Below are 56342 nucleotides of genomic sequence, written 5' to 3'. Positions count from 1 at the left end.
GGCCAGGATGCCGCCGGGGGAAACCTGGCCGGTCTGCAGCAGCCAGGCGATGCGGGTGGTCAGCACCCGGGTCTTGCCGGAGCCGGCGCCGGCGAGGATCAGGGCATTGCCGGCGGGCAGCGTGACGGCGGCGAGCTGCTCGGGGTTGAGGTTCTGCAACAAAGGGGAGGCGGGCGCGGGGTCGACGGACAGCATGACGCATTGTAGGAAGCGCTGCATCTCAGGAAACGGTCAGGCGCCTTCCCGCGGATCAGAACGCGGGGGAACTGTTTCCGGAGCCTCGTTACTTAGCCGGTACAGGACGATGCATTTGCAGGAGGTGCCGTGCTGGATGGCTCATCGGCAGACGCGACGTTCCGGGGAATCCTTACTCAGCTTCCTACCTTCAGGACCTTACCCATGCCATCAACCGGCCGAACCCCAGTACGCTTCTTCCAAGCAAGAAGGGACGAATGGAACGTGACCGTGGGACCGCCAAACTTCGGCACGGTTCGAGCGCTGAACTTGAAGGACAAGCCCGGTACCCGCATTGGATTCAAGATCGAGGGCACCGTGATCTATGCCAAGAAGCGGGAACAGGAGGGAGTGATCAAGCACGGATGGAACGCGTTGACTGGTCGTTCCAAAAGCCGGAAGGCCGCAGCGCAGGTTGCCCTGGAACGTCTGGCAAAGAGAGTCGAGGATCTTAAGGGTCCGGTCACTTCCGAAGTGATGTCGAAACTGATTGCAGTGGGAAGAGAGGTCGATAGGTCGGGCAGCATTTCCGCAGAAGCTCTTCAATCTCTCTTCGACTGCATCTCCAATGCGGAGGAAGCCCATCAAAAGGCTGAGGCCGCAGCGGCAAGACAACTGTGCCTCAACACCGCCGTCAAGGGTGCCGCCCGGCTCGTCCTGGCAGATGCTCAGCTTTACGTGGCGGAGCTGGGGTCCAATGTGAAGCCGCCCTCGTTCCGCGCCAAGGCAGCTTCTGACTTCCGCGCCTTCATCTACGAAACAGTCAGGGCCAACGATAGCGAAGACCCGCCCAACTATGAGCTGGCCCGCCCGTTCATTGGGCAATGGGCTCTTGCCTCACAAGACGACATCCTTGGTGATCCAAAAGCCAAACTATTGATCGACAGCCTCGTCAAGCTGGTGATGGGCGCCTGCAAAATGGTGGTGCCTTCCGATACTGTGCAGCACCTTCCAGAGTTCACATGGATCGACGAAAGCACGTTTGAGCACCACGGCGACCGTTTCGCGCGCGTGCGAAGCCTGGGCGAAGGAGGAAACGCTTCGGCGTATCTCTACAGGTGCGGCGACCAAACCGTGGTTGTCAAGGAGTCGAAGTCTAAAGATACGGAGGCGCAGGCGGCTGTCCTGGCGGAAGCACTGGTGCACGCGCAGGCACAGACGGAGACAGGCGAGCGCGATCACATCGTGAGTCTCCTGGGCACCGTACAGCGCCCTGACGGCGGCACCATGCTGGTCCTTGAGCATGCGCCGAACGGCGATGCCTGGAATATTCAACAACTCATTCTCTCTAGATTGGAGAAGAAGCAAATCTCCAAGGAAGACGGATCGCACGCCCTTATGACCCTGTTCGCCGACATGGTCAAGGGGGTGGCGAAGGCCCATACGAACGGCGTCATGCATCTCGATCTCAAGCCCGAAAACTACGTTGTTGATGAAAAGGGCAGGTCTTTGCTTATCGACTTCGGCACGTCGCGCATGGCGCTCGCTGACGCGATGAAGAGCCCGGTCGACTCGCCCGACTTCAGCGCTCCGGAACTGATCAACGGTCTCAAGAAAGAAGGATTGATTACCTACAAGGCCGACGTCTGGTCGCTGGGCGTCATCCTGTATGAATTGAATTCGCCCCGACCCTCGTTCGCAGACGGCGAACCGGTCAACCCGCGACTCGTTCGGCCTTTTCCCTATGCCAGCTTCACTAGCGAGGCCCACACGCTCATCCATGCGTTCGCTGAGAAGGACAGGCTCGGTCGATTCAGGCAACTCGAGTTGGACCCGATGAACAGATTGCATCAGCTCATTGTCTTGATGCTAGATCCAGACCCCGCGAAGCGGCCCTCGCTCGAGGCCGTCCTTGCGCATCGTTTGATCGCACCCTATGCGAGCCCGGCCACCCAAGCCCAAAGGACGATCGTGGCGGGCGCGCGCCGATTGATTTGCACGCAAGCCTCAGAAGAGCCGTTCAGGAATGAAGCGATCACGGTAAGCAATGCATCGGGGGAATGATGAGCCCGCTCGTATAAGCAGTATTCGCATTCAGCTCAGCAAGGGCGAACCCGCGCGACTAGAATCGCGCACCGGGCCCAAGTTTCTTGCGCCCGGTTTTTTGCGCGCGCTTCCTTTGCAGGACGCGCCCAAGAGCCGGCCAGACCAAGCGCTCATTCGTTCTTCAACGACCCTTCCAGGAGCTTGGTTTCCATGCAGATCTTCGACTACGACAACATCCTCCTCCTCCCCCGCAAATGCGTGGTGGAAAGCCGCGCCGAGTGCGACGCCAGCGTCACGCTGGGCGGCCGCAGCTTCCGCATCCCGACGGTGCCGGCCAACATGAAGACGGTGGTCGACGAGACCATCTGCACCTGGCTAGCGCAGAACGGCTACTTCTACGTGATGCACCGCTTCGACCTCGACAACGTGCAGTTCGTGAAGGACATGCATGCCAAGGGCGTGTTCGCCTCGATCTCCCTGGGCGTCAAGAAGCCGGACTACGAGACGGTGGACCGCCTGGTCGCCGAGGGCCTCGCGCCCGAGTACATCACGATCGACATCGCGCACGGCCATGCCGACACCGTGAAGAACATGATCGCCTGCCTCAAGAAGAAGCTGCCCAAGGCCTTCGTGATCGCCGGCAACGTGGGCACGCCCGAGGCGGTGATCGACCTCGAGAACTGGGGCGCGGACGCAACCAAGGTCGGCATCGGCCCGGGCAAGGTCTGCATCACCAAGCTCAAGACCGGCTTCGGCACCGGCGGCTGGCAGCTGTCGGCGCTCAAGTGGTGCGGGCGGGTGGCGACCAAGCCGATCATTGCCGACGGCGGCATCCGCGACCACGGCGATATTGCCAAGAGCATCCGCTTCGGCGCCTCGATGGTGATGATCGGCTCGCTGTTCGCCGGCCACGAGGAGTCGCCGGGGAGGACGGTGGAAGTCGACGGCGCACTCTTCAAGGAGTACTACGGCTCGGCCAGCGACTTCAACAAGGGCGAGTACAAGCACGTCGAGGGCAAGCGCATCCTCGAGCCGATCAAGGGCAAGCTGGCCGACACGCTGGTCGAGATGGAGCAGGACATCCAGAGCTCCATCAGCTATGCGGGCGGGCGCACGCTCATGGACATCCGCAAGGTCAACTACGTCACGCTGGGCGGCGACAACGCCGGCGAGCACCTGCTGATGTAAGACGCCGATGGCGCCGGGGCCTCTCCATTCTGGTTAGAATTCGCCCTGCGTGGGGGGGTAGCTCAGCTGGGAGAGCGCCGCGTTCGCAATGCGGAGGTCGGGAGTTCGATCCTCCTCCTCTCCACCACCATTTTCCAAGGCCTTGTTCTGCAAGGCCTTTTTCTTTTCCAGGCGGCCCCGTAGCCGCGGCGAGAACGACCATGACCACGCGTCCTCGCGCATGGCGCTAGGCGACGGCGGACCCGGCCGGACGCGCGGCCGAGGCCTACTTCACTTTCCGGAGCTCGGTGATGGTCGCTTTCCCGGCGACCATCTCCGCCTGGATCTTGACCTTCTGGCCGACCTTCAAGCCCTTGAGCATGTTCTTGTCGGCGATGTCGAACCCCATGGTCATCGCGGGCATCCCGAGGTTGGGAATGTCCCCGTGGTTCAGCACGATGAGGCCCTTCTCCACGTCGACCTTCTTGACCTCCGCGTCCACAAGGGGCATGGTCGACTTCGAGGCGGAGGCTGCAGGCTTCATGGACATCGACATGCCTTGCGCTTGAACACCGGCGGCGGTCGCGAGCAGCGCGAGACCGCACAGGAAACTGGTCACTTTCATCGAGAACTCCTTGAGATTACGGATTCGAGGCTCGCGGAACAACTGCGCCTTCGGACCGGCGCACCGGGGTAACTTCACGCCCAGGCCGCCGGCGGTTAAGCAGGAGCCAGGCGGCCGGAATGACGAGCATGCTGAGAAGAGGCGCAGTAACCATGCCGCCAATCATCGGTGCGGCAATGCGGGTCATGACTTCTGAGCCGGTGCCACTTCCGACCAGGATAGGAAGCAGGCCCGCCATGACGACGGCAACAGTCATCGCCTTCGGGCGAACGCGCAGCACCGCACCTTCGCGGATGGCCGCCAGCAAGGTCTCGTCGGTGTCCGGCTCGCCCGCTGCAACGCGCCTGGAGTACGCGTTCTTCAGATATACCAGCATCACGACACCAAACTCCGCTGCTACGCCGGCCAGCGCGATGAAGCCGACGGCCGTTGCCACCGAGATGTTGTGCCCGAGCGCCCATACCAGCCAAAAGCCGCCGATCAGAGAGAACGGCACCGCGGCCAGAACGAGCGCCGCATCCTTGAATGAACGAAACAGCAGGTACAGCAGCACGAAGATCACCGCGAGGGTGGCGGGCACAACCACCTTCAGCCGCTCGATCGCGCGCTCAAGGTACTCGAACTGTCCGGACCACGATACCGAGTAGCCCGATGGCAGGCGAACCTCCTTTGCGACTGCAGCTTGCATGTCGGTGACGACCGAGCGCAAGTCTCGCCCGCGAACATCGACGTACACCCAGCCCGAGAGCCGCGCGTTTTCGCTGCGCAGCATGGGCGGGCCTTCCTGGATGCTCACACGGGCCACGTCCTGGAGAAGAAGCTGGGCGCCCTTGTCCGTCACGAATGGCAACGTGCGCAGGCCCTCAAGGGAGTCGCGCACCTCCCGCGGGTACCGAACGTTGATCGGGAACCTCTCGCGTCCCTGGATGACTTCGCCGACGTTCTCTCCACCGATGGCCGTGGAGACGATGCCCTGGACGTCGGCCACCGAAAGGCCGTATCTGGCAGCGGATGCCCGGTCCACGTCCACGTCGATGTACCGACCGCCGGTCAGCCGCTCAGCGAGCGCCGAGGACACGCCGGGGACCTTCTTCACAGCTGCTTCAACCTGGCCGGTGAGCCTGTCGATGGTGGCCAGGTCGGCGCCTGCAACCTTGACGCCAACCGGGCTCTTGATGCCGGTGGCGAGCATGTCGATGCGGTTGCGGATGGGCGGCACCCAGACGTTCGAGAGGCCGGGCACCTTGACGATGCGGTCCAGTTCCTCGACCAGCTTGTCAGGGCTCATGCCCGCACGCCACTGCTCGCGCGGCTTGAACTGGATGGTGGTCTCGAACATCTCCAGGGGCGCCGGGTCGGTTGCCGTGTCGCCGCGTCCTGCCTTGCCGAAGACACGCTCCACTTCGGGAACGGTCTTGATGAGGCGGTCGGTTTGCTGCAGCAGCTCCGACGCCTTGGACGCCGAGAGCCCGGGCAACGCAGAGGGCATGTACAGCAGGTCGCCTTCGTCAAGCGGCGGCAGGAACTCGCCCCCGAGCCGGGAGACCGGGATGACGGTCAGGGCCAGCAGGACACCCGCGACCGCCAGCGCTACCTTGGGAAACCGCAGAACTGCTTCCAGCGCCGGACGATAAAGTGTCGTGAGGAACCGGTTCAGCGGGTTCGACGACTCCGCCGGAATTCGGCCTCGCACCAGGTAGCCCATGAGAACCGGGACCAGGGTGACCGACAGCCCAGCCGCCGCGGCCATGGCGTACGTCTTCGTGAAGGCCAGGGGCGAGAAGAGGCGCCCCTCCTGCGCCTCGAGGGTGAACACCGGCACGAACGAGAGGGTGATAACCAGCAGCGAGAAGAAGAGCGCCGGTCCGACCTCGATAGACGCGTCGGCCACCAGCTCCCACCGTTCGGCCAAGTTCGGCCCGCGGCCATGCTGGTGCTCGAAAGCTTCAAGGTGCTTGTGGGAGTTCTCGATGAGAACGATGGACGCGTCGACCATCGCACCCAAGGCGATGGCGATGCCGCCCAGGGAGAGGATGTTCGCGCTGACGCCCTGCCACTGCATGAGGATGAATGCGGCCAGAACACCGACGGGAAGCGTCACAACTGCAACGAACGCCGAGCGCAGGTGAAACAGGAACGCCACGCACACAAGCGCGACCACGATGAACTCTTCAACCAGCTTCCACGTGAGGTTCTCCACCGCCCGGTCGATGAGCAGGGAACGATCGTACGTCGGCACCACCTCGACGCCGGGCGGCAGGCTGGCCTTCAACGTCGCGAGCTTGGCCTTCACCGCCTGAATCGTGGTTCGCGCGTTCTTGCCGGAGCGCATGACCACGACACCGCCGGTGACTTCTCCTTGCCCATCCAGTTCCGCGATGCCGCGTCGCATTTCCGGACCCATCTGGACAAAGGCGACATCCCGCAGGAGGACAGGCGTAGCGCCGGAGACGCCGAGGGGAATGGTCCGGAAGTCTTCGAGCGAGCGCAGGAAACCTCTGGAGCGCACCATGTACTCGGCCTCGGCCAGTTCCACGACGGAGCCGCCGGCGGCCTGGTTGGCCTTCTGGAGCGCCTGCGTCACCATGGCCTGCGTGACACCGAGTGCGCGCATGCGGTTGGAGTCCAGCACCACCTGGTACTGGCGCACCATGCCTCCAATGCTGGCCACTTCCGCGACGTCCGGAACGGTCTTGAGTTCGAACTTCAGGAACCAGTCATTCAGCGCCCGCAGTTGGGAGATGTCGTTCTTGCCGGTCCGGTCGACCAGCGCGTACTCGTACACCCAGCCCACACCGGTCGCGTCCGGGCCGAGCGACGCGTTGGCACCGGCGGGGAGACGGCTCTGGACCTGGTTCAGGTACTCCACGACGCGTGAACGGGCCCAGTACGGGTCGGTCTTGTCATCAAAGAGGACATAGACGAAGGAGTCCCCGAAGAAGCTGTAGCCGCGCACCACCTTTGCGCCCGGGACGCTGAGAAGGGTGGTCGTCAGGGGATACGTGACCAAGTCTTCGACGACCTGCGGCGCCTTGCCCGGATACGGCGTGCGCACAATCACCTGGGTGTCAGAGAGGTCAGGCAGCGCGTCCAGAGACATGCGCTGCGCGGACCAGATGCCCGCCACCACCAGGAATGCCGTCGCAATCAGCACCAGGAAGCGGTTGCGGATGGACCAACGAATGAGCGCCGCTATCACTTGCCGGCTCCGGTCGGCTGCACAGTGACGAGCTCGTACCCCATGGGCCCCCCCTTCCTGAACTCGAAGCGCACATCGTCGCCCGCCTTGAGCCCCGGAAAGGCCTTCGGGTCCGGTTTGCTGAACCCCATGGTCATGGCCGGCCACTTGAGTTCCGGAACCGGCCCGTGCGAGATGGTGATGCCATCGGCGTCGATACTCTCGACCTTTCCCTGAGCACGATAGGTTCCAGCGGGCGCGGGAGCGTACGGCTGGGTGGCCGGCGCACTTCCCGCCGGCGATGCTTGCGCTGCGGCCGCCATTCCGCCAAGCACGGACTTGAGCCGGGCTTCGGAGTCCACCAGGAACTGGCCGCTGGCGACGACCTGGTCGCCTTCCTTCAAGCCCTGGGTCACCTCGAGTTGCTCCCCGAGGTCTGCGCCCAAGCTGATGTCGCGTGGCTCGAACGTGCCGTTGTCCTTGCGAAGGATGGCTACTGCACGCGTCCCGGTCCGGATGACCGCCTCGGACGGTACGACCAATCGAGCGCTGACCGGCCCGGCAACTTGCAGCCGCAGCAGCATGCCGGGTGTGAGGCGGCCGGCCTGGTTCGCCACTTCAAACCGGGCCTGCACCGTGCGCGTGTTCGCGCTGACCTGCGGGAGAATTTCCTTCAGCTCGCCGTCGAAGCTCTGCGAGGCATCGGCCTGAAGAGCGGCCTTGACCTTCTGTCCGCGCTGCAGGCGCACGGCCTGCGCTTCCGGGACCTCGGCCACGGCCCAGACGCGTTCCAGACCGGCGATTCGGAACAGCGTCATGCCGGGGTTCACCGCGACGCCGTCCCGCACCCCGAGCTCCGCGACTACGCCGCCCACTGGCGCGACGACAGTGAACCGGGCCTGGGCCGTTCCGACCTGCTCGCTTTGACGAAGCAACGCATCCGGGATGGACATGGCGCGGATGCGGTCCCGGGCGGCTGCCAGGAGGTCTTGCGGGACACCTGCCCGCTTGAGGGCCAAATACTCGTTCTGCGGCCCCAGCCAGTCGGGAGCGTAGAGGGTCGCCAGCGGCTGGCCACGGCGGACATACTCCATCGGTGCACGAACCAGCAGCCGCTCCACATAGCCATTGACGCGCGTCTGCACCGACTCGGTCAGGCGCTCGTCGAACTGCACGGTGCCAACGGCTTCGAAGGAGCTGGCTACCTGCGTACGCGTGACCGTTGCCGTTCGGATGCCCAGGTTCTGCTGCACGCCCGGGCTGACCTTCACTCCGGTGTCGTTCTGCTCGTCGGCGTAGACCGGCACGAGCTGCATGTCCATGAAGGGTGACTTGCCGGGCTTGTCGAATCGCGGTCCGGGCACCATGGGGTCATGCCAGTACAGGACCTTGCGTTCTCCCTGCGGCGCCGGAGCTTGCGCGGTCGACATGTGCGCCTGCTCCAGCGTGCGCGTGTGTTTCCCCGCATAGAAGCTTCCTGCAGCCAGCGCCAGGGCCGCCACAACGGCGGCCGCAAAGTGAGTGCGCTTCATTCGGCACCTCCCGGAATGGGTTTGAAGGCGAGTTGCGCCTGCACCCTGGCAAGGTCTCGGTGCAGCGCCAGGAGCTTGCGTTGGATGTCGACCTCGGCGTGGCGTGCTTCGAAGAGCGTCACGAGCGGCACTTGATTGGACCGGTAGCCTGCCAGGGCTGCTTGAGTCCGTTGTTGCGCCGGCGTCACGACGCCGGCCCGATAGCGTGCCACGCGCTCGGAGAGCCGCTGAGCGTCACTTGCCAGGCTGCCGTACTCGCCCGAAGCCGCGCGAGTCGCTTCTTCGAGGGCAGCTTCTGCCTTCTCGACGAGCGCAAGCTTCGCTGCCGTCTCTCGGTCCTGCCGCTCCCCCGGAGAGACGGGCAAAGGGATACTCACCCCGATGGACACCATGTCCGAGAACCCCGTGCGCTGGCCATAGGAGGCCTGCCACGTCCAGTTCGGCCTGCGGTTCTCTGCGATAGCAGATGCCTCTGCCCGCGCCGCTTCAAGCTCGCGCTGCGCCTGCACGACAGCGGGATGGGCGGCCACGTAGGCCTGCTCACCGGGCACGCCCGAGAGCGCCGGCGCAGCCAGTTCATCCGTCGGCCTCCCGACCCAGCGCTGCAAAGCCGCAAGTGCGGACGCCCGCACCTGCTCCGCATCCGCAGACTCGTCGCGGGCCATGCCGAGGGCGGCCGCCAGCTGGAGCACTTCCTGGCTGCTTCCGGCGGAGGACGAAAGACGCGCCTTCGCGGCCTCCGCCTCCTCGTGGACGTGGTGCTCCCTGAGGGTGGTCAGCTTCAATGCTTCACCGGCATAGTACGCGTCCAGATAGGCCAGGGCCGTCTGTAGCCTTGCTTCCGCCACCGCAGCTTGACTCAAGGCCATCTCCCGTGCGGCCAGTGCTGCGCCTGCCGCCTGGCGCAGCACGCGCTTCTCGGAGGACACCCATTCCTGGCTGATGCCGAGCCGCTTCATGGTCATCGAGTCGGCGGTAGTTCGGAACCGGTCTGGACCCGTCACGGGCAGGTTCTCTATGCCGAAACTGAGCATCGGGTCAGGAAGTTGCCCTGCAGCGCGCGCCGCTTCAGCAGCGCCTGCCGCACCAGCGCGCGCGGCGCGCGCAGCCTGCGAACGCTGTGCGGCGAGATCGAGCGCCTGCTCCAACATCAGGGGCGCTGCCGCTGACAGAAGCGGCAGCAATGCGGCCAGAGCGGCGGCCGCGGAAAGGGCACGGGAAACCATGGGACCTCCGAAGACAACGAGCCGGTTGTCGGACGCGGATTTGCCGCGGCGACGCCGTTATGTCGACGAAGAGGTCAGACTCGAAGTCTTAGCGTGGAGAGAAACAGCGGGTCGGGAGGTGGCCGGGCCTCCCCCGCATCCGAGGTGGCGACAGCTTCGGACACTTGCAGGTCCAGCACCAGCGGTACGACAAGCACTTGTACGACCGCGGGAAGGCTCAAAGTCGGAATCTGAGCCGGCTCGAAGGACTGGGGAGCGTTGACACAGTGCTGGTAGCAGAGCACCGGCTGGTCGGTGTCCGTCGGCATCATTGCCATGCCTTCGCATGGCTGACCGTCCGCCATCACCATGGCCGGGCTGGAGTCGCTTTGTGCCCGCTCGCCTGAGGGGCAGACATAGTTCGCCAGCGCCAGCTGTGAGAACAGCAGCGCCAGCACGACCAGGACGGTGGTGCGAACGCGACGGGCGGCGAGGCGGAACATGTTCACTTCAAGTGTAGCGGCCGGCCATTCATGCACAGCTTCCGTTCACCCGGCCGGTGAAGGCCATTGTCATGGCCGGCACGTCCAAATTGGTCAGCGGACCGTGACGCAGGGTCACTTTGCCTTGCTCTGCGTCGACTTTGCGAACTTCCCCTTCCGACAGCAACTGTGCGCCCGCCTGGACATTTGCCGGGTGGTGAGCCGCATGGTCCTGCCCGGTTGCAGCGGGTTGCTGTGCATGGGTGAACGTAGCGGCTGCGCTCCATGGTCACATTCCGGCCTCGGCATCCGCCGCGGCCTTTTTGCTTCCGCCTTTCGTCAGGCGTCCAATGTCAGGTGCTGGCCATGCAGCGCAGCGGCCGCGGGCGAAGCCAGGAAGCCGATGGTCTGAGCCGCCACCGCCGTCGACACCCAGCTCTCGGGCTTGGCATCGGGCATGGCCTGGCGGTTGGCGGGCGTGTCCAGCACACTGGGCGCAATGCTGTTCACCGTGATGCCGTGCGGCGCCAGCTCGGCCGCCGAGGCCTCGACCAGCCGTTGCAGCGCGCTCTTGGACGCGATGTAGGCGGCCATCGCGGCGGCGCCGCGTGCCGCGCTCTTGGCCGTGACGGCGACCACGCTGCCGGTCTTGCGCTCGATCATCGCGGGCACCAGCGCCTGCGAGACCGCAATGAAGGACCAGGCATTCAGGTTCATCATGCGATCCCAGGCGGCGCGGGTCAGCCCGTGCACCGGCTCGCCCATTTCGAAGCCGCCGGCGATGTGGACCAGCGCGTCGACCTGCCTGAAGGCCGCGAGGATGCGACGGCCGGCCTCGCCCATGGCCTCGGTCGAGGTCACGTCCGCCTCGAGCAACAAGTGTTGCGAGTTGTCGAGTCCGGGAAAGGTGCTGACCAGATGCTCCATGCGGTGGTCGAGCAGGGCCAGCCGGGCGCCCTGGTCCAGGAAGTGCTGCACGACGGCGCGACCGAGGGCGCCGGCAGCGCCGGTCACCACGACGTGGCGTGAGGTGTGGGGGTCGGTCATTGGCGGCTCCTTGTTCGGCAGGCATCGTAACGCCGCCGCCACGCAGGAAACGTGCATCATTGGCGCTTCCCCTCCCCTTCCCTTCCCCTGCACCGGAGATTCGTCATGAAAGAAGTGGTTGTTGTCAGCGGCGTTCGCACCGCAATCGGTACCTTCGGCGGCGCGCTCAAGGATGTCCCGCCCACGCGGCTCGCCGCGCTGGTGACCCGGGAAGCGCTCGCGCGCGCGAAGGTCGACGGCAAGGACGTGGGCCACGTGGTCTTCGGCCACGTGGTCAACACCGAGCCGCGCGACATGTACATGGCCCGCGTCGCCGCCATCGAGGGCGGCTGCGCCCAGGAGACCCCGGCTCTCACCGTCAACCGTCTTTGCGGCTCGGGCCTGCAGGCGATCGTGAGCGCCGCGCAGAGCATCCAGCTCGGCGACGCGACGGTGGCCGTCGGTGGCGGCGCCGAGAGCATGAGCCGCGCCCCGCTGTCCTCGCTCACCGCGCGCTGGGGCGTGCGCATGGGCGACACCAAGCTGGTGGACATGATGATCGGCGCGCTGCACGACCCTTTCGAGAACATCCACATGGGGGTCACCGCCGAGAACGTCGCGAAGAAGTGGAACATCAGCCGCGAGACGCAGGACCAGACCGCGCTGGCCAGCCACCAGCGCGCGCAGAAGGCGATCGAGAGCGGCTATTTCAAGAGCCAGATCCTTCCGGTGCCGCTGCAGAGCCGCAAGGGCCCGACGCAGTTCGATACCGACGAGCACGTGCGCTTCGACGCCAAGATCGAAGACATGGCCAAGCTCAAGCCGGCCTTCCTGAAGGAGAACGGCACGGTGACGGCCGGCAATGCCTCGGGCATCAACGACGCGGCCGCGGCTGTGGTGCTGATGGAAAAGGAAGAAGCGGCTCGCCGCGGCCTCAAGCCGATGGCGCGCATCGTGGCCTACGCCTTCGCCGGGGTGGACCCGAACTACATGGGCATCGGCCCGGTGCCGGCCTCGCGCAAGGCGCTGGAGAAGGCCGGCCTCAAGGCGTCGGACATGGACGTGGTCGAAGCGAACGAGGCCTTCGCGGCGCAGGCCTGCGCAGTGACGCAGGACCTGGGCCTGGACCCGGCGAAGGTGAACCCCAACGGCTCCGGCATCTCGCTCGGCCACCCGATCGGCGCCACCGGCGCCCTGATCACCGTCAAGGCGCTGTACGAGCTGGAGCGCATCCAGGGCCGCTACGCGCTGGTGACCATGTGCATCGGCGGTGGCCAGGGCATCGCTTGCATTTTTGAGCGGGCCTGAGCCGAGAGCGAAAACATTGTTGCTATAATCTTTGGATTGCCTGAATGACAGCAATGTCGATCAGGGGCTCTTAGCTCAGTTGGTAGAGCAGCGGACTCTTAATCCGTAGGTCGAGTGTTCGAGTCACTCAGGGCCCACCAAAACAACCGCGCCAACGCTGAAAAGCCCGCCATCCAAAGATGGCGGGCTTTTTTCATGGGAGGCGTTTTCGCACGCCGCGCTCAGTCTGCCGTCGCGCCCGACTTCTTCACCAGTTCGGCCCAGCGCGGGATTTCGCGGGCCATGTGATCGCGGAGTTCTTCCGGCGTGCTGCCGACGATCTCCATCGCCAGCTGGTCCGAGAGCCTGGCCTGCACGTCGGGCTGCTTGAGCGCCTTGACGATCTCGGCATTGAGCCTCTGCACGATCGGCCTGGGCGTGCCCTTGGGCGCATACACCGCCTGCCACGACGACATCTCGAAGCCGGGAATGCCCGACTCGATCATGGTCGGCAGCTCGGGCACCAGCGCGATGCGCTGGCGGGTGGTCACCGCCAGCAGCTTGAGCTTGCCGCTCTTGACCAGCGGCAGCGCGGCCGTGACCTGGTCGAACATGAAGGGCACCAGCCCCGCGGCGACATCGGTCATGGCGGGCGGCGTGCCCTTGTACGGCACGTGGGTGAGCTTCACTCCGATCAGGTCGGCGAACATCTCGCCGGCCAGATGGGTGGAGGTGCCCGCGCCGGAAGACGCGAAGGTGCGCTTGCTCTCATCCTTCTTCAGCAGGGCCACCAGTTCGGCCACCGAGTTCACGCCGAGCTGGCTGTTGACGATGAGCACGTTGGGCAGGCGCGCGACCAGCGAGACCGGCTCGAAGTCCTTCATCGGGTCGTAGGGCAGCTTCTTGTACAGGCTGGCGTTGATGGCGTGGGTGCTGATGGTGCCGCCGAAGAGCGTGTAGCCGTCGGGCGCAGCCTTGGCCACGTAGGCCGCGCCGATGCCGCCGGCCTGGCCAGGCTTGTTCTCGACCACCACCGACTGCTTGAGGCTTTCGCCCAGCTTCTGGGCCAGCGTGCGACCCACGATGTCGGTGGACCCGCCGGCCGTGAAGGGCACGACGTAGACGATGGGCTTGGCGGCCGGCCATTCGGGGGCCTGGGCCCAGGTGACCACGGGGGCGAGCGCGGCCAGGAGCAGCGCGGCGGCGCGGCGGGTGAATTGCATGGTTCGGTTCCTCGGGATATCAGAAGGAATGGACTCGCTCAGCGGCCGTTGGCCTGGCGCCAGGCCGCGAAGTCGGTGCGGCTGCGTTCGTCGGTGGGCGGATACAGGCCGAGGATCGTGCGGCCGTCGAGCACCTTTTCCTGGACGAAGTCCTCGAAGACAGTCATCTCTGTCGCTTCGGCTGCAATCTCCTCGGCCAGGTGGGCGGGGATGACGATCACGCCCTCGGCATCGCCCACGATGACATCGCCGGGAAACACCGGTGCGTCGCCGCAGCCGATCGGCACGTTGATGTCGATCGCCTGGTGCAGCGTGAGGTTGGTCGGCGCACTGGGCCGGCTGTGGTACGCGGGAAAGCCGAGCTTGGCGATGTCGGGGCTGTCGCGGAAGCCGCCATCGGTCACGACGCCGGCAGTGCCGCGCTTCATCAGCCGCGTGACCAGGATGCCGCCGGCCGAAGCGGCACGCGCGTCCTTGCGGCTGTCGATCACCAGCACGGCGCCTTCCGGGCACTGCTCCACCGCCTGGCGCTGCGGATGGTTGCGATCGAGAAAGACGCTGATGGGATTCAGGTCTTCGCGCGCCGGCATGTAGCGCAGCGTGAAGGCTTCGCCCACCATGTTGGGCAGTCCGGGGTTGAGTGGACGCACGTCCTGGATGAACTGGTGGCGCAGGCCGCGCTTGAACAAGGCCGTGCACAGGGTGGCGGTGCTCACCTTCATGAGCTGCTCGCGGATGGCGGGATTCACGGGTCGTCTCCGTTCTCTGAAGAAATGGTTGGAAGGCGGTCAGAAGATGTCGGGCTCGGGCACCGGCTTGCCGAAGCCGGTTTCGAGGAAGTCGAAGTCGCAGCCCTCATTGGCCTGCTTGATGTGGCGGCCGAACATCCAGCCGTAGCCGCGCTCGTAACGGGGCGGCGGCGGCGTCCATGCGGCCTTGCGGCGGGCGAGCTCCTCGTCGCTGACCTCGAGGTGAATGCGCCGCGCAGGCACGTCCACGCTGATGCGGTCGCCGCTCTTCACCAGCGCCAGCGGGCCACCGATCGCTGCTTCGGGCGAGCAATGCAGCAGGCAACCGCCGTAGCTGGTGCCGCTCATGCGTGCGTCGGACAGGCGCAGCATGTCTTTCACGCCCTGCTTCAGTAGCTTGGTCGGGATGGGGAGCATGCCCCACTCCGGCATGCCGGCGCCGCGCGGCCCGGCGTTGCGCAGCACCAGGATGTCCTCGCCCGTCACGTCGAGATCCGGGTCGTCCACGGCCTTCTTGAGCGCGGGGTAGTCGTCGAACACCAGCGCGCGGCCGGTGTGCTGCAGCAGATGCGGTGCGCAGGCGCTGGGCTTGATCACCACGCCGTCCGGCGCCAGGTTGCCGCGCAGCACCGCCAGCGCGCCCTCGGCGTAGATGGGGTTGGACAGCGGCCGTATCACATCGTCGTGGTAGACCTCGGCGCCGGCGATGTTCTCGCCGAGCGTGCGGCCGTTGACGGTGCGCGCCTCCGTCTGGAGGTGCCCCCGGATGCGCTCCAGCAGCGCGGGCAGGCCGCCGGCATAGAAGAAGTCTTCCATCAGGTAGGCATCGCCGCTGGGCCGGATGTTGGCGATCACGGGCACGCGGCGGCTGAAGGCGTCGAAGTCATCCAGGCTCACCGCATGGCCGGCACGGCGCGACATCGCGATCAGGTGCACGATCGCGTTGGTGCTGCAGCCCATGGCCATCGCGCAGGCGATGCCGTTCTCGAAGCTGGCGCGCGTGAGCAGCTTCGCCGGCGTGAGGTCTTCCCACACCATCTCGACGATGCGGCGGCCGCAGTCGGCACTCATGCGGATGTGGTTGGCATCCGCCGCCGGGATGCTCGAGGCGCCCGGCAAGCTCAGGCCCACCGCTTCGGCGATGCCCATCATGGTCGCGGCCGTGCCCATGGTCATGCAGGTGCCGTGGCTGCGCGCGATGCCGGCTTCCATTTCGGCCCAGGCCTGCTCGCTCAGCCGCCCGGCGCGGCGCTCATCCCAGTACTTGAAGGCATCGGAGCCCGAGCCCAGCACCCTGCCCTTCCAATTGCCGCGCAGCATGGGCCCGGCCGGCAGGTAGATGAAGGGGATACCCATGCTGATCGCGCCCATCGTGAGGCCGGGCGTGGTCTTGTCGCAGCCGCCCATCAGCACCGCGCCGTCCACCGGGTGGCTGCGCAGCAGTTCTTCCGTTTCCATCGCCAGGAAGTTGCGATAGAGCATGGTGGTGGGCTTCACCATGCTTTCCGACAGCGAGATGGCCGGCAGTTCCAGCGGAAAGCCGCCCGCCTGCAGGATGCCGCGCTTGACGTCCTCCACCCGGTGCTTGAAGTGCGCGTGGCATTGGTTGGCGTCACTCCAGGTGTTGACGATGGCGATCACCGGCTTGCCCATCCAGTCGGCGTAGCTGTAGCCCATCTGCAGCACGCGCGAACGATGCCCGAAGGAGCGGAAGTCGTCGGGCGCGAACCAGCGCGCGCTGCGCAGGGATTCGTAGGGCTTGTTCATCGGGGGGATGTCTGTAGGTGGCCCGGGCGGCAGGGACCGTGGGCGGCTCGGCCGTCCGAGGGGCCTTTTGCGCGGATTAAAACACTAATATATTAGTACGTCAATGCCAGAATCCCGCCGATGAGTGCCCTCCCAAAGATCCGACTCGACCGCACCCGCCTGGCCGCGCCCCAGGTGCTGGAAAAACTGCGCGACGCCATCCTGTCGCTGGACCTCGTCCCCGGCACCGTGCTGGCGCGGCAGGAACTGGCCGACCGCTTCGGCGTGAGCCAGACGCCCGTGCGCGAGGCGCTGCTGCGCCTGAGCGAGGAAGGCCTGGTGGATGTGTTCCCGCAGCACGCCACGCTGGTGAGCCGCATCGACATCGTGGCGGCGCGCCAGGCGCACTTCCTGCGCCGCTCGATCGAGCTGGAGCTGGTACACCAGCTCGCGCTCGAGGCGCCGGCAGGCATGGTCGAGCAGATGAAGGCCACCATCGCCCAGCAGGCAGCGCTGGCGGCGGCCCAGCGCTACGGCGACTTCGGGGGCGCCGATCGCGCCTTCCATCGCCTCATGTACGAAGCCGGCGGCGTGCCCGACCTGTGGGAACTGGTGGGCCGCGTCTCCGGCCACGTCGACCGCTTGCGCCGCCTGCACCTTCCCACCGCAGGCAAGACCGAGGCGATCCTGCGCGACCACCGCGCCATCGTGCGCTGCATCCAGGCGAAGGACCCGGCGGCCGCCCAGGCCGCGCTGCGCAAGCACCTGTCGGGCACGCTCAGCGCCGTCGACGAGATCTGCAGGCAGTACCCCGACTACGTCGCTGCCTGAGCCGAAGGCCAGGCCAGCAGGAAGGACACGAACGCGGCACTTGTCGATGCCGGGCTGGCCAGCCGCAAGAAGATGCCGGCTGGGCGGCCACAACGAAATCCTGTGCCGCGCAGCAGCCCCGGTTCGGTTCGGATCTGCAGGGCCCCGCCCCTATGCTTCCATGCAACGGCTTCTTGCCATCACCGGAGCTCATCCCATGTCCCTGCAAGACTTCAAGGTCCTCACCTTCGACGTCGTCGGCACGCTGATCGATTTCGAAGGCGGCATGCTCGCCTATCTGCGTCGCGCGGCGCCCGATGTGCGCGTCACCGACGACGATTTCCTCGCCGCCTACCGGCGCGCGCGTGCCGACGGCACGGCCGGCTGGTACCCCGACGACCTGGAGCGCTGCTGGCACGCCATTGCGCCCGCCTTGGGCCTGCCCGACACCGACGCAGCCGCGCGCGGCCTGCGCGATTCGGTGGCGCAGTGGCCGGCCTTCCCCGATTCCGTGGAAGCCTTGAAGCGGCTGCGCAAGCACTTCAAGCTGGTGACGATGACCAATGCCCAGCACTGGGCGCTCGCCCATTTCGACAAGACCCTGGGCTCGCCCTTCGACATGCTGCTGAGCTGCGACGACGCGCTGTGCGAGAAGCCCGATCCCTGCTACTTCGCCTACGCGCGCGGCCGCTTCGAAGGCGCCTGGGGCTACAAGCAGGCCGACAACCTGCACGTCGCGCAAAGCCAGTACCACGACATCGGCGTGTCCAAGCGGCTGGACATCGCGACCTGCTGGATCGAGCGTCGCCACGGGCAGAAGGGCTCGGGCGGCACGCTCGAATCGGAGCACACCGTCCCCGACTACCACTTCCATACGCTGGCCGCGCTGGCCGACGCGGTCGAGGCCGGGCGTTGAGCCTCGACGCGATCGCGGCGCCGGTCGCCGACCTGCTTCCCGATCTGGTCGCGCTGCGCCGCGACCTGCACGCGCACCCGGAGCTCGCCTTCGAGGAACGGCGCACCGCTGGCGTGGCGGCGCAGGCGCTGCGCCTGCTCGGCCTGGAGGTGCATGAAGGCCTGGGCGGCACCGGCGTGGTGGGCACGCTGCGCTGCGGCAGCGGTGCGCGAAGTGTCGGCCTGCGCGCCGACATGGATGCGCTGCCGATGGTCGAGCTCGGGCGCGCCGCCCATGCCAGCCGCACCCAGGGTGTGCACCACGGCTGCGGCCACGACGGTCACACCAGCATGCTGATCGGCGCCGCCCGCCAGCTGGCGCGCACGCGGCGCTTCGACGGCACGGTGCACTTCATCTTCCAGCCGGCCGAGGAAGGCAAAGGCGGTGCGCGCGCCATGATCGAGGACGGCCTGTTCGAGCGCTTCCCCTGCGACAGCGTCTACGCGCTGCACAACTGGCCCGACCTGCCGCTGGGCACCGCGCAGACGCGGGCCGGCCCCATCATGGCGGCGGCCGACCGCTTCGACATCGTGCTGCGCGGCCGCGGCGGCCACGCGGCGCAGCCGCATCACACGCCCGACGCCATCCTCGCCGCGAGCCAGCTCGTCGCCCAACTCCACACCATCGTCTCGCGCCGCATCGATCCCGGCGAATCGGCCGTGCTCTCGGTCACGCGCCTCGAAGGCGGGCACAGCCACAACGTACTGCCGGCGGAGGTCTCGATCACCGGCACCGTGCGCAGCTTCGACCTCGCCTCGCAAGATCGCATCGAGGCCGCGCTGCGCACCACGGTCGACGGCGTGGCGCTGGCGAGCGGCGTCCAGGCCGAGGTGCGCTACGTGCGCTACTACCCCGCCACCCTCAACACGCCGGAAGAAGCCGCGCTCGCACTCGCAGCGGCCAGGGCGGTCGGCCTGCAGGCCGACATGGCGCCGCGCGCGGCCTTCACCTCGGAAGACTTCGCCTTCATGCTGCAGCGTCGTCCCGGCGCCTACCTCTGGCTGGGCCAGGGCCGCGCCGATCCGGGGGCGGACGGAGAACGCCCCCTGCATCACCCCTGCTACGACTTCAACGACGACGCGCTGCCGCTGGGGGTGCGCTGGCTTTGCGAAGTCGCCGAGCGTGCACTCGATCGATGAGTCCTGCTGCCGCTGAACAGCTCGCGCTCCGGGCCCGGCGGCTCCACGTGTCTCCCCAACTGCTCGAGTACCGCGACCTGCTTCGACGTGCAGCAGGCGCGCGAATGGCATAGGGCACGAACGCCGGGACCTCACTCGGTAGGGCATTTATCCGAGCCAGACCACGAGCGGATCGTCATTTGACTTTCTTTCGCCGCCAGGGCGGCGGCGCAAGGGATTGGCGCAGCATGGCCAGAAAAGCAGTCGTGCGCGCACTTCGTCCGAAGCGCGTGCCGAGCATCGCCACGACATCCGCCGGAGGGACCTCCCAGCTCGGAAGCACCCGCTTGAGGCGACGGGCTGCGAGGTCCGCAGCAATATTCCACTCCGAGCGGATTGCGACACCATGCCCTGCAATGGCCCACTCGCGGATCACCGCCCCGTCGTTGCTGCACATGGCGGGATGGATTCGGACGGTACTTGCCTCCCGTGAGGGGTGCAGGAAGCGCCACAGGGTCACGTCCTCGTCATTCTCCCTGACCACGAGACAGCGATGCTGCATCAGGTCCTCAGGCGATTGGACGGGTGCGGCCTTGGCGAGATAGTCCGGGCTGGCACAGAGGATGCGTCGGTTCGGCGCCAGCGTCGTCACGATCTGATTCATGGGCCCCGGCGGTCCGATGTGAATGATGACGTCGCTGCTTTCGACCAGCTGCGCGCCCGGGTGATCGGAGAGATCCAATGTGACCGTCACCCGAGGATGCGCTTTTGCGAAAGCGTCCACCACCGGCGCCACGTGAACCCGGCCAAATCCGTGGGGAGCGGCGATCCGCAGATGCCCGCCGACCGCCTTCTTCCGATCTGCCAACGCCTCGGACAGCGCCTCCATTGCTTCGGCCACGATCGTCCCGTGCGATGCGACGAGGGCGCCCTCATCGGTCAGGCTCATCTTGCGACCAGAACGGTCGATCAGCCGGATGCCGATGCGTGCCTCCAAGGCACGCAAGCGCTGGGTGACGGCGGGCGGCGTGACATCCAGCTTCCTGGCACTCTCGGCGAGCGACGCAGATTTGGCCAGCACGCTGAAGAAGGCGAGATCATCGGAGCTGATCATTAAGTCGACCTTAATTAGAAATGCAGTTCGCATTAATTGTAGGCTGCATGAATTCGGCGCAATATCCGTCCCACTTCATCGCTCAATGCCTGTCGGCGTCTCGTAGGACGCTGCATCCGGCAAGCAACATGTGGAGACAAGAGTTGAGAACAGCCATTTCGCACGCTTGCGCCGGCGGCGCCCAGCATCGCGGCTATCACGCCGTCCGAGGCAGCTCGCACCAGTTCGAAGCCGAGCGGTTGCGCTTCGGGGGCTGGCAATGAGCACCGGCGCGATCGTGACCGAGATCCGGACCCACAGCGCACCCGCGCCTGCGGGGCACTACGCGCAGGCCATCGTCTCGCGCGGGCATGTCTACATCTCCGGCAATTTGCCGATTCGCCCGGATGGACGTCCACTGGCCGACGATGGATTCGAGGCGCAGGCCAGGCAGGCGATCGAGAACATGCTGTCGATCCTGGGCGCCGCGGGGAGCACGCCAGAGCGCCTCCTCAAGGTGACGGCCTACATCGTGGGCATCGCCCACTGGGGCCGCTTCAATGCGGTGTACGCGTCCATGCTGCCGGATGCGCGTCCCGCGCGCAGTGTCGTTCCAGTGCCGGAGTTGCACCACGGGTACCTGGTCGAAATCGATGCGATCGCGGTGCACGAACCCTCGGAGATGACGTGAGGGACGACGCGGTCCTGATTCCGTTTGCGAAAGCGCATCTGGACAGTGCCCTGAGGCTTTCGCAGGAAATGTCCTGGCCCTATCGGCTCGAGGACTGGGAGGTCGCGCTCCAGCTCGGCCATGGCTTCGTGCTGCAGCGCGCCGGCGTGATGATCGGGACCGCCGTCTGGTGGCCGTATGGTGACGCCCATGCTTCGGCCGGCATGATCATCGTCGCCAAAGGTGCCCAAGGCCGCGGCTACGGTGCCCGATTGATGGACGCACTGCTGGCCGCGGCGCATCCGCGCGCCATGACGCTGAACTCGACCGCCGAAGGCCTGGCGCTTTACGCGCGCCGTGGGTTCACGCCCATCGGTGCCATCCAACAGCATCAGGGCATACCCAACGCACACCATGAAGCGCCGTCGACCCGTCTCGTCAGGGCGATGGCTGCTTCGGATTTCGAGGCGATCGCGCGTCTCGATCAGGAAGCGACGGGCTGGGCCCGACAACCGATGCTGCGTCGGCTCATCGAGCGCGGTGACGGCCATGTGCTTCTGCGCGACGGCATGCCGAGCGGCTACGCCATCTCCCGCCGTTTTGGCCGCGGGCACGTCATCGGCCCGGTCGTCGCCGAAAACCCGGCCGCCGCGCGCGCGTTGATCGAGGCCGCGCTCGCGCACCTCGGGCGTGTTTTCGTCCGGGTCGACACCGCAAGCACCTCGCAGCTCGGGCCGTGGCTCGAAGCCCTCGGCCTGCCGCAGGTCGGTGACGCCACCACCATGGTGCTCGGGTCGCAGACCCAGTCGGCCGGACCGGCCCGCGTGTTCGCGCTCGCCAACCAGTCGTTCAACTAGACCCCATTGATCCAGGAGCCCGCATGAAGCTCGCATCCTATTGGTTGGACACCTCGGAGCCGTTCAGGAGCGCCGCCGCAGGGCCGGTGCAGGGCACCTGCGACGTGGCCGTGATCGGTGGTGGCCTGACCGGTTCTTCGTCTGCGCTGGCGCTCGCCAGGAAGGGCGCGCGTGTCGTGCTTCTCGAAGCCGGGACGGTCGGGAACGCCGCGTCCGGCCGCAACGGCGGCATGTGCAACAACGGATTCGCCCAGGACTACGGCATGCTCTCGGCGAAGCTCGGCAAGGAAGTCGCCGACCGGCTCTATCGGGCCTTCGACGCCGGTGTCGATACGGTCGAGCGACTGGTGGCGGAAGAGAACATCGACTGCAGCTTCGCGCGCGTCGGCAAGATCAAGCTGGCGGCCAAGCCCGAGCACTACGACAAGCTGGCGCGCAGCCAGGCGTTGCTGGCCGCGAATGTCGACCCCGACACGGCGATGGTGAGCCGCGCGGACCTGGCGAACGAGGTGGGGTCGGACCGCTACTACGGCGGGCTGGTCTACCGAAAGAGTGCTGGCATGCATGTCGGGCGCTTCGTCCGCGGACTGGCCGAAGCGGCGGCGCGGCGTGGTGTCGAAATCCACGAGCACACGCCGATGACCGGCCTGCGGCCCGTTCCGGGTGGGGGTCACCAGATCGAAACACCGAAGGGCCGGCTCCATGCAAAGCAGGTTCTGCTGGCGAGCGGCACCTCGCAGACGGGGCCGCTGGGCTGGATCCGGCGCAGGGTCGTGCCGGTCGGCGCGTTCCTCATCGTCACGGAGCCTCTGCCGGCATCGACGCTGGATCGCCTCTTGCCGAGCCGCAGGATGGCGGTCGATACCAAGAACCTCGTCAACTACTTCCGAACCACGCCCGACAACCGGCTGCTCTTCGGTGGACGCGCTCGCTTCGCCGTCTCCAATCCGAACTCGGACGAGAAGAGCGGCGCCATCCTCAAGGCCGCGCTGCACGACGTCTTTCCAGAGCTCCGCGCCGCGCGCATCGACTATTGCTGGGGCGGGATGGTCGACATGACGCGGGACCGGCTGCCCCGCGCCGGCGAACGCAACGGCATCTACTACGCCATGGGCTACAGCGGCCACGGCACCCAGATGTCGACCCTGATGGGGACGATCATGGCGCAGGTCATGGACGGTCGCACCGACCTCAATCCCTGGAAAGACTTCGACTGGCCGGCCATCCCGGGCCACGTCGGCCCTCCCTGGTTTCTGCCGCTGGTCGGGGCCTATTACCGGCTCAAGGACAAGCTGACCTGAGCGCCGATCGCTGAGTGCCGATCGCTGAGCGCTAGAAATCAGCCACCTTGCCCCAAACCGACTCGCTGAATCGCCCGGGCCGGTAAGGCGCGGGATCGAAGATCGGAGCGGCACCCGTGACCAGGTCGGCAACCAGGTGGCCGGAGCCGGGGCCGATGCCGAAGCCGTGTCCGGAAAAGCCCGCGGCCAGGATGAGCCCCGGAACCTCCGGCACTTCGCCGATGCCGGGCACACCGTCCGGCGTGCTGTCGGCGAAGCCGGCCCACGCGTTGGCGATGCTTGCCTCGCGAAGCGCAGGCAACAGTTCGACGGCGCGGCTGTAGGTCTGCCTGACGGCCGACGGATCGGGCTTCGGGTCGAGGATCCTCACACGCTCCATGGGCGTGGGCGCGTCGAGCCGCCATCGCGCGAGCGTTTCGTGGCCGCCGCGAATGCCTTCGAGGCCCCCCGGGAAAATGTTGCGCCAGCGCTTGGCGAACATCGGCAGGAACTGCGGGGCGAAGCGCAGGAGCTGTGGCGTCACGTCGACCCGCCCGCGCCCGCTGATGGCCAGCGTGTAGCTGCCGTCGCTGCGGCGGGTCGCGGACACGCGCGCGGTGTGCAGGGTGTCCGGCAGGCGCTGCGCCACCGGCGACACACGAATGATGGATTGGCGAACCGTGGCCAGTGGAAAACGCACGCCGAGCTGGCGGCAGAACGACGACGCCCACGCGCCGCCGGCAAGCACCGCCGTTCCGGTCTTGATGGTTCCGGCTTCGGTCACGACGCCGCAGACCCGGCCGCCCTGCAGTTCGATGCCGCGTGCGGCGCAGTGCTGGTGGATGCTGCCGCCAAGCTTCATCAGCGCCGTTGCCACGGCGGGCGCGGCTTGGGCGGGATCGGCCGTACCGTCGCTGGGCGAGAAGACGCCCCCTTTCCAGGCACGCCCGGTCGCATGCCCGCGCTCCGTAGCCTCCCGGGCACTCAGCATGTGCGTGGTCACGCCGGCCGTCTTCGCGAAATCGCGCCAGCTGGACCAGCGGGACAGTTCCGCCTCGTCGTTGCTGAGATAGAACAGGCCGCATCGGCGAAAGCCCGTGTCTTCACCGCTGTCGGCGGCAAACTGTTCCCAGAGCTCGAGGCTCTTGGTCGCCATGGGCAGCTCGCGAGCGTCCCGGTTCTGCTGGCGGCACCAGCCCCAGTTGCGGCTCGATTGCTCGGCGCCGATCCTGCCCTTTTCGACCACGACGACCGAGAGTCCGCGTCGGGCCAGGTAGTAGGCGCTGAAGACGCCCACGATCCCGCCGCCGATCACGACGACGTCGGCAGAGGCGGGCGGATTGGGTGAGGTCTCGATGAGGCGCAGCGGCTGAAGCACGGATGAATTTCCACGGGTCGAGAAGGGTGCGCCGTCCACGGAGGTGCGTGCGCCCCCTTCAGCGCTGGTTGGGGAACAGCCGTTCGATCGGACAGTGCGTCTTGATGAACGGCGACTTGATGACGATGTAGCTGAAGTACTTCGCGATGCCGATGTTGCGTTCGAGCAGTTCCTCGATCACTTCCTGGTAATGGTTGACGCCGCGCGTCAGAAAGCGCAAGAGGTAGTCGTAGCCGCCGCTCACCAGGTGGCATTCGAGCACCTCGTCGACCTCGCGGATGGCGGCCTCGAAGCGGGCGAAGTCCTCGCGGTGGTGGTCCGACAGCGTGACCTCGGTGAACACGGTCAGCGTGTCGCCCAGCTTCTCCAGCCGCAGGTGCGCGCCATAGCCGGCGATGTAGCCGGCCTGCTCCAGCCGCTTGACGCGGATCAGGCAGGGGCTGGGCGACAAGCCCACCGCATCCGCCAGGTCGACGTTGGTCATGCGGCCGTTCTTCTGCAGTTGCGCAAGGATGCGCAGGTCGAGACGGTCGATCTTGAAGGCTTCTGACATGGTGGTGGCGGTGAACGAGGATGACTCGATTCTGCGTCTGCCGCGTCGCGTTGCGTCCGGTGTTCTCCCTCGCCCGCGTCAGCCCAGCGCGGCGCGAACGTCGGGCGCCTGGAGCACCTCGTCGAGCGTCTTGCCGAGCCGCACGAACATCTGCGCGAACTCGTCCTCGGTGAAGGTCAGCGCCGGCGCGAAGCCCAGGATGTGATCGCCGAAGGAGCGGAACACCAGGCCGTTGCGGTAGCCCGCGGCGAAGATGCGGTCCGGCAGCCCGAGCACCGGGTCGAAGCCGCGCTTCGATGCCTTGTCGCTCACCAGCTCCAGCGCGCCCAGCAGCCCGCGATGGCGGGCATCGCCCACCAGCGGATGCGCGCGCAGCGCATCGAGCCCGGCCGCGAAGTGGGCCGCGCCGCGCTGGCCGTTGGCGAGGATGCCGCCTTCTTCATAGAGACGCAGCACCTCCAGCGCGACCGCGGCGCTCACCGGATGCGCGGAGTAGGTCGCGCCATGGCCGATGGGCGCCCCCGCGGGCGCCCCGTCGGCGATGCCGGCGTAGACCTTCTCGGAGATCAGCGTAGCGCCCATCGGCGCATAACCCGCGGTCAGGCCCTTGGCCACCGTCATCAGATCGGGTTCGACGCCCTCGGCCTCGCAGGCGAACATCGGGCCGGTGCGGCCGAAGCCCGTGATGACCTCGTCCACCACGAACAGGATGTCGAGTTCGCGCGCGGCCTCGCGCATGGCCTTCAGCCAGCCCTTGGGCGGCACGATCACGCCGCCCGAGCCCTGGATCGGCTCGCAGAAGAAGGCCGCCACGTTGTCCGCGCCCAGCTCGGCCACCTTGGCCTTCAGTGCGGCCACCGAGGCGGCGATCAGCGCCTGCGGATCGGCACCGTCCGCATGCCGATACGGGTTGGGCGAAGGGATGTAATGCTGCGTGGGCAGCGGCAGGTCGAAGCCGCGGTGGAAGGCCGGCAGCGCGGTGAGCCCCGCACCGGTGGAGGAAGAGCCGTGATAGCCCCGCTCCAGCGAGATGAAGTGCTTCTTCGAGGGCTTCCCCGCCGCGTTGTAGTACTGCACGATGAAGCGCACCGCCGCGTCGACCGACTCGGAGCCGCCGAGCGTGAGGTACACGCGGGTCAGCGAGACAGGCGTGATCTGCACCAGCTTCTCGGCCAGGCGAATCGCCGGCTCGCTGCTGAAATGGAAATAGCCGGTGGCATACGGCAGCCGGCGCATCTGCTCGGCCGCGGCCTGCACCACGCTCTCCTGGCCGTAACCCACGTTCACGCACCACAGGCCGGCGAAGGCGTCGAGCAATTCACGGCCGTTGGCATCGGTCAGCCACGCGCCGCGGCCCGAGGCGAGCACGGTGGGCCCGCGCTCTTCGTGCACGCGCCAGGGCGAGACCGGATGGATGAGATGCGCGCGGTCGATGGCATCGAGCGCGGCCTTGTTGGGCAATGCGGCGGGGTGTGTCATGGTGGGGCGGGAGTCGGGCCTTTGGATGTCCGAAAGCTTAGGTCCCATGCCCCTCGTGCGGGTGCTGCATTGAGGGTCTTGTGCGATGCAGGCTGCGGTTGTGCGCGTGCCGACAGCAGATCCTGCGGCGCGCTTCAGTACCCTCGCGCGCGATCGACGAGCCCGAGCATCGGCTCGCCGGCCTCGAAGCGGCGCAGGTTGTCGAGCACCACTTCCGCCGCGCTGAGCGGCTGCGTCATGCTCGCGATGTGCGGCGTGAGCTGCACGCACGGATGGCGCCAGAAGGCATGCGCCGGCGGCAGCGGCTCGGGGTCGGTCACGTCGAGCACGGCATCGCCGATGCGGCCGCTGGCCAGCGCGGCCAGCAGGTCGGCGTCCACCAGCTGCGGCCCGCGGCCGACGTGCACCAGGCCCGCGCCCTGGGGCAGCATCGAGAACAGCCGCGCGTCGAGAAAGCCGCGTGTCGAATCGGTCAACGGCAACAGGCACACGAGGATGTCGGTGCGCGCGAGAAAGGCCGGCAGCTCGTCGGCGCCCGCATGGCATTGCACGCCCTCGACCGCATGGCGCGAGCGGCTCCATCCGGCGCAGTCGAAGCCCAGGCCGACGAGCGGCGCCAGCACCGCCTGGCCGAGCGAGCCGAGTCCGAGCACGCCCACGCGCCGCTCGCCCGCGGGCCGAACGGGCAGCGGGCGCCACTGGCCTTCCTGCTGCTGGCGCCGGTAGCGCGGCATGTCTCGGTGAAGGCCGAGCACCGCATGCGTCACGTACTCGACCATGCCGCGCACGATGCCGGGCTCCACCATGCGCACCACCGGCAAGTCGGGGGGCAGCGCCCCGAAATCGAACTGATCGACACCGGCCCCGGAAGAGAACAGCACCTCCAGGTTGGGGAAACGCTCGGCCAGGTGCGGCGGCGGCTCCCAGGCCGCGAGGAAGCGCACCTGCGCAGGGTCGCCGATGTCGGGCCAGATGCGGAATTCAAGCCCGGGCGCGCGGCGCCGGAACACCTCCGCCCACTGGCGGCCGCGCACCGGGTCGGACTTGTAGAGGAAGGTGGTCGCGCCCATCGCGATCAGCCCACGGCTTGCGTGACGATCGCGAACAGCGCCGGCCCGCCGGGCTGCGTGGCGAGCGGCGCGCCGCGCACCATCGTCGTCGGCGCATCCACGCGCAGCAGGCCGATGCTCTCGATCCATTCGGCCAGGCCGCTGGCGAAGTCGATGTCGATGCGCGTGAAGTGGCCGGCGTTCAGGCTTGCGAGGTGCGCGATCAGCGCCTTCGCGCCTTCGGCATCGGGCGCGACGACGGGGCCGATCGCGTGCCCGCGCCCGAAGCGGCGCAGCATCGCGAAGCCACGCGGCTCGTTGTCCTGGTCGAGCACCACGCAGGCATCGGCCGTTTCGAGCAGGTCCGTGACCAGCGCATCGCGCGGCATGCCGCGTGCGGCCGCGTCGAGCGCCTGCAGCGATGCGGCCTCGTTCAGGCCGGCAGGCCGCAGGCGCCAGCCCGTCGGCAGCGCGACCAGCGGCGCCGGCTGGGCGATGCCCTGGTGCTGGCGCAGCTCGCCGGTGCGCACGAAGCCCAGGCGCTCGTACAGGCCCCGACCTTCGGCAGTGGCGTGCAGCAGCACCGTGCGTCCGTCGAGCCCTTCGAGCAGCGCACTCATGATGCGCAGCCCGACGCGGCGGCCCTGGCAGGCCGGCGTGACGATCACCAGGCCGATGGTGGCGTGGCGCTCGCCCCAGCGCCAGCGCAAGCCGGTGGCGATCATCTCGCCGTCGCGCTCGGCGACGATGCCCTCGGCATGCGCGAACACCTGTTCCCAGTCCGCCGGGCGGTGCGGCCAGCGCTGTTCGGCCGACAGCGCATGGGCGCGCGGCAGATCGGCGGCGGTCATCGGCCTCAGCGCGACGCCGTCGAAGTCGTTTGTGTTCGGAGTCTGAGCAGGCATCGGAGAGTCTTGGTGCAGGAGAAAGGCAGGTCATCTTGGACGACATCCGCACCTTTCGCCAGAGCGAATTCGCGCTTCGCTGCAACTCGCAAGCTTCGTCTGTCGCGGCGCCGCGTTTCGCAATTCGATGCGGCAGCGCGACTGCTTACGCACACAAATGCCGCGCCAACCTGCCTAGCATCGGACGCGGCATCGGCCCCCTGCCCTGACGCCCTCCTCATGCAAGCCTTCGACCCGCGACAGATCCACGTGCCTTCGGGCCGTTCCACCGGCGGGCGCCTGGCCTGCGACGCCGGCCGCATCGTCGGCGCGTGCTCATTCCGGTGCATCGCCGCACGCTCCGTGGGCACACGGCATGGGATGCCGCCGCCGGCCCCGCAAACCGCAGCTTCGATGCCCTGGGCGCCCCATTTCCCTACATCCCCGGCATCGCTGCGTGCTGCAATCGCTTCGTCATGAGTTCATCGCATTTGCAACCGTCATTCAAGGAACAGAGACCATGAGCATCCGTCCCAAGTACATCACCTTCGACTGCTACGGAACGCTGACGCGCTTCCGCATGGGCGAGCTGACGCGCGACATCTTTGCCGATCGCATCCCGGCCGAGCGCATGGAGCAGTTCATCGCCGACTTCACCGCCTACCGCTTCGACGAAGTGCTGGGCGACTGGCAGCCCTACGAGGTGGTGCTGAAGAATGCGGTGCGCCGCCTGTGCAAGAAGTGGAAGATCCAGTACCTCGACCACGAGGCGCAGAAGTACTATGACGCCGTGCCCACCTGGGGTCCGCATGCAGACGTGCCGGCCGGCCTGGCCAAGGTGGCGAAGGAGATCCCGCTGGTGATCCTGTCGAACGCCTCGGACGACCAGATCCAGAAGAACGTGGCGATGCTGGGCGCGCCCTTCCACCGCGTGTACACCGCACAGCAGGCCCAGGCCTACAAGCCGCGCCTCCAGGCCTTCGAGTACATGTTCGATTCGCTGGGCTGCAATCCGGAGGACGTGCTGCACGTGTCGTCCAGCCTGCGTTACGACCTGATGTCGGCGGACGACCTGGGCATCGTCAACAAGGTGTTCGTCAACCGCGGCCACGGCCCCGGCAACCCGGCGTACCGCTACGTCGAGATCCAGGACATCGGCGGCCTGCCGGGCGTGGTCGGCCTCTGATCATTCCACCCTCTCGCGCCACACCATGAAGCTCGACTCCTACTGGACCGATTCCGCGCCCGCCTTCGCGCCCGAACCGCGCGAACTGCCGGCGCAGGCCGACGTGGCGATCGTCGGCGGTGGCTTCACCGGGCTCTCGGCAGCGCTGGCGCTGGCGCGGCGCGGTGCCAGCGTGGTGGTGCTGGAAGCGGGCGAGCGGGTGGCGGCCGAGGCCTCGGGGCGCAACGGCGGGCATGTCAACAACGGGCTGGCGGTGGACTATGCCGATGTGGCCGCGAAGTTCGGTGCCGACCGGGCGCGCGCCTGGTACCGCGCCTATGACGACGCGGTCGACACGGTCGAGCGGCTGGTGCGCGACGAAGCCATCGACTGCGACTTCCTGCGTCACGGCAAGCTCAAGCTCGCCACCCGCCCCGGCCAGATGGCGGCGCTCGAACGCAGCGCCGAACGCCTGATCGCCGACGGCGTCGATACCGACGTCGAGATTCTCGATGCGCCGCGCGTGCACGGCGAAGTGCAGAGCGACCAGTTCCACGGCGGCCTGCTCTACAAGCGCAGCGGCCAGATGCACATGGGCCGCTTCGCCTTCGGGCTGGCAACGGCCGCGCAGCGCAACGGCGCCCGAATCCATACCGGCACGGGCGTGCAACGCATCGAACGCCTGGGCCGAAGCCAGGCGCACCGGCTTCATACCGGGCGCGGCAGCGTCACCGCACAGCAGGTGCTGCTGGCCACCGGCGCCACCCGCCATGGCGGCTACGGGAGCTTCGGCTGGCTGCGTCGGCGCATCGTGCCGATCGGCAGCTTCATCGTGGTCACCGAACCGCTCGGCGCCGAGCGCGCGCAGGCCCTGCTCGCGGCGCGGCGCACCTACACGACGGTGGCCAACATCCATCACTATTTCCGGCTCACCACCGATCACCGGCTGGTGTTCGGCGGGCGGGCGCGCTTCGCGATCTCCAGTCCCCAGTCGGATGCCGCGAGCGGAGAGATCCTGCGCGCCGGCCTGGCCGAAACCTTTCCGCAGCTCGGCGCGGTGCGGCTGGACTACTGCTGGGGCGGCCTGGTCGACATGACGCAGGACCGGCTGCCCCACGCCGGCGAGCGCGACGGCCTCTACTACGCCATGGGCTACAGCGGCCACGGCACGCAGATGTCGGTCCACATGGGCCAGCGCATGGCGGCCGTGATGGCGGGCGACGCGAGCGCCAACCCGTGGCGCGACCACGACTGGCCCGCCATCCCCGGCCACTTCGGCCCGCCGTGGTTTCTGCCGGCCATCGGCCTGTACTACCAGCTCAAGGACCGGTTGGCCTGAGCGCCCTTTTTCATCGATCCACCAAGAGGAGACCCCCATGAACAGCAGCAATCCCAAGAGCTTCGAAAATCTCGTCGGTCCCGGCGAAAGTCTCCGCGTGATGGCGTCGCTCGAGCGTGGCGCCACGCGGCGCGACATCCTCGCGATGCTGATGGCAGGCGGCATGCAGGCCACGCTGGCCGGCAGCCTGGCGGGCGTGGCGATGAATGCCCATGCGCAGACGCCGCGCAAGGGCGGGCGCATCCGCGTTGCCGGCGCGACCGCCGCCGCCACCGATACGCTCGATCCGGCCAAGCAGTCGAACCAGACCGACTACTCGCGCTGCAACATGATCTACAACGGCCTGACCTCGCTGGACGGCAGCCTGACGCCGCAGCCCGCGCTGGCCGAGTCGTTCACGACCAAGGATGCGAAGACCTGGGTCTTCACGCTGCGCAAGGGCGTGACCTTCCATGACGGCAAGGCGCTCTCGCCCGCCGATGTCGTGTTCTCGGTCCTGCGCCACAAGGACCCGGCCACCGCCTCGAAGGCAAAGACGCTCGCCGACCAGATCGACAGCGTGAAGGCCACCGGCCCCAACGAGGTGACGGTCGTGCTCAGCGCGCCCAACGCAGATCTGCCGGTGATCCTGGGCACCTTCCACTTCCACATCGTCAAGGAAGGCACCACCGACTTCAATGCCGGCATCGGCACCGGCCCCTACAAGCTGAAGGAATTCAAGCCCGGCGTGCGCTCGCTGGTGGTGCGCAACGACGCCTATTGGAAGCCCGGCAAGCCTTACCTCGACGAGATCGAGTTCGTCGGCATCGGCGACGAAAGCGCGCGCGTCAACGCGCTGCTGTCCGGCGGCATGGACCTGGTGGGCTCGGTCAATCCGCGATCGGTGGAACGGGTGAAGGGCACGCCGGGCTTCGCGATCTTCACGACGCAATCAGGCCAGTACTCCGACCTCGTGATGCGCAAGGACGTCGGCCCGGGCGCCAATGCCGACTTCGTGCTGGCCATGAAGTACCTGTTCGACCGCGAGCAGATGAAGAAGACCATCGCGCTCGACTACGCCGTGCTCGGCAACGACCAGCCGATCGACCCGACCAACCGCTTCTACTTCGCCGGCCTGCCGCAGCGGCCGTTCGACCTCGACAAGGCCAAGTTCCACCTGCAGAAGTCCGGCGTCACCGGCAAGGTGCCGGTGGTGGCGTCGCCGGCGGCGCTCTACTCGGTCGAGATGGCGCTGCTGCTTCAGCAGTCGGCACAACGCGCCGGGCTGGAGCTCGACATCAAGCGCATGCCGGCCGACGGCTACTGGTCGAACCACTGGCTCAGCAGCCCGGTGGGCTTCGGCAACGTCAACCCCCGTCCGAGCGCCGACGTGCTGCTGACGCAGTTCTTCCAGTCGGGCGCAGCCTGGAACGAGTCGCGCTGGAAGAGCGAGAAGTTCGACCAGCTGCTGCTGGCCTCGCGCGCCGAGACCGACTTGGCCAAGCGCAAGCAGATGTACGCCGACATGCAGACCATGATTCACCAGGACGCAGGCATCGGCATCCCGCTGTTCCTCGCGAGCATCGACGGGCATACGTCCAAGCTCAAGGGCTTGTCGCCGATCCCGCTGGGCGGTTTGATGGGCTACAACTTCGCGGAGAACGTATGGCTGGAGGCATGACGCCTCGGCAGCCGCTCGCCGCGCGCAACGGAGCACCGAGATGAACCATGTGATCCTGAAGCTCCTCGCTCAGCGCATCGCGCTGGCGCTGCTGTCGCTGCTGGTGGTGTCGGTGATCGTCTTCTCGATCACCGCCGTGCTGCCCGGCGATGCGGCGCAGGAGCAGCTCGGCCAGGACGCCACGCCCGAAGCGCTGGCCGCGCTTCGCACGCAGATGGGCCTCGACGTGCCGGCGCCGGAGCGCTATGCGCACTGGCTGCTCGGCATGGTGAAGGGCGATCCGGGCCGTTCGGCGACCACGCAGATGCCGGTGGCGGAGCTGATCGCCAGCCGGCTGCCGAACTCGCTGCTGCTCGCCGCGGTCACGGCCCTCTTCTCGGTCCCGATCGCGCTGGCGCTCGGCATCGCTTCGGCCGTGTGGCGCGGCTCGTGGTTCGACCGCGCGGCCTCGACCTCGGCGGTGGCGGTGGTGTCGGTGCCGGAGTTCCTGGTCGCGACGCTGGCCGTGCTGGTGTTCGCGGTCAAGCTGCGCTGGCTGCCGGCGCTCTCCTTCGTCAACGACATCGAATCGCTCGGCCAGCTGTTGCGCGCCTTCGCGATGCCGGTGCTGGTGCTGTGCTGCGTGATCGTCGCGCAGATGATGCGCATGACGCGCGCCGCGGTGATCGACCAGCTCGAAGCGCCCTACATCGAGATGGTGCGGCTCAAGGGCGCCTCGCCGATGCGCATGGTGCTCGCGCATGCGCTGCCCAACGCGGTCGGCCCGATCGCCAATGCCGTGGCGCTCAGTCTGTCGTACCTGCTCGGCGGCGTGATCATCGTCGAGACCATCTTCAACTATCCGGGCATCGCCAAGCTGATGGTCGACGGCGTGTCGCAGCGCGACATGCCGCTGGTGCAGACCTGCGCCATGATCTTCTGCTGCGCCTACCTGATCCTGGTGACGACCGCCGACATCTGCGGCATTCTCGCCAACCCGCGGCTGCGGCATCGCTGACATGGAGGCGCTGATGGAATCTTCCACCACCCCACCGGCCGTGAGTGCCATGGCTGCTACGGTCGCACCCGCGCCGCAGAAGCGCCGCGGCGGCCCGCTGCGGTGGCTCGCCGGCTTCGGCGTCACCGGCCTGGTCGGCCTCGCGGTGCTGCTGTTCTGGCTGCTCGCCGCGCTGTTCGGGCCCTGGATGCTGTCACGCATCCCGGGGGCCATGGGCACCGCGAACGTGTTCGCGCCGATGAGCGCGGCGCACTGGCTGGGCACGGACTACCTCGGCCGCGACATGCTGGGGCTCCTCGTCGACGGCGCGCGCTACACCATCGGCGTCGCGCTGGTCGCCACGCTGCTGGCCAGCGGGACCGGCACCACGCTGGCGCTGCTGGCCGCGGCCAGCGGGCGCTGGATCGACGCCGTGCTCAGCCGCGGCCTGGACACGCTGACTGCGATCCCGAGCAAGATGTTCGCGCTGATCATGGTGGCGGGCTTCGGCTCCTCGGTGCCCATGCTGGTGGTCACGGCGGGCATCATCTACGTGCCGGGCGCCTACCGGATCGCGCGTTCGCTCGCGGTGAACATCAACGCGCTGGACTACGTGACGGTGGCGCGCACGCGCGGCGAGGGCACGCTCTACATCATGCTGCGCGAGATCCTGCCCAACATCGTCGGGCCGATGCTGGCCGACCTCGGCCTGCGCTTCGTCTACATCGTGCTGCTGCTGGCAAGCCTGAGCTTCCTCGGTCTGGGCATTCAGCCGCCGGCAGCCGACTGGGGCTCGCTGGTGCGCGAAAACATCGGCGCACTGGCCAAGGGCGGCGCTTCGGTGATCGTGCCGGCGCTGGCCATCGCGAGCCTGACGATCGCGGTCAACCTCGTCATCGACAACCTGCCGGGCCGAACCGCCCGCGAAAGAGGAGCACGCTGATGGGCGCACCACTCAAGGTCCAGGGCCTCAGCATCACGGCGGGCGCGAACACGCTGGTCGACAACCTGAGCTTCTCCGTGCAGCCCGGCGAGGTGCTGGCACTGATCGGCGAATCGGGCTCCGGCAAGACCACCACCGCGCTGGCGCTGATGGGCTATGCGCGCCACGGCTGCAGCATCTCGGCGGGCCGCGTGCAGATCGGCGAGACCGACGTGCTGGCGTTGAACGCGGCGCAGCAGCGCGCGCTGCGCGGCCGCACGGTGGCCTACATCGCGCAGAGCGCGGCGGCCTCCTTCAATCCTTCGCGCACGATCATGGACCAGGTGGTCGAGCCGACCGTCATCCACGGCCTGTGCAAGCGGGCCGAGGCCGAGGCGAAGGCGGTGCAGCTCTTCCGCGAGCTGGCGCTGCCCGACCCGGAGACCATCGGCGCACGCTATCCGCACCAGGTCTCCGGGGGCCAGCTGCAGCGGCTGATGGCGGCGATGGCGCTGATCGGCGACCCGGAGCTCGTGATCCTCGACGAGCCGACCACCGCGCTCGACGTGACCACGCAGATCGAGGTGCTGCGCGCCTTCCGCCGCGTGGTGCGCGAACGCCGCGCCACCGCGGTGTACGTGAGCCATGACCTGGCCGTGGTGGCGCAGATGGCCGACCACATCCTGGTGCTGCGCGACGGCAAGATGCGCGAGGTGAACGCGACCGGGCAGATCCTCACGGCGCCGGTGAACGACTACACCAAGTGCCTGCTGGCCGCAGCGCGACCCGCGCCGCGTGCATCGGGCCACGTCGCGGCCGATTCCGGGCTGCTGCTGGACGTGCGCGCGCTGTCGGCGGGCTATGGGCCGGTCGACGCGCAGGGCCGTCCGGCCAAGCTGATCCTGGAGGACATCAATCTCCAGCTCCATCGCGGGCAGGCCATCGGCGTGATCGGCGAGTCGGGTTCGGGCAAGACCACGCTGGCACGCGCCGTCGCCGGCTTGCTGAGCCCGTGCCACGGCAGCATCCTGTTCGACCAGCGCGAGCTGAAGCCTTCGCTGGCCCAGCGCGACAAGGAGCAGCTGCGCCGGATCCAGATCGTGTTCCAGATGGCCGACACGGCGCTCAACCCCTCGCAGACCATCGAGCGCATCCTGGCGCGGCCGCTGCAGTTCTACAAGGGGCTGGGCGGCGAGCCGCTGCGCCAGCGCATCCGCGAGCTGCTGGACCTGGTGAAGCTGCCGCAGGCCGTTGCCGGCCGCCTGCCGGGCGGCCTGTCGGGCGGCCAGAAGCAGCGCGTCAACCTGGCGCGCGCGCTCGCGGCCGAACCCGACCTGATCCTGTGCGACGAGGTGACGTCGGCGCTGGACACGGTCGTCGGCGCGGCGGTGCTCGACCTGATGGCCGAGCTCAGGCGCGAGCTCGGTGTCTCGTACCTGTTCATCAGCCACGACCTGCACACCGTGCGCGCGGTGTGCGACGAGATCGTGGTGATGCAGCACGGCCGCAAGCTCACGCAGGTGGCGCGCGCCGACTACGAGCGCGGGCCGCACCATCCCTACTACGAGCTGCTGGCCCGCTCGGTGCCCGAGCTGCGCCAGGGCTGGCTCGACGAGATCGACCGCAAGATGGCGATGGCCACATGAAGGAGACCGAGATGACCCCCACCTTCCGCATCGCACTCATCGCGGGCGATGGCATCGGCAAGGAAGTGATGCCGGAGGGCCTGCGCGTGATACAGGCCGCGGCGGAACGCTTCGGCTTCGAGCTCGAGTGCCGCACCATCGACTGGGCGAGCTGCGACTACTACGCCGAGCACGGCCGGATGATGCCCGACGACTGGAAGGCGCAGCTGCAGGGCGTCGACGCGCTGTACTTCGGTGCCGTCGGCTGGCCGGCGACGGTGCCGGACCACGTCTCGCTGTGGGGCTCGCTGCTGAAGTTCAGGCGCGAGTTCGACCAGTACGTCAACCTGCGTCCGGTGCGCCTGTTCGAGGGCGTGCCCTGCCCGCTGGCCGGGCGCAAGCCGGGCGACATCGACTACCTGGTGGTGCGCGAGAACACCGAGGGCGAGTACACCTCGCTGGGCGGCGTGATGTACGAAGGCACCGAGCGCGAGATCGTGATCCAGGAATCGGTCTTCTCGCGTCACGGCGCCGATCGCGTGCTGAAGTACGCCTACGAGCTCGCCCAGGCGCGCAAGCGGCGGCACCTGACCGTGGCCACCAAGAGCAACGGCATCGCGATCAGCATGCCGTGGTGGGACGGTCGCGCCGACGCGATCGGCCGCGACTACCCCGAGGTGCAGGTCGACAAGCAGCACATCGACATCCTGTCGGCGCGCTTCGTGCTGCAACCCACGCGCTTCGACGTGGTGGTCGCGAGCAACCTGTTCGGCGACATCCTGTCCGACCTCGGCCCCGCGACCACCGGCACCATCGGCCTCGCGCCGTCCGCCAATCTCAATCCGGACCGCAAGTTCCCGTCGCTCTTCGAGCCCGTGCACGGCTCGGCGCCCGACATCTACGGCCAGAACATCGCCAACCCGATCGCCATGATCTGGTCGGGCGCGCTGATGCTGGACTTCCTCACCCAGGGCCAGGGCGCGGGCCGCGCGGCGCACGACGCGATCCTCGGCGCGATCGAGGCGGTGCTGCGCGAAGGGCCGCGCACGCGCGACCTCGGCGGCACGGCCTCCACCACCGAGCTCGGCATCGCGATCGCCGAGCGTGTGGCAGCCTGAACCTCTTCATTCCCACTGAACCATGACACTGACCCTCGAACGCCAGGACCTGATGCCCGGCACCCAGCTCATCGGCGCCGACTGGCGCGAAGCCAGCGACGAACGTCGCCTCGACGTGACCGACCCCGCCACCGATGCCGTGTTCGCGAGCGTGCCGGACGGCACCGCCGCCGATGCGCGCGCGGCGGTCGATGCTGCGCATGCCGCCTTCCCCGCCTGGCGCGCGGTGCCGGCCAAGCAGCGCGCGGCGATCCTCAAGCGCTGGAACGACCTCATGGTGGCGCACCAGGAAGACCTCGGCCGCCTGATCTCGCGCGAACAGGGCAAGCCGCTGGCCGAGGGACGCGGCGAAGTGGCCTACGCCGCCAGCTACGTCGAGTGGTTCGCCGAGGAGGCGACGCGCGCCAACGGCGAAGTGATCCCCGCGCCGGTGAACGGCCGCCGCATGCTCGCGCTGAAGGAGCCCGTGGGCGTGGTCGCCGCGATCACGCCGTGGAACTTCCCGGCCGCGATGATCGCGCGCAAGATCGCGCCGGCGCTCGCGGCCGGCTGCACCGTGGTGTGCAAGCCTGCGGAAGACACGCCGCTCACCTCGCTGGCGCTCGTCAAGCTGGCCCAGGAGGCGGGCGTGCCGGCGGGCGTGCTGAACATCGTCACCGCCTCGCGCGAACGCACGCCCGAAGTGGTGGACGTGTGGCTGGCCGATGCGCGCGTGCGCAAGATCACCTTCACCGGTTCCACGCCGGTGGGCAAGCACCTCGCGCGCGCCTCGGCGGACACGTTGAAGAAACTGTCGCTCGAGCTCGGCGGCAACGCGCCCTTCATCGTCTTCGACGACGCCGACCTCGATGCGGCCGTCGAAGGCCTGATGGCGGCCAAGTTTCGCAATGGCGGGCAGACCTGCGTGTGTCCGAACCGGGTGTTCGTCCAGGCCAAGGTGCATGACGCCTTCGTCGACAAGCTGGCCACGCGCGTCGGCGCGCTCCAGGTGGGCCCGGCGACCGAACCCGGCTCGCAGATCGGGCCGATGATCAACGCGCGCGCCATCGAGAAGATCGAGCGCCATGTGCAGGACGCGCTCGCCAGGGGCGCGCGCATCGTCGTCGGTGGCCAGCGGCTGCGCTCGGCGCGCTGCGACGGCCCCAACTACTACGCGCCGACGGTGCTGGTCAACGCCGACGCGCGCATGGCGTGCAGCTGCGAGGAGACCTTCGGCCCCGTGGTGCCGGTCACGCGCTTCGACAGCGAGGCCGAAGTGATCGCCGCGGCCAACGACACGCCCTTCGGCCTGGCGGCCTACTTCTATTCGACCGACGTCCGCCGCATCTGGCGGGTGACGCAGGCCCTGGAGTCGGGCATCGTCGGCGTCAACGAAGGCGCGCTGGCCGCAGAGGCTGCACCCTTCGGCGGCGTGAAGGAGTCCGGCTACGGCCGCGAGGGCTCGGTGCACGGCCTCGACGACTACATGCACACCAAGTACGTGTGCGAGGGCGGCCTTTCGTAGCAGGCAAAAAAAAGCGCGGGCCCACGGGCCCGCGCCATCGGCTGCAAGAAGCCTCAGACCGCCATGATCGACACGGCCTTGGTGTTGAGGTAGGCCTCCATGGCCTCCGGCCCGCCCTCGGAGCCGTAGCCCGAGTCCTTGATGCCGCCGAAAGGCATTTCCGGAGAAGGCGCGGCCGGCTGGTTGATCCACAGCATCCCGACCTCCACCTGTTGCGACAGCAGGTGCGCGTTCTTGATCGAGCGCGTGAAGGCATAGCCCGCCAGGCCGAAGGGCAAGCGGTTGGCCTCGGCAATGGCTTCTTCCAGCGTGTCGAAGCCGCGAATGGCGGCGACCGGGCCGAAGGGCTCGTTGTTGAACACGTCGGCGTTCAGCGGCACGTCGGTCAGCACGGTGGGCGCGAAGAAATTGCCCGCCGAGCCCACGCGCTCGCCGCCCGTGGCCACGGTCGCACCCTTGCTGCGCGCGTCATCCAGCACCTGGGCCATCGCCGTGAGACGGCGTGCATTGGCCAGCGGACCGAGGGTCGTGCCCTCGGCCAGGCCGTCGCCGAGCTTGAGGCCTTCTGCATGCTTGACCAGCGCCTGCGCGAACTCGGCCTTGATGCTGTTGTGCACCAGGAAGCGTGTGGGCGAGATGCACACCTGGCCCGCGTTGCGGAACTTGGCCCCGCCCGCGGCCTTGACCGCCAGGGCGAGGTCGGCATCGTCGGCGACGATCACCGGCGCATGGCCGCCCAGCTCCATGGTGGCGCGCTTCATGTGCTGGCCGGCCAGGGCGGCGAGCTGCTTGCCCACCGGCGTCGAGCCGGTGAAGGTGACCTTGCGGATGATCGGGTGCGCGATCAGGTAGCTCGAGATCTCGGCAGGGTTGCCGAACACCAGGCCCACGGTGCCGGGCGGCACGCCCGCGTCGACGAAGGCCTGCAGCAGCGCGGCGGGCGAGGCCGGCGTCTCTTCCGGTGCCTTGGCCAGGAAGGAGCAGCCGGTGGCCAGCGCCGCGCCGAGCTTGCGCACCACCTGGTTGATCGGGAAGTTCCAGGGCGTGAAGGCGGCCACGGGGCCGACCGGCTCCTTGATCACCAGCTGTTGCGCCGCCAGGTTGCGCGAAGGAACGATGCGGCCGTACACGCGGCGGCCTTCGTCGGCGAACCACTCGATGATGTCGGCGCCCGCCAGCACCTCGCCGCGCGCCTCGACGAAGGGCTTGCCCTGCTCCAGCGTCAGCAGCCGGGCGATCTCGGGGGCGCGTTCGCGCAGCAGGCCGGCGGCCTTGCGCATGGTGGCTGCGCGCTCGTTGGCGGGGATCTTTCGCCAGGCCTGGAAGCCGCGCTGCGCCGCTTCGAGGGCACGGTCCAGGTCGGCGATGCCGGCGTGCGCGACCTTGCCGATGGGCTTGCCGGTGGCGGGGTTGATGACGTCCAGGGTCTTGCCGCTCGCGGCGTCGCACCATTCGCCATTGATCAGCAGGCGGGTGTCAACGTAGCTCGATGTGCTCATGTCAGTCCTTGGGTTCTTTCGGGGGATGTTGATGCGGGATTCGGACGGGAGCGGGCGCGAGGCCTGTCCCGTGCGCCATTGTCGCCGGGCGCGGCAGGCCGCTCCCGCGGGTGGGCCAAAGGCCCTCGCGACCGGGGCTCACACCCTGGGCGGGGCGGCTTCGCGGACGCAAAAAAAAGCCCGCCTCGGAAGAGGCGGGCTCGCAGGAAGATCGATGCTCAGCGGCTCGGCTTGAAGCCGCGGCGCTGGCCGTCGCGCGGCACGAAAGCCTTGCCGCCGCCGTTGCCGCGAGGGGCGCCGGCGCGCGAGGCGTCATCGCCCCAGCCGGGCTTGCGGCCATAGCCGCCGGCCTCGTCACGGCCCCTGCCCTGCGCCTGGCCCAAGGCCTGGCCCTGGAAGCCGCGCGAAGGCGCATGGCCTGGGGCCTGGCCCTGGAAACCGCGCGAAGGCGCATGGCCGCGCGCCGGGCCGCGATCGTTGTTGAAACCGCTGGCATTGGCATAGCCGGCGCGCGGGCCGCCGAACTTGCGGTCGCGGGAATGGCTCTCGCGACCCTCTCGGCCGCGGCCGCCGAAATCGCCCTGCGGACGGCCCTGCGGGAAGCGCTGCTGCGGCTCCAGGCCGGGGATCGTCTCGGCCTTGAAGGGCTGGCGGCTGTAGGCCTCGATGTCGAAGATCTTGCGGCGATCGCGGAACTCGGCGAAGGTCACTGCCAGGCCGTCGCGCCCGGCACGGCCGGTGCGGCCGATGCGGTGGGTGTAGTCCTCGGCCTTCATCGGCAGGCCGAAGTTGAAGACATGGGTGATGGTCGGCACGTCGATGCCGCGCGCCGCCACGTCGGTGGCCACCAGGATCTGCACCTGGCCCTGGCGCAGCGCCATCAGGCGGCGGTTGCGCAGGCCCTGGCTCAGCGCGCCGTGCAGCGCGACGGCGCTGAAGCCCGCCTGCTGCAGGTCGGCGGCGAGACCGTCGCATTCGACCTGCGTGCTGGCGAAGACGATGGCCTGGTTGATGCTGGTGTCGCGCAGCCAGTGGTCCAGCAGCTTGCGCTTGTGCTGGGCATTGTCGGCCCAGAACAGCACCTGCTTGATGTTGGCGTGCTTTTCCTGCGGGTTGTCGATGGTCACGCGCTGCGGCTCGCGCATCACGCGCTGCGCCAGCTGCTGGATGCGCGGCGCGAAGGTGGCGCTGAACATCATGGTCTGCTGGCGCTCGATGGTGAGCTGGTTGATCTCGGCCAGGTCGTCGGCGAAGCCGAGGTCCAGCATGCGGTCGGCCTCGTCGACCACCAGGAACTTGACCTGGTCGAGCTTGATCTGCATCGAGCGCTGCAGGTCCAGCAGCCGGCCCGGCGTGGCGACCACGAGGTCGGCGTTCTGCAGACGGGCGATCTGCAGCTGGTAGGGCATGCCGCCCACCACGTTGGCGATGCGCAGGCCGCGGCAGTGCTTGACCAGGTCGATGGCGTCGTGCGCCACCTGTTGCGCCAGCTCGCGCGTGGGGCACAGCACCAGCGCGCCCGGGGTGGCGGCCTTGAAATGGCGGGGGTTGGTCGGGTCCTTGCGCTTGGACTTCTTGGGCTGCGTTTCGCCTCGCGCGGCGGCTTCGGCGGCCTGGCGCTGGAATTCGGCCTTGGCGGCGGCGGCGGCTTCGGCCTGGCGCTGCAGCAGGGTGTGCAGCACGGGCAGCAGGAAAGCGGCGGTCTTGCCGCTGCCGGTCTGGCTGGAGACCATCAGGTCGACGAAGCGGGCCGCGCCGTCCGCACCGCCGCTGGCGCCCATGGCGCGCGGGATGGCGTGCGCCTGCACGGCGGTGGGCTGAGTGAAGCCGAGGTCCTCGACGGCAGCGATCAGCTCGCTGGCCAGGCCCAGTTGGACGAAGCCGTTGGGCTGCTTGGGCTCGGCGGTTTCGACCGCGTCGGCGGCTTCGACGGCTTCGAGCGCCTGAAAGACCTCGAAAGTCTCGGTATTGGTGGAAGAGGACTCGCCGCCAGCAGCAGCAAAGTCATTGGATTGCGCAGGCACGAACTCGCCCTGCGCTTCGAAAGCGTCGGTCATCAAAAAAATCCAAGTGCGGGCGCCGCCGTGAGCGGCACCCCGTCGGGTGGCGAAAACATCAACCATCCAACGACATTCAGCCGAAGCTTTCGCCTCGGCTGCGGCCCATTCAAGCGGGCGCGGTGTGCAAGATAGGGAGATGCAAGAAGCGCTTCGGGCACCTTCTTGAAGGCCTACCCGAAAGCGAAGCCATCGATTATCGCATGGCCTCGGGGTTTTTCCTAATCCTGCAGGCGCAGGAAGGTATCGCGGTAGTGCGCCAGCTCCTCGATCGACTCGTGCACGTCGGCCAACGCGGTATGCGCCTGCTGTTTCTTGAAGGCGTTGTAGGCGGCCGGCTTCCAGCGCTTGGCGAGCTCCTTGAGCGTGCTGACGTCGAGGTTGCGGTAGTGGAAGTAGGCCTCCAGCTTCGGCATGAACTTGACCAGGAAGCGCCGGTCCTGGCCGATGGTATTGCCGCACATGGGCGAGCCGTTCTTCGGGATGTAGCGTGCGACGAATTCGAGCAGCTGCTGCTCCGCCGCCGCCTCGTCCAGCGTGGAGGCCTTGACCTTGTCGATCAGTCCGCTGCGGCCGTGCGTGCCCTTGTTCCAGGAGTCCATGCCGTCGAGGATCTCGTCGCTCTGGTGGATCACCAGGACGGGGCCGTCGATGCGCGGCGTCAGCTCGGGGCCGGTCACGACCACCGCGATCTCGAGCAGGCGCTCCTTCTCGGGGTCGAGGCCGCTCATCTCGCAGTCCAGCCAGACGAGGTTCTGGTCGCTCTTCTTGAGGGTGGTGGCGGTCGCGGGGACGGTCGGGGCGGGGGAATCGGGCATTGGCCGATTGTCGTCGATGACCCTGCGCCCGAGCGGGCCTGCGTGCGGGCTAAACTCGCTGCGCCATGGCCTCTCCTCTGCCCGCTTCCCTGCTGTTGACCCTCGCCTTCGCGCTCGCGCTCGCCACGGGCCTGATCGTGAAGTTCTGGCTGGCTACGCGGCAGATCCGGCATGTGGCGCGCCACCGCGACGCGGTGCCCGCCGCGTTCGCGCAGGCCATCACGCTCGCTGCCCACCAGAAGGCGGCCGACTACACGATCGCCAAGACCCGCTTCGGGCTGCTCGAGATGGCATGGAGCGCCGTGGTGCTGCTGGGCTGGACACTCCTGGGCGGGCTGGACCTGCTCAACCGGCTGCTGCTCGGTGCGCTGGGCGGTGGCATGTGGCAGCAGCTCGCGCTGCTCGCGTCCTTCGCGCTGATCGGCGGGCTGCTCGAGCTGCCCTTCACCTTGTGGCAGACCTTCAGGCTCGAGGAGCGCTTCGGGTTCAACAAGATGACCTGGCGGCTGTGGCTGGCCGACGGCATCAAGGCGCTGCTGCTGGGCGCATCGATCGGCCTCCCGATCGCGGCGCTGATCCTCTGGCTCATGGGCGCGGCCGGTCGCCTCTGGTGGCTGTGGGCATGGGGTGCCTGGGTGGGCTTCAACCTGCTGCTGATGCTGGTCTACCCGACTTTCATCGCGCCGATCTTCAACAAGTTCAAGCCGCTGGACGACGCCACCCTCAAGGCCCGCGTGACTGCGCTGATGCAGCGCTGCGGCTTCGCCGCCAAGGGCCTGTTCGTGATGGACGGCAGTACGCGCAGCGCACATGCCAATGCCTACTTCACCGGCTTCGGCGCCAGCAAGCGCGTGGTCTTCTACGACACGCTGCTGCGCCAGCTGAACGCCGGCGAGGTAGAGGCCGTGCTGGCGCACGAGCTGGGCCACTTCAAGCACCGGCATGTATTGAAGCGCATGGCCGCGATGTTCGCGCTGAGCCTCGCCGGCTTCGCATTGCTGGGCTGGCTGTCCGGCCACGCCTGGTTCTACACCGGCCTGGGCGTGCAGCCCAACATGGCGGCGCCCAACGATGCACTGGCGATCCTGCTGTTCATGCTGGCAGTGCCGGTGTTCGGCTTCTTCGTGGCGCCGCTGCCGGTGCGCATCTCGCGCCAGCACGAGTTCCAGGCCGACGCCTATGCGATCGCCCAAACCAGCGGCGCCGACCTGTCCCGGGCACTGCTCAAGCTCTACCAGGACAACGCCTCGACGCTCACGCCCGACCCCGTGTTCGTCAAGTTCTACTACTCGCACCCGCCCGCCTCCGAGCGCCTCGCGCGCATGTCGGCCGCTTGAGCGTGCGTCAACCCGAAGGACGATCATGAGCAGCATGTTGAAGCCCATCGACTGGAAGACGAAGACGCGTCGCGCGTTGAGCGCGACGGAGATCGTGTCCCACCTGGCTCGCGTAGAGGGGTGGAAGCTCAGCGGCGACGGCGCCGATGTCGCCATCGAGAAGACCTTCACCTTCGCCGACTACTTCGAAACCATCGCCTTCGTGAATGCGCTGGCGCTGGTCGCGCACAAGCAGGACCACCATCCCGATCTCTCGGTGCACTACAACCGCTGCGTGGTGCGCTTCAACACGCACGACGTGGGAGGCCTGTCGGCCACCGACTTCGACTGCGCGGCCCAGGCGGATGCCTTGCTGGCCGCCTGAGCCCATGGAACGCGCCCTTGGTTAAGCCTGCGCGCGCCCGGCCGCTGGGCCATGCCGACGGGCACACGGCACGGCGCGACGGCCTGGTCATCGCCAGCCACGGCCGCCATTGCGTGGTCGAGACGCCGGAGGGCGAGCGCGTCATCTGCCATCCGCGCGGAAAGAAGAGCCAGGCCGTGGTCGGCGACCGCGTGCGCTGGCAAGCCAGCGAGGACGAGGGCACTATCGAGGAAGTGCTGCCGCGCAAGAACCTGTTCTATCGGCAGGATGAGATCCGCACCAAGTCCTTCGCGGCCAACCTCGACCAGGTGCTGATCCTGATCGCGGCCGAGCCGGAGTTTTCCGAGGCGCAGCTGGCGCGTTCGCTGATCGCCGCTGCGGCCGAGCGCATCGCCCCCATCATCGCGCTCAACAAGAGCGACGTGGTAGCCCCCTTCGAAAGGGCCTGGGAGCGGCTGGCACCCTACCGGCGCATGCACCACGGCGTGCTGCCGCTGTCGCTCAAGGCCTCGCCCGAGGTGGATCGCGCGACCCTGATGAAGCTGCTGGCCGGCAAGACCACCCTGGTGCTCGGCCCCTCCGGCGCGGGCAAGAGCACGCTGACCAACCTGCTGGCGCCTGGCGCACGTGCGAGCACAGCCGAAATCTCGCAGGCGCTGAACTCGGGCAAGCACACCACCACCAGCACGACCTGGTACTGGGTGGACGACGAGCGCAGCACGGCGCTGATCGACTCGCCGGGCTTCCAGGAGTTCGGGCTGAATCACATCGAGCCGATGCAGCTGGCGGCGCTGATGCCCGATATCGCCGAACACGCCGGCGAGTGCAAGTTCTACAACTGCACGCATCTGCACGAGCCGGGCTGCGGCGTGATCCCACAGGTGAGTTCGCCGGGCCATCCGGGCCCGATCAGCCCCTCGCGCTACCGCATCTATGGCGAGCTGTTCGCTGAACTGAGCCAGTCCCGCCATCGATGAAAGTGCTGCTGTACTCCCATGTCTTCCATCCCTCGGTCGGCGGCGTCGAGACCGTGTCGCGGGCACTGGTCGAGGGGTTCGTGGCCCGCGGCGTCGATTGCAAGGTGGTCACGCAGACAGCAGCGAAGGAGGCCGAGGCTTTCCCCTTCGAGGTGATCCGCCAGCCATCGGGCCGACGCGTGCGCGAGCTGCTGCGCTGGGCCGACGTGGTGCTGTTCAACGGCGCGAGCCTGGCCTTGCAGCCCTGGGTGCTGCTCTCGCGCAAGCCTTTTGTCTGGGTGCACGTGGGCTACCAGGCCGCCTGCATCGACGGCGCCGGCTGGGTGGACGGCAAGCCGTCGCCCCTGGCTCCCTTCCCCTCCTTTCTTTTTCATGCGCGCCGCAGCGGCTACGCCAACGGAGTCAAAGAGGGCATGAAGCTGCTGCTGCGCCGCGGCGTCGCGAAGTTCGGCGTGACGCGCAACGTCGCCATCACCGAGTGGATGAACCAGGCCTTGCCGCTGCCGCGGCAGGTGCAGATCTACAACCCTTTTCCGATCGAGCGCTTCCGCGCGGCCGATCGCGAGAACACCGAGTACGAGTTCTTCTACATGGGAAGGCTGGTGCAGGAAAAAGGCGTCGACGTCTTGATCCGCGCCTTCGCGAAGCTGCTCCAGCGCCACCCGGGCCGCCCGCGGCTGCTGCTGATCGGCGATGGCGGGGCCCGCCCCGAGCTCGAGCGTCTGGTGGCGGCGCTGGGCGTCGCGCACGCGGTGCGCTTCGTCGGCGCGCAATCCGGTGAGGGCCTGGTCGACTGGGTCGCGAAGGGCCTGATCGGCGTCATCCCCTCGGTGTGGTACGAGCCCATGGGCGGCGTTGCCATCGAACTGCTGGCGGCGGGCAAGAGCCTCATCGTGTCGGCCCAGGGCGGACTGGCCGAGTGCGTGGGCGATGCCGGACTGACCTTCCCGAACGGTGACGACGAAGCCCTGGCCGCCCAGATGCAGCGCTTGCTGGACGATCCGGCCCTGCGCGCCACGCAGGCAGAGAAGGCGCGCGAGCGCGCAGGGAGCTTCATGCCGGGGCGCTTCGTTGGCCAGTACATCGAGATGCTCGAGGGGATTGCGCGTCAGCGCTAGACAATCCCGGAGAGACCGCCCTCCGGGACTTCAGCCCAGGATCTCTGCCAACGCCTCCACGAGCGCGCTGCATTGATCGCGCGTGCCGATGCTGATGCGCAGGTACTGCGCGATGCGCGGCCGGTCGAAATGCCGAACGAGCACTGCACGCGCGCGCAGCGCCGCCGCCAGCGCCGCCGCATCGCGCGCAGGGTGGCGGACGAACACGAAATTGGCCTGCGAGGGCAGCACCTCGAAGTCCAGGTCCTCGAGCTGCAGGGTCAGGCCCTCGCGGATGTCCATGACCTCATGCCGCGTGTGCGCGAACCAGGCCTCGTCCTCGAGGGCGGCGATGGCGCCGGCACTTGCGAGACGGTCGAGCGGATAGGAATTGAAGCTGTTCTTGACCCGCTGCAGTGCCTCGATCAAGTGCGCTTGCCCGCAGGCGAAGCCCACGCGCAAGCCGGCGAGCGAGCGCGACTTGGAAAGGGTCTGCACCACAAGCAAGTTGGGATGCTGCTCGATCAACGGCAGCGCACTCTCGCCACCGAAATCGACGTAGGCTTCATCCACCAGCACCACCCGCCGCGGGCACGCGACCAGCAGGCGCTCGATGCTGTCGAGGGGCAGGCCAATGCCGGTCGGCGCATTCGGATTCGCGATCACGACGCCCGCGCAGCCAGCGGCCGCGCGCGCCGCGATCGCGGGGACGTCGATGCGCAGTCCCTCGTCGACCGGCTGCAACTCGCAGCCGATGCCGTAGAGCTGCGCGTACACCCGGTAAAAGCTGTAGGTGACGTCCGGGATCAGCAGCGGCTCGGCCTGCTGGAAGAAGGCGAAGAAGGCGTGAGCCAGCACCTCGTCGGAGCCATTGCCCGCGAACACCTGCGAGACGTCCAACCCGTGGCGCCCGGCGATCGCTTCGCGCAGTGCGACCGATTCGGGGTCCGGATAGCGCTCGAGTCCCTCCGACGCCGCCCACTCGATGGCGTCGAACACCTGCGGCGACGGCCCGAAGGGGTTTTCGTTGGTATTGAGCTTGACCAGCTTCGCGATGCGCGGCTGCTCGCCCGGCACATAGGGTTCGAGCGCCGCGATGCGCGGGCTCCAGAAGCTGGGGACGGTGCTCAAGGGGACCGATCCGATCGCGCGATGCTCAGCCCAGCAGGCGCGCCAGCGTGAGCAGCGCCAGCAGCACCATCCACATCACGACCGAACGCCAGACGAGGCCGACCACGCTGCGCAAATGCGCCGGCTCGGGCTCGCGCCCCGGCGTGCTTCCGCTGTCGGGGCCGTGCATGCCGGCGAGCGGGTCGCCGGCCTGGGCTCGCGACAAGGGATCGCTCACAGGCACCGGCCTCAGCGTGCCGCCGCCGAGCCGCACGTTGACCGCGCCCGAGGTCGCGGCCAGGATCACGCCGTCGTTCTCGTTGGGGAAGCGCCGGGCGTCATTGCGCCAGCAGTCGATCGCTTCCTCGAAGCTGCCCACGACGGCGAAGCCGATGGCGGTGATGCGGGCGGGCAGCCAGTCGATCAGCGTCCAGGCCTGGTCGGCCGCCTTCTGCACCCAAATGCTGGAGGGCTGGACCGAAGCGTTGTTCTTGTGCGCCCAATAGCGCGAGACGAACTCGCTCATGCGGTAGAACACCGCGCCAGCCGGCCCCAGGCCAAAGGCAGCGAGGATCGAGAACCAGGCCAGGACGCCGAACACATGTCGGTGCGCCGCGATCACCGAATGCTCGATCACATGGCGCACGATCTCGCTGCGCGGCAGGTCGGCCGCATCCACGCGCTGCCAGTGGGCGAGCAGCGAGCGGGCCAGGGCCTCGTCGCCGATGTCAAGGGCATCGCGGATGCCGGTGAAATGGTGGCTGAACTGCCTGAACCCGAGCGTGACGTAGAGGACCGCCACGCTCCATAACACGGCGAAGGGCAGGCCCAACGTGAGCACCAGCAGCCAGTGCACCCCGAGCGCGAGCACCGTGGGCACCAGCACCGCCAGCGCCCATGCCACCCAGCCGTGGTGCGGCTTGCCGGCGTCGAAATTGCGGCTGGTCCAGCGCGTCCACGCCAGGACGCCGCCATACACCGGGTTGTGATAAGCGAGCGGCCGCACCTGCTCGATCAGCAAGGCACACAGGATGGCGAAGAAGCTCATCCTTCGATGATAGCGAGTGGTCCCCGGGCGGCCCGCCGGGCAGGCCCTGCCTGCCCGGCGGCGTCAGGCCACCAGGAAGCGGTAGAGGTTGCGCAGCATGCCGGCCGTCGCGCCCCAGACATAGCGCTCGTGCGGACCATCCTGGTAGGGCATCGACAGCCACTCGCGCGACTGGAGGTCGTCGCCCACCACCGCGTGGCGGCGGTGGTTCGCCGGGTTCATCAGGTAGGCCAGGGGGACCTCGAAGGCCTCGGCGACTTCGTACGGGTTGATGGCCAGCTCGAAGTCCGGGTGCACCAGAGCGACCACGGGGGTCACGATGAAGGAAGTGACCGTCGTGTAGGTCGGAAGCTTGCCCAGCACTTCGATGTACTCGGCCGAGAGGCCCACCTCTTCCCAAGCTTCGCGCAAGGCTGCCGCCGAGACGTTGGCGTCCTCGGGATCGACCCGGCCGCCGGGGAAGGCCACCTGGCCCGAATGCGTCGACAGGTGGGCGGTGCGCTCGGTCAGGAGCACCGTGGGCTGCTCGCGCATCACGATCGGCACCAGCACCGCGGCTTCGGCGGGAGCGCGGCTCGTCAAGCGCGGCTCGCGCCGCAGCTCGGGCGTCCAGGCGGGCGGTGCTGCGAAGCGCGCGCGGAGCGCTCGGGCTTCGAAATGGGCGGCCGGAACGGCGGGGAGTGCGGAGTCGACGGCGATCACAGGCACCTGGCGCGGGTCGAAGGAGCTCAGCGCCGGCGGCAGGACGGCATTGACGGTCTCTTCGGCGGGGGCGGCGCGCATGGCGGGTGATGGAGCAGTCAAGTAAGGATCTACCGAGTAAAACGCAAAACGGCGCCGCGAATGACAGGCGACGCCACAATAAAAATCACGATTGCCCCAAGTTCATGGGGCACCAACGCAAAAAGCCGCCTGAGTGGCGGCTTTTTGCACGACAGGAGCGCTCTTACTGAGCAGCCGCTGCGGGGGACTTGCCCGGCAGCTTTTCCTTGATGCGCGCCGAGCGGCCGCTGCGCTCGCGCAGGTAGTACAGCTTGGCACGGCGCACGTCGCCGCGGCGCTTGACTTCGATGCCGGCGATCAGCGGGCTGTAGGTCTGGAAGGTCCGCTCGACGCCTTCGCCGCTGGAGATCTTGCGCACCGTGAAGCCGCTGTTGAGGCCGCGATTGCGCTTGGCGATCACCACGCCTTCGTAGGCCTGCACGCGCTTGCGGTTACCTTCGACGACGTTCACGCTGACGATGACCGTGTCACCGGGCATGAAATCGGGAATCTTCTTGCCGAGCCGGGCGATTTCTTCCTGCTCGAGGGTCTGGATAAGGTTCATGGCTTTCCTGGATTCGATCGTGCGCGCGCTACACAAGGGGCGTCTTGCAACCTGAAGGTCGAGGCGACGCGGCCGGCAGAGGATCGGGGAACCAAAGATTATAGCTTTTTCAGAAGCGCTTTTTCATCGGCCGCGCTCAGCCGGCCGGCGGCACGCGCCGCCTCGACCAGTTCGGGCCGCTTCAGCAGGGTGATCGCGAGCCGCTGGTCGCGCCGCCAGCGTTCGATCTGCTCGTGATGGCCCGAGAGGAGGACCGGCGGCACGCCCTGCCCCCGCCATTGTTCGGGCCGGGTGTAGTGGGGACAGTCGAGCAGGCCGTCCAGCGCCGGGTTGAAGCTGTCCTGGATGTGGCTGGCCTCGTCGCCCAGCACGCCGGGTTGCAGCCGGGCCACCGCGTCCAGCAGGGCCATGGCAGGGACTTCGCCGCCCGAGAGCACGAAATCGCCCAGGCTCAGCTGGTGCGTGACCCTTGCATCGATGAAGCGCTGGTCGATTCCCTCGTAGCGGCCGCACACGAGGACCGCGCCCTCGCCCGCGGCCCAGTTCTGGACCGCTTCGTGCCGCAGCGCTTCGCCGATCGGCGAGAACAGGACCACAGGCGCTGCAGCCCCGCGTGCGGCCAGCGCAGCATCGAGGCAGGCGGACAACGGCTCGGCCATCATGACCATGCCGGGCCCGCCGCCGAAAGGCCGATCGTCGACGCGCCGGTAGTTGCCCTCGGCGAAGTCTCGCGGATTCCACAACACGACCTCGACCTGCCCCGTCTCGAAGGCGCGGCGCGTCACCCCGTTCGCCAGAAACGGTGCGAACAGGTCGGGGAACAGGGTGATGACGTCGAAGCGCATGGGGCGCCGGGGTCGGTGCGGCTCAGTAGTCGGGCTGCCAGTCGACGGTGATCAGCCGGCCCGGCAGGTCGACCTTGTCGACGAAGGCCGAGACGAAGGGAATCATGCGCTCGACCGGCTTGCCGGCTTCCAGTGCATCCAGCACCAGTGTGGTCTGCGGCCCGCTGGCCAGCAGTTCGCGGACCGTGCCGAGCGCAAGACCGTCCCGGTTCACGACCTGGAGGCCGATCAGGTCGACCCAGTAGTACTCGTCTTCCGCTGCGGTGGGAAAGCTCGAGCGCGGCACGAACACGCGCGCGCCGCGCAGGGCCTCGGCGGCATTGCGGTCGGGCACGTCCTCGGAGGATGCGACGATGCAGTCGGAATGTTCCTTGGCTTCGCGAATCGCGAGCCGGAACGCGCCGGAAGTCTTGCCGCCAGGCGGCTGAAGGAACCAGCGCTTGGAAGAAAAAAGCGCCTCGGGCTGGGCGCTGTGGGGCAGGACCTTGAACCAGCCCTTGATGCCCCACGCATCGGCGATGCGCGCCACCTCGATCGCATCCGCCGGCAGTTCGGCGGCTTCGAGTGTGGGCAGCATCGCCGGAACGGGCGGCTTAGGCGGCCGCCTTGGGGGCCGCGGCAGCGGCCTGCTTGATCAAGCGGGTGACGGTGGGCGAGGCCTGCGCGCCGACGCCCTTCCAGTAGGCCAGGCGATCCTGCGCAATGCGGATGCTTTCCTCGTTGTCCTTGGCGGTCGGGTTGTAGAAGCCCAGGCGCTCGATGAAACGGCCATCGCGGCGCACGCGCTTGTCCGACACGACGATATTGAAGAACGGACGACCTTTGGAGCCGCCGCGGGAGAGTCGGATCACGACCATGATTTATCCTTCGGGTGGTGCGGCGAACACTGAAAACGGTCCGCCCACGGAGTTCTTTCAGCGTCGAGACACGCGACATAGCCACCCGGCCAGCGCACGCTGAAAAGCCCGCGATTATAGCCCGAGCAACACTTCCCACCATTCCCGGCCTCAGCCGGGCTTCTCATGACCGCCATCCGCCCCAGCCGCGACGAAGACATCGACGCGATCACCGCCATCTACGCCCACCACGTGCTCCACGGCACCGGCACCTTCGAGACCGAGCCGCCCACGGCCGCCGACATGAGGACGCGGCGGGCCGACGTGCTGGCCAAGAAGCTGCCCTACCTGGTGGCCGAGCGCGACGGCGAGCTGCTGGGCTTCGCGTACTGCAACTGGTTCAAACCCCGCCCCGCCTATCGCTTCTCGGCCGAGGACTCCATCTACCTGGCCGAGGCCGCGCGCGGCCAGGGCCTGGGCGCGCAGTTGCTGGCGGCCTTGATCGAGGCCGCGGAGTCGGCCGGTGTGCGCAAGCTGATCGCCGTGATCGGCGACTCCGCCAACGCCGGCTCGATCGGCGTCCACCGTGCGCAAGGCTTCGAGCACGTCGGCGTGCTGAAGAACTGCGGCTGGAAGTTCGGCCAGTGGCGCGACGTCGTCCTCATGGACAAGGTGCTGGGCCAAGGCAGCGAGACGAGCCCTGAATGAAAAACAAGACCTTGGCCGCCTGGCTCGCCTTCCTCGGCGGGCCGCTGGGCCTGCACTGCTTCTACCTGCGCGGCTTCGGCAGCATGCTGGGGTGGCTGCTCCCCATTCCGACGGCCCTGGGACTCTACGGCGTCGAGCGCGTGCGCCTTTACGGCGTGGACGACGCCTGGAGCTGGCTGCTGCTGCCGCTCCTGGGCTTCACGATCGCGGGCTGCGCCCTCACCGCCATCGTCTACGGCCTGATGACGCCAGAGAAGTGGAACACGCGTTACAACGCGGGCGCCCCGCCCGATGCGCCGCCCGGGCGCAGCAACTGGCTCACCATCGGCGCCGTCGTGCTGGCCCTGTTCTTCGGCAGCGCCATCCTGATGGCCAGCCTCGCCTTCAGTTTCCAGCGCTTTTTCGAGCACCAGATCGAAGAAGGCCGCAGGATCTCGCAGTAGCTGCGGTCACAAGAGCTGCAGGCCGATCCAGTAGGCGACGGCGGCCACGAAGGCCGAGGCCGGGATCGTGAAGATCCAGGCCCACACGATGTTGCCGGCCACACCCCAGCGCACCGCGCTGGCACGCTGCGTCGAGCCCACGCCGACGATCGCGCCGGTGATGGTGTGCGTGGTCGAGACCGGAATGCCCAGCGCCGTGGCGAGGAACAGCGTCAGCGCCCCGCCCGTCTCGGCGCAGAAGCCGCCCACCGGCTTGAGCTTGGTGATCTTCTGGCCCATGGTCTTGACGATGCGCCAGCCGCCGAACATGGTGCCCAGCGCGATCGCCGCGTAGCAGCTCGCGATGGTCCATGCCGGTGGCGATTCGGCGCTGGCGGCCGCATGGCCGGTCGCGATCAGCAGCATCCAGATGATGCCGATGGTCTTCTGCGCATCGTTGCCGCCGTGGCCCAGGCTGTAGGCGCCCGCCGAGAGCAATTGCAGCGTGCGGAACCACCGGTCCACGCGCGACGGCGTCGAACGGCGGAAGGCCCAGGCCACGAACACCATCATCATCGAGCCGAGCAGGAAGCCCAGGAGCGGAGACACGAAGATGAAGGCGACGGTCTTCCAGATGCCTGCCGGGACGAGCGCGCCGGCACCGGCCTTGGCCATCACCGCGCCCACGATGCCGCCGATCAGCGCGTGCGACGAACTGCTCGGAATGCCGTAGTACCAGGTGACGAAGTTCCAGCTGATGGCACCCACCAGTGCGCCGAAGACCACGTGGACGTCGACCACCCCGGGCTGCACGATGCCCTTGCCGACGGTGGCCGCCACACTGAGGTGGAAGACGAACACCGCGACCAGGTTGAAGAAGGCGGCGAAGACCACCGCATGGCCGGGCCGAAGCACCCCGGTGGACACGACCGTGGCGATCGAATTCGCCGCGTCGTGGAAGCCGTTCATGAAGTCGAATGCGATGGCCAGCGCGACCAGCACCACCACCACCCACAGGGCGACCTGCACCGAAGCCATTCGGCGCCTGCGCTCAGGAGTTCTCGAGGACGATGCCCTCGATCACGTTGGCCACATCCTCGCACTTGTCGGTGATCCGCTCGAGCAGCTCATAGATTGCCTTGAGCTTGATGACTTCGCGGACGTCCGGCTCCTCGCGGAACAGCTTGCTCATGGCACTGCGCAGCACGCGGTCGGCATCGGACTCGAGCCGATCGATCTCCTCGCATGTCTTGAGCGCGGCTTCCGCCGTCGCCGGTTCGCTCACCTTGCCCAGGAACTTGACGGCGTCCTTCACCCGTTCGCAGCACTTCGTGCTCAGGGTGGTGAGGCGCATGATCTCCTCGGTCATATGGCGCACGTCGTACAGTGCCATGGTCTCGGCCGAGTCCTGGATCAGGTCGGCCACGTCGTCCATCGTGTTGATCAGCTTGTGGATTTGCTCGCGATCGATGGGCGTGATGAAGGTCTTGTGAATCAGCCGGTTGACGTCGTGCGTCACGCGGTCGGCCGCGCGCTCGGCGTTGTCCACATCGCGGTTGTACTGCTCGCGCAGGTGCAGATCGTTGTAGTTGCCCACGAGCTGCTCGAAGGCCCGTGCGGCTTCGACGATGCGATCGGCATGCTGATTGAACATCTCGAAGAAATTCCCCTCGCGGGGCAGCAGCTTGCCGAACATGGCGGTCTCCTGGGTTCCCGGCTATCACCCACCCGTGACGCCATCGTGAAAAAAACCTGGCAAGTGTAATGGGCAAGCGCCGCCGAGGCGGCCTCACAGCCGCTCGATGCGCTGGCCTGACACGCGCTCGAGCTGGGCCGACGAGACCAGCGCCGGCGCGATCTCCGCCAGCGGCAGCAGCACGAAGGCGCGCTCGTCCATGCGCGGATGCGGCAGCGTCAGCACGGCAGTCTGCATCGTGGTGTCGCCGTGCCGCAGGAGATCGAGATCGAGCGTGCGCGGCGCGTTTCGGTACGGCCGCTCGCGGCCGGCCTCGGCCTCGAGCCGCTGCAATTCGGCCAGCAATGCGAGCGGGTCCAGGGTCGTGCGCAGCTCGACCACGGCATTGATGAAGTCGGGCCCCTGCGCCTCGAACGGTGCGCTGCGATAGAGCGAGGAGCGCGCGGCGAGCCGCGTGTGCGGCAGGGCCGCCAGCTCGTCCATCGCCCGCCTCACCGTCGCCTGGGCGTCGCCGAGGTTGGCGCCGATGGCGACGTAGGCCGGCGTGGCGCTCGTCATGTCATTCGGCCGCGATGCTGCTGCCGGCCTCGCCGCCGGTGCGCGGCTTGCGCCGGCGGCGTCGCTTGCGCGGGGCGGTGGCGGCGAGCTCGCCATCGGGCGGCAGCGCCTGCTCGGCATCGCCATTGGCCGGGGCGGCCGCCGGCGCCGCGGTGCGCGCCGGGGCGCGCTGGCGCGTCCTCTTGTGCTGCTCGTCGCGCACCTGGTCCAGCAAGTCCTGGCGGCGAATCTCGTCGGAGGAGCTGCTGAACTCCTGCCACCACTCGGCGATCGCCTCGCTCACCTCGCCGACATCCGCGCGCAGGCGCATGAAATCGAAGGCCGCGCGGAAGCGCGCCTGCTCGACGAGGCTGTAGGGCGTGGCGCCGCTGCGCTTTTCGAAGCGTGGCTGCATCATCCAGATCTCGCGCATGTCGGCCGCCAGCTTGCCGCGCCCGGAGACGTCGCCGATGCGCGCGTTGAACACGTCGTCGATGGCGTCCTGCAAGGCCGGGAAGGAGGACTGCGGACGCTGGCCATGTCGCCCCTCGATGCGTTGCGCCCAGCCGTCGCGCACGTCGGCCCATAGCACGCATGCCAGCAGGAAGCTCGGCGCCACCGGCTTGCCTTCTCCGACGCGGCGGTCGGTGTCCTGCAGCGCAGCCTTGACGAAAGGTTGGTCCGCACGCTCGACGATCACGTCGAGCAGCGGGTAGATGCCGGTCGCCAGGCCGAGCCGGCGCAGCTGCGCGACGGTGGCGACCGCGTGCCCGGTCTGCAGCAGCTTGA

54 protein-coding genes and 2 tRNA genes (2 of these 56 only partly in view) are annotated in these 56342 nt (G+C 67.8%); 25 read left to right on the top strand and 31 right to left on the bottom strand.

What is annotated here, in order from left to right; genetic code table 11:
• Positions 1-195, bottom strand: the start of a protein-coding gene (locus tag J2739_RS16545) for a UvrD-helicase domain-containing protein (RefSeq protein WP_309903544.1). The gene continues 2169 nt to the left of window position 1, outside the view; only the first 195 of its 2364 coding nucleotides appear in the window; it begins with the start codon at positions 193-195; the stop codon falls past the left edge of the window.
• 204 nt (positions 196-399) lie between these two features.
• On the opposite strand from J2739_RS16545, the gene J2739_RS16540 reads away from it, so the two are divergent.
• The 3 genes from J2739_RS16540 (at position 400) to J2739_RS16530 (ending at position 3535) form a co-directional block, all read left to right on the top strand.
• Positions 400-2238: a protein kinase domain-containing protein gene (locus J2739_RS16540; protein ID WP_309903543.1), complete on the top strand. Its 1839-nt coding sequence runs from the start codon at positions 400-402 to the stop codon at positions 2236-2238.
• A 192-nt stretch (positions 2239-2430) separates the two neighbouring features.
• Positions 2431-3408, top strand: a complete 978-nt coding sequence (locus tag J2739_RS16535; RefSeq protein WP_309903541.1) for a GMP reductase — start codon at positions 2431-2433, stop codon at positions 3406-3408.
• A 51-nt stretch (positions 3409-3459) separates the two neighbouring features.
• Positions 3460-3535: transfer RNA gene (locus J2739_RS16530), tRNA-Ala, on the top strand.
• Between the two features lie 138 nt (positions 3536-3673).
• Here the strand turns inward: J2739_RS16530 and J2739_RS16525 are convergent.
• The 7 genes from J2739_RS16525 to J2739_RS16495 form a co-directional block, all read right to left on the bottom strand.
• Positions 3674-4012, bottom strand: coding sequence for a copper-binding protein (locus J2739_RS16525; protein WP_309903538.1), 339 nt, complete (start codon positions 4010-4012; stop codon positions 3674-3676).
• A 16-nt stretch (positions 4013-4028) separates the two neighbouring features.
• Positions 4029-7211, bottom strand: coding sequence for an efflux RND transporter permease subunit (locus tag J2739_RS16520; protein ID WP_309903536.1), 3183 nt, complete (start codon positions 7209-7211; stop codon positions 4029-4031).
• Positions 7208-8722, bottom strand: coding sequence for an efflux RND transporter periplasmic adaptor subunit (locus J2739_RS16515; protein WP_309903534.1), 1515 nt, complete (start codon positions 8720-8722; stop codon positions 7208-7210). Before J2739_RS16515 ends, J2739_RS16520 begins: the two co-directional genes overlap by 4 nt.
• Positions 8719-9948, bottom strand: coding sequence for a TolC family protein (locus J2739_RS16510; RefSeq protein ID WP_309903533.1), 1230 nt, complete (start codon positions 9946-9948; stop codon positions 8719-8721). Before J2739_RS16510 ends, J2739_RS16515 begins: the two co-directional genes overlap by 4 nt.
• A gap of 74 nt (positions 9949-10022) precedes the next feature.
• Positions 10023-10430, bottom strand: coding sequence for a hypothetical protein (locus J2739_RS16505; RefSeq protein WP_309903531.1), 408 nt, complete (start codon positions 10428-10430; stop codon positions 10023-10025).
• A 28-nt stretch (positions 10431-10458) separates the two neighbouring features.
• Positions 10459-10596 (bottom strand): copper-binding protein, encoded by a 138-nt coding sequence (locus J2739_RS16500; protein ID WP_405053897.1) that lies wholly within the window; start codon positions 10594-10596, stop codon positions 10459-10461.
• A 152-nt stretch (positions 10597-10748) separates the two neighbouring features.
• Positions 10749-11456 (bottom strand): SDR family NAD(P)-dependent oxidoreductase, encoded by a 708-nt coding sequence (locus tag J2739_RS16495; protein ID WP_309903529.1) that lies wholly within the window; start codon positions 11454-11456, stop codon positions 10749-10751.
• Positions 11457-11561: 105 nt separating this feature from the next.
• Between J2739_RS16495 and bktB the strand changes: the two genes are divergently transcribed.
• Together bktB and J2739_RS16485 are read left to right on the top strand one after the other, a co-directional pair.
• The gene (bktB, locus tag J2739_RS16490; protein WP_309903527.1) at positions 11562-12743 is read left to right on the top strand and encodes a beta-ketothiolase BktB; all 1182 of its coding nucleotides are present in this window, start codon (positions 11562-11564) and stop codon (positions 12741-12743) included.
• A gap of 64 nt (positions 12744-12807) precedes the next feature.
• Positions 12808-12883: transfer RNA gene (locus tag J2739_RS16485), tRNA-Lys, on the top strand.
• A gap of 81 nt (positions 12884-12964) precedes the next feature.
• On the opposite strand, the gene J2739_RS16480 is transcribed toward J2739_RS16485, so the two are convergent.
• Genes J2739_RS16480 through araD form a run of 3 tightly spaced genes read right to left on the bottom strand, consistent with a single transcriptional unit; the run spans position 12965 to position 16461 of the window.
• The gene (locus J2739_RS16480) at positions 12965-13945 is read right to left on the bottom strand and encodes a Bug family tripartite tricarboxylate transporter substrate binding protein (protein WP_309903525.1); all 981 of its coding nucleotides are present in this window, start codon (positions 13943-13945) and stop codon (positions 12965-12967) included.
• A 38-nt stretch (positions 13946-13983) separates the two neighbouring features.
• Positions 13984-14694 carry a ribonuclease activity regulator RraA gene (locus tag J2739_RS16475; protein ID WP_309903523.1) on the bottom strand — a complete coding sequence of 237 codons (711 nt, stop codon included), beginning with the start codon at positions 14692-14694 and terminating at the stop codon, positions 13984-13986.
• A 39-nt stretch (positions 14695-14733) separates the two neighbouring features.
• Entirely contained in the window at positions 14734-16461 is a 1728-nt protein-coding gene (gene araD / locus J2739_RS16470) for an L-arabinonate dehydratase (RefSeq protein ID WP_309903521.1), read from the bottom strand.
• A 120-nt stretch (positions 16462-16581) separates the two neighbouring features.
• Here araD and J2739_RS16465 point away from each other — a divergent pair, with 120 nt between their 5' ends.
• From J2739_RS16465 to J2739_RS16455, 3 genes are all read left to right on the top strand, one after another.
• The gene (locus tag J2739_RS16465; protein WP_309903519.1) at positions 16582-17271 is read left to right on the top strand and encodes a GntR family transcriptional regulator; all 690 of its coding nucleotides are present in this window, start codon (positions 16582-16584) and stop codon (positions 17269-17271) included.
• Positions 17272-17467: 196 nt separating this feature from the next.
• Positions 17468-18166, top strand: coding sequence for an HAD-IA family hydrolase (locus tag J2739_RS16460; RefSeq protein WP_309903517.1), 699 nt, complete (start codon positions 17468-17470; stop codon positions 18164-18166).
• Positions 18163-19344 (top strand): M20 aminoacylase family protein, encoded by a 1182-nt coding sequence (locus J2739_RS16455; RefSeq protein WP_309903515.1) that lies wholly within the window; start codon positions 18163-18165, stop codon positions 19342-19344. The genes J2739_RS16460 and J2739_RS16455 overlap by 4 nt, the downstream gene beginning before the upstream one ends.
• 175 nt (positions 19345-19519) lie before the next feature.
• On the opposite strand, the gene J2739_RS16450 is transcribed toward J2739_RS16455, so the two are convergent.
• The gene (locus tag J2739_RS16450) at positions 19520-20437 is read right to left on the bottom strand and encodes a LysR family transcriptional regulator (protein ID WP_309903513.1); all 918 of its coding nucleotides are present in this window, start codon (positions 20435-20437) and stop codon (positions 19520-19522) included.
• Between the two features lie 259 nt (positions 20438-20696).
• Here J2739_RS16450 and J2739_RS16445 point away from each other — a divergent pair, with 259 nt between their 5' ends.
• Genes J2739_RS16445 through J2739_RS16435 form a run of 3 tightly spaced genes read left to right on the top strand, consistent with a single transcriptional unit; the run spans position 20697 to position 23244 of the window.
• Positions 20697-21107 carry a RidA family protein gene (locus J2739_RS16445; RefSeq protein WP_309903511.1) on the top strand — a complete coding sequence of 137 codons (411 nt, stop codon included), beginning with the start codon at positions 20697-20699 and terminating at the stop codon, positions 21105-21107.
• Complete coding sequence (locus tag J2739_RS16440) at positions 21104-21943, top strand: GNAT family N-acetyltransferase (RefSeq protein WP_309903509.1); 840 nt, start codon at positions 21104-21106, stop codon at positions 21941-21943. The genes J2739_RS16445 and J2739_RS16440 overlap by 4 nt, the downstream gene beginning before the upstream one ends.
• Before the next feature lie 23 nt (positions 21944-21966).
• The gene (locus J2739_RS16435; protein WP_309903507.1) at positions 21967-23244 is read left to right on the top strand and encodes an NAD(P)/FAD-dependent oxidoreductase; all 1278 of its coding nucleotides are present in this window, start codon (positions 21967-21969) and stop codon (positions 23242-23244) included.
• A 31-nt stretch (positions 23245-23275) separates the two neighbouring features.
• Here the strand turns inward: J2739_RS16435 and J2739_RS16430 are convergent, their stop codons facing one another.
• From J2739_RS16430 to J2739_RS16410, 5 genes are all read right to left on the bottom strand, one after another.
• On the bottom strand, positions 23276-24601 hold the full coding sequence (locus J2739_RS16430) for an NAD(P)/FAD-dependent oxidoreductase (protein ID WP_309903505.1): 1326 nt from the start codon (positions 24599-24601) through the stop codon (positions 23276-23278).
• A 58-nt stretch (positions 24602-24659) separates the two neighbouring features.
• A complete protein-coding gene (locus J2739_RS16425) occupies positions 24660-25154 on the bottom strand; it encodes an Lrp/AsnC family transcriptional regulator (RefSeq protein ID WP_309903503.1) in 495 nt (164 codons plus the stop codon).
• A 78-nt stretch (positions 25155-25232) separates the two neighbouring features.
• Positions 25233-26633, bottom strand: coding sequence for an aspartate aminotransferase family protein (locus J2739_RS16420; RefSeq protein WP_309903501.1), 1401 nt, complete (start codon positions 26631-26633; stop codon positions 25233-25235).
• A gap of 134 nt (positions 26634-26767) precedes the next feature.
• A complete protein-coding gene (locus J2739_RS16415; protein WP_309903500.1) occupies positions 26768-27703 on the bottom strand; it encodes a 2-hydroxyacid dehydrogenase in 936 nt (311 codons plus the stop codon).
• 5 nt (positions 27704-27708) lie between these two features.
• The gene (locus tag J2739_RS16410) at positions 27709-28587 is read right to left on the bottom strand and encodes a GNAT family N-acetyltransferase (protein WP_309903498.1); all 879 of its coding nucleotides are present in this window, start codon (positions 28585-28587) and stop codon (positions 27709-27711) included.
• A gap of 499 nt (positions 28588-29086) precedes the next feature.
• Here J2739_RS16410 and J2739_RS16405 point away from each other — a divergent pair, with 499 nt between their 5' ends.
• Genes J2739_RS16405 through J2739_RS16370 form a run of 8 tightly spaced genes read left to right on the top strand, consistent with a single transcriptional unit; the run spans position 29087 to position 38875 of the window.
• Positions 29087-29752 (top strand): haloacid dehalogenase type II, encoded by a 666-nt coding sequence (locus tag J2739_RS16405; protein ID WP_309903496.1) that lies wholly within the window; start codon positions 29087-29089, stop codon positions 29750-29752.
• 25 nt (positions 29753-29777) lie between these two features.
• Complete coding sequence (locus J2739_RS16400) at positions 29778-31070, top strand: NAD(P)/FAD-dependent oxidoreductase (RefSeq protein ID WP_309903494.1); 1293 nt, start codon at positions 29778-29780, stop codon at positions 31068-31070.
• 37 nt (positions 31071-31107) lie between these two features.
• Positions 31108-32730 (top strand): ABC transporter substrate-binding protein, encoded by a 1623-nt coding sequence (locus J2739_RS16395; protein WP_309903493.1) that lies wholly within the window; start codon positions 31108-31110, stop codon positions 32728-32730.
• Positions 32731-32770: 40 nt separating this feature from the next.
• On the top strand, positions 32771-33727 hold the full coding sequence (locus tag J2739_RS16390) for an ABC transporter permease (RefSeq protein ID WP_309903491.1): 957 nt from the start codon (positions 32771-32773) through the stop codon (positions 33725-33727).
• 13 nt (positions 33728-33740) lie between these two features.
• Positions 33741-34649 carry an ABC transporter permease gene (locus tag J2739_RS16385; protein ID WP_309903489.1) on the top strand — a complete coding sequence of 303 codons (909 nt, stop codon included), beginning with the start codon at positions 33741-33743 and terminating at the stop codon, positions 34647-34649.
• A complete protein-coding gene (locus tag J2739_RS16380) occupies positions 34649-36274 on the top strand; it encodes an ABC transporter ATP-binding protein (RefSeq protein WP_309903487.1) in 1626 nt (541 codons plus the stop codon). The genes J2739_RS16385 and J2739_RS16380 overlap by 1 nt, the downstream gene beginning before the upstream one ends.
• Before the next feature lie 11 nt (positions 36275-36285).
• The gene (locus J2739_RS16375; RefSeq protein ID WP_309903485.1) at positions 36286-37371 is read left to right on the top strand and encodes a tartrate dehydrogenase; all 1086 of its coding nucleotides are present in this window, start codon (positions 36286-36288) and stop codon (positions 37369-37371) included.
• Between the two features lie 22 nt (positions 37372-37393).
• Positions 37394-38875 carry an NAD-dependent succinate-semialdehyde dehydrogenase gene (locus J2739_RS16370; protein ID WP_309903483.1) on the top strand — a complete coding sequence of 494 codons (1482 nt, stop codon included), beginning with the start codon at positions 37394-37396 and terminating at the stop codon, positions 38873-38875.
• A 53-nt stretch (positions 38876-38928) separates the two neighbouring features.
• Here the strand turns inward: J2739_RS16370 and J2739_RS16365 are convergent, their stop codons facing one another.
• The 3 genes from J2739_RS16365 to orn form a co-directional block, all read right to left on the bottom strand.
• Positions 38929-40374, bottom strand: a complete 1446-nt coding sequence (locus tag J2739_RS16365) for an NAD-dependent succinate-semialdehyde dehydrogenase (RefSeq protein WP_309903480.1) — start codon at positions 40372-40374, stop codon at positions 38929-38931.
• 218 nt (positions 40375-40592) lie between these two features.
• Positions 40593-42431 carry a DEAD/DEAH box helicase gene (locus J2739_RS16360; protein WP_309903479.1) on the bottom strand — a complete coding sequence of 613 codons (1839 nt, stop codon included), beginning with the start codon at positions 42429-42431 and terminating at the stop codon, positions 40593-40595.
• 221 nt (positions 42432-42652) lie between these two features.
• Positions 42653-43249: an oligoribonuclease gene (gene orn, locus J2739_RS16355; protein ID WP_309903477.1), complete on the bottom strand. Its 597-nt coding sequence runs from the start codon at positions 43247-43249 to the stop codon at positions 42653-42655.
• A gap of 65 nt (positions 43250-43314) precedes the next feature.
• Between orn and J2739_RS16350 the strand changes: the two genes are divergently transcribed.
• From J2739_RS16350 to J2739_RS16335, 4 genes are read left to right on the top strand one after another with little or no spacing between them, the layout of a single operon-like run.
• Positions 43315-44586 carry a M48 family metallopeptidase gene (locus tag J2739_RS16350; protein WP_309903475.1) on the top strand — a complete coding sequence of 424 codons (1272 nt, stop codon included), beginning with the start codon at positions 43315-43317 and terminating at the stop codon, positions 44584-44586.
• 25 nt (positions 44587-44611) lie between these two features.
• Complete coding sequence (locus J2739_RS16345) at positions 44612-44950, top strand: 4a-hydroxytetrahydrobiopterin dehydratase (protein WP_309903473.1); 339 nt, start codon at positions 44612-44614, stop codon at positions 44948-44950.
• A 17-nt stretch (positions 44951-44967) separates the two neighbouring features.
• Entirely contained in the window at positions 44968-45927 is a 960-nt protein-coding gene (gene rsgA / locus J2739_RS16340; RefSeq protein ID WP_309903471.1) for a ribosome small subunit-dependent GTPase A, read from the top strand.
• Positions 45924-47045: a glycosyltransferase family 4 protein gene (locus J2739_RS16335; RefSeq protein WP_309903469.1), complete on the top strand. Its 1122-nt coding sequence runs from the start codon at positions 45924-45926 to the stop codon at positions 47043-47045. The genes rsgA and J2739_RS16335 overlap by 4 nt, the downstream gene beginning before the upstream one ends.
• Positions 47046-47075: 30 nt before the next feature.
• On the opposite strand, the gene hisC is transcribed toward J2739_RS16335, so the two are convergent.
• The 7 genes from hisC to rpsP all read right to left on the bottom strand — a co-directional run bounded on the left by hisC (position 47076) and on the right by rpsP (position 52211).
• Positions 47076-48155, bottom strand: coding sequence for a histidinol-phosphate transaminase (gene hisC, locus J2739_RS16330; RefSeq protein ID WP_309903467.1), 1080 nt, complete (start codon positions 48153-48155; stop codon positions 47076-47078).
• A 25-nt stretch (positions 48156-48180) separates the two neighbouring features.
• Entirely contained in the window at positions 48181-49182 is a 1002-nt protein-coding gene (locus J2739_RS16325; protein WP_309903465.1) for a CobD/CbiB family protein, read from the bottom strand.
• A 63-nt stretch (positions 49183-49245) separates the two neighbouring features.
• Complete coding sequence (locus J2739_RS16320) at positions 49246-49965, bottom strand: CoA pyrophosphatase (protein WP_309903464.1); 720 nt, start codon at positions 49963-49965, stop codon at positions 49246-49248.
• Between the two features lie 163 nt (positions 49966-50128).
• Entirely contained in the window at positions 50129-50509 is a 381-nt protein-coding gene (gene rplS, locus J2739_RS16315) for a 50S ribosomal protein L19 (protein ID WP_309903462.1), read from the bottom strand.
• A gap of 98 nt (positions 50510-50607) precedes the next feature.
• Positions 50608-51354 carry a tRNA (guanosine(37)-N1)-methyltransferase TrmD gene (trmD, locus tag J2739_RS16310; protein WP_309903460.1) on the bottom strand — a complete coding sequence of 249 codons (747 nt, stop codon included), beginning with the start codon at positions 51352-51354 and terminating at the stop codon, positions 50608-50610.
• 22 nt (positions 51355-51376) lie between these two features.
• Positions 51377-51931 (bottom strand): ribosome maturation factor RimM, encoded by a 555-nt coding sequence (gene rimM / locus J2739_RS16305; protein WP_309903457.1) that lies wholly within the window; start codon positions 51929-51931, stop codon positions 51377-51379.
• Positions 51932-51947: 16 nt separating this feature from the next.
• Entirely contained in the window at positions 51948-52211 is a 264-nt protein-coding gene (rpsP, locus tag J2739_RS16300; protein WP_106555183.1) for a 30S ribosomal protein S16, read from the bottom strand.
• Positions 52212-52376: 165 nt separating this feature from the next.
• On the opposite strand from rpsP, the gene J2739_RS16295 reads away from it, so the two are divergent.
• The gene (locus J2739_RS16295; protein ID WP_309903455.1) at positions 52377-52898 is read left to right on the top strand and encodes a GNAT family N-acetyltransferase; all 522 of its coding nucleotides are present in this window, start codon (positions 52377-52379) and stop codon (positions 52896-52898) included.
• Positions 52895-53341 (top strand): TM2 domain-containing protein, encoded by a 447-nt coding sequence (locus tag J2739_RS16290; RefSeq protein WP_309903453.1) that lies wholly within the window; start codon positions 52895-52897, stop codon positions 53339-53341. The genes J2739_RS16295 and J2739_RS16290 overlap by 4 nt, the downstream gene beginning before the upstream one ends.
• A gap of 6 nt (positions 53342-53347) precedes the next feature.
• On the opposite strand, the gene J2739_RS16285 is transcribed toward J2739_RS16290, so the two are convergent.
• From J2739_RS16285 to pcnB, 4 genes are all read right to left on the bottom strand, one after another.
• Positions 53348-54358, bottom strand: coding sequence for an inorganic phosphate transporter (locus J2739_RS16285; protein ID WP_309903451.1), 1011 nt, complete (start codon positions 54356-54358; stop codon positions 53348-53350).
• A 13-nt stretch (positions 54359-54371) separates the two neighbouring features.
• Complete coding sequence (locus tag J2739_RS16280; protein ID WP_106555179.1) at positions 54372-55016, bottom strand: DUF47 domain-containing protein; 645 nt, start codon at positions 55014-55016, stop codon at positions 54372-54374.
• 93 nt (positions 55017-55109) lie between these two features.
• Positions 55110-55574 (bottom strand): 2-amino-4-hydroxy-6-hydroxymethyldihydropteridine diphosphokinase, encoded by a 465-nt coding sequence (gene folK, locus J2739_RS16275; protein WP_309903449.1) that lies wholly within the window; start codon positions 55572-55574, stop codon positions 55110-55112.
• Position 55575: 1 nt separating this feature from the next.
• Positions 55576-56342, bottom strand: the 3' end of a protein-coding gene (gene pcnB / locus J2739_RS16270; protein WP_309903447.1) for a polynucleotide adenylyltransferase PcnB. Its footprint extends 808 nt past the window's final position; the window shows 767 of its 1575 coding nt (coding positions 809-1575); its start codon lies beyond the right edge, outside the window; it ends in the stop codon at positions 55576-55578.

This window comes from Variovorax soli, from assembly GCF_031454625.1.
Classification (GTDB): domain Bacteria; phylum Pseudomonadota; class Gammaproteobacteria; order Burkholderiales; family Burkholderiaceae_C; genus Variovorax; species Variovorax soli_A.
The sequence above is the reverse complement of the archived record's forward strand: the minus strand, read 5'-3'. Positions and strand labels throughout refer to the sequence as shown.

Coding starts and splice junctions, on each gene's coding strand:
- J2739_RS16395 (WP_309903493.1), top strand. CDS start 31,108: ATGAACAGCAGCAATCCCAAGAGCTTCGAAAATCTCGTCGGTCCCGGC.
- J2739_RS16535 (WP_309903541.1), top strand. CDS start 2,431: ATGCAGATCTTCGACTACGACAACATCCTCCTCCTCCCCCGCAAATGC.
- J2739_RS16415 (WP_309903500.1), bottom strand. CDS start 27,703: ATGGGCGCGACCACCTTCCTCTACAAGTCCGACCCGGTGCGCGGCCGC.
- J2739_RS16465 (WP_309903519.1), top strand. CDS start 16,582: ATGAGTGCCCTCCCAAAGATCCGACTCGACCGCACCCGCCTGGCCGCG.
- J2739_RS16525 (WP_309903538.1), bottom strand. CDS start 4,012: ATGAAAGTGACCAGTTTCCTGTGCGGTCTCGCGCTGCTCGCGACCGCC.
- J2739_RS16380 (WP_309903487.1), top strand. CDS start 34,649: ATGGGCGCACCACTCAAGGTCCAGGGCCTCAGCATCACGGCGGGCGCG.
- J2739_RS16335 (WP_309903469.1), top strand. CDS start 45,924: ATGAAAGTGCTGCTGTACTCCCATGTCTTCCATCCCTCGGTCGGCGGC.
- J2739_RS16365 (WP_309903480.1), bottom strand. CDS start 40,374: ATGAGCACATCGAGCTACGTTGACACCCGCCTGCTGATCAATGGCGAA.
- araD (WP_309903521.1), bottom strand. CDS start 16,461: ATGAACAAGCCCTACGAATCCCTGCGCAGCGCGCGCTGGTTCGCGCCC.
- J2739_RS16295 (WP_309903455.1), top strand. CDS start 52,377: ATGACCGCCATCCGCCCCAGCCGCGACGAAGACATCGACGCGATCACC.
- J2739_RS16425 (WP_309903503.1), bottom strand. CDS start 25,154: ATGTCAGAAGCCTTCAAGATCGACCGTCTCGACCTGCGCATCCTTGCG.
- J2739_RS16345 (WP_309903473.1), top strand. CDS start 44,612: ATGAGCAGCATGTTGAAGCCCATCGACTGGAAGACGAAGACGCGTCGC.
- J2739_RS16420 (WP_309903501.1), bottom strand. CDS start 26,633: ATGACACACCCCGCCGCATTGCCCAACAAGGCCGCGCTCGATGCCATC.
- J2739_RS16495 (WP_309903529.1), bottom strand. CDS start 11,456: ATGACCGACCCCCACACCTCACGCCACGTCGTGGTGACCGGCGCTGCC.
- J2739_RS16290 (WP_309903453.1), top strand. CDS start 52,895: ATGAAAAACAAGACCTTGGCCGCCTGGCTCGCCTTCCTCGGCGGGCCG.
- J2739_RS16370 (WP_309903483.1), top strand. CDS start 37,394: ATGACACTGACCCTCGAACGCCAGGACCTGATGCCCGGCACCCAGCTC.
- J2739_RS16280 (WP_106555179.1), bottom strand. CDS start 55,016: ATGTTCGGCAAGCTGCTGCCCCGCGAGGGGAATTTCTTCGAGATGTTC.
- J2739_RS16450 (WP_309903513.1), bottom strand. CDS start 20,437: ATGATCAGCTCCGATGATCTCGCCTTCTTCAGCGTGCTGGCCAAATCT.
- J2739_RS16480 (WP_309903525.1), bottom strand. CDS start 13,945: ATGCAATTCACCCGCCGCGCCGCCGCGCTGCTCCTGGCCGCGCTCGCC.
- J2739_RS16405 (WP_309903496.1), top strand. CDS start 29,087: ATGAGCATCCGTCCCAAGTACATCACCTTCGACTGCTACGGAACGCTG.
- J2739_RS16505 (WP_309903531.1), bottom strand. CDS start 10,430: ATGTTCCGCCTCGCCGCCCGTCGCGTTCGCACCACCGTCCTGGTCGTG.
- J2739_RS16540 (WP_309903543.1), top strand. CDS start 400: ATGCCATCAACCGGCCGAACCCCAGTACGCTTCTTCCAAGCAAGAAGG.
- orn (WP_309903477.1), bottom strand. CDS start 43,249: ATGCCCGATTCCCCCGCCCCGACCGTCCCCGCGACCGCCACCACCCTC.
- bktB (WP_309903527.1), top strand. CDS start 11,562: ATGAAAGAAGTGGTTGTTGTCAGCGGCGTTCGCACCGCAATCGGTACC.
- J2739_RS16320 (WP_309903464.1), bottom strand. CDS start 49,965: ATGCGCGCCGCCCCCGCCGAAGAGACCGTCAATGCCGTCCTGCCGCCG.
- trmD (WP_309903460.1), bottom strand. CDS start 51,354: ATGCGCTTCGACGTCATCACCCTGTTCCCCGACCTGTTCGCACCGTTT.
- J2739_RS16385 (WP_309903489.1), top strand. CDS start 33,741: ATGGAATCTTCCACCACCCCACCGGCCGTGAGTGCCATGGCTGCTACG.
- J2739_RS16410 (WP_309903498.1), bottom strand. CDS start 28,587: ATGCCTGCTCAGACTCCGAACACAAACGACTTCGACGGCGTCGCGCTG.
- rpsP (WP_106555183.1), bottom strand. CDS start 52,211: ATGGTCGTGATCCGACTCTCCCGCGGCGGCTCCAAAGGTCGTCCGTTC.
- J2739_RS16510 (WP_309903533.1), bottom strand. CDS start 9,948: ATGGTTTCCCGTGCCCTTTCCGCGGCCGCCGCTCTGGCCGCATTGCTG.
- J2739_RS16390 (WP_309903491.1), top strand. CDS start 32,771: ATGAACCATGTGATCCTGAAGCTCCTCGCTCAGCGCATCGCGCTGGCG.
- rplS (WP_309903462.1), bottom strand. CDS start 50,509: ATGAACCTTATCCAGACCCTCGAGCAGGAAGAAATCGCCCGGCTCGGC.
- J2739_RS16400 (WP_309903494.1), top strand. CDS start 29,778: ATGAAGCTCGACTCCTACTGGACCGATTCCGCGCCCGCCTTCGCGCCC.
- J2739_RS16460 (WP_309903517.1), top strand. CDS start 17,468: ATGTCCCTGCAAGACTTCAAGGTCCTCACCTTCGACGTCGTCGGCACG.
- J2739_RS16350 (WP_309903475.1), top strand. CDS start 43,315: ATGGCCTCTCCTCTGCCCGCTTCCCTGCTGTTGACCCTCGCCTTCGCG.
- J2739_RS16435 (WP_309903507.1), top strand. CDS start 21,967: ATGAAGCTCGCATCCTATTGGTTGGACACCTCGGAGCCGTTCAGGAGC.
- J2739_RS16325 (WP_309903465.1), bottom strand. CDS start 49,182: ATGAGCTTCTTCGCCATCCTGTGTGCCTTGCTGATCGAGCAGGTGCGG.
- J2739_RS16445 (WP_309903511.1), top strand. CDS start 20,697: ATGAGCACCGGCGCGATCGTGACCGAGATCCGGACCCACAGCGCACCC.
- J2739_RS16375 (WP_309903485.1), top strand. CDS start 36,286: ATGACCCCCACCTTCCGCATCGCACTCATCGCGGGCGATGGCATCGGC.
- J2739_RS16285 (WP_309903451.1), bottom strand. CDS start 54,358: ATGGCTTCGGTGCAGGTCGCCCTGTGGGTGGTGGTGGTGCTGGTCGCG.
- J2739_RS16360 (WP_309903479.1), bottom strand. CDS start 42,431: ATGACCGACGCTTTCGAAGCGCAGGGCGAGTTCGTGCCTGCGCAATCC.
- folK (WP_309903449.1), bottom strand. CDS start 55,574: ATGACGAGCGCCACGCCGGCCTACGTCGCCATCGGCGCCAACCTCGGC.
- J2739_RS16515 (WP_309903534.1), bottom strand. CDS start 8,722: ATGAAGCGCACTCACTTTGCGGCCGCCGTTGTGGCGGCCCTGGCGCTG.
- rimM (WP_309903457.1), bottom strand. CDS start 51,931: ATGCTGCCCACACTCGAAGCCGCCGAACTGCCGGCGGATGCGATCGAG.